This is a genomic window from Nocardia jinanensis, from assembly GCF_014645735.1.
Lineage (GTDB): Bacteria > Actinomycetota > Actinomycetes > Mycobacteriales > Mycobacteriaceae > Nocardia > Nocardia jinanensis.
This window is the reverse complement of the sequence record NZ_BMMH01000010.1, coordinates 230687-278845: the sequence shown is the minus strand read 5'-3', so window position 1 is coordinate 278845 and position 48159 is coordinate 230687. Positions and strand designations below refer to the sequence as shown.

The 48159-nt window shown below is 66.2% G+C and carries 40 protein-coding genes (1 of these 40 running past the window's edge); 20 read left to right on the top strand and 20 right to left on the bottom strand.

The genetic code is table 11. The annotated features are described in order from the left end of the window. Positions 1-334: 334 nt before the first annotated feature. On the bottom strand, positions 335-1117 hold the full coding sequence (locus IEY68_RS23240) for a DUF1707 domain-containing protein (protein ID WP_229718933.1): 783 nt from the start codon (positions 1115-1117) through the stop codon (positions 335-337). Positions 1118-1124: 7 nt separating this feature from the next. Next, entirely contained in the window at positions 1125-2219 is a 1095-nt protein-coding gene (locus tag IEY68_RS23235; protein WP_058852909.1) for a DUF1707 SHOCT-like domain-containing protein, read from the bottom strand. Between the two features lie 310 nt (positions 2220-2529). Between IEY68_RS23235 and IEY68_RS23230 the strand changes: the two genes are divergently transcribed. From IEY68_RS23230 to IEY68_RS23220, 3 genes are all read left to right on the top strand, one after another. After that, complete coding sequence (locus IEY68_RS23230; protein ID WP_189094454.1) at positions 2530-2943, top strand: DUF5318 domain-containing protein; 414 nt, start codon at positions 2530-2532, stop codon at positions 2941-2943. Positions 2944-3493: 550 nt separating this feature from the next. Beyond that, entirely contained in the window at positions 3494-6007 is a 2514-nt protein-coding gene (locus IEY68_RS23225) for a transglycosylase domain-containing protein (RefSeq protein WP_229718932.1), read from the top strand. Positions 6008-6116: 109 nt separating this feature from the next. Continuing rightward, complete coding sequence (locus IEY68_RS23220; RefSeq protein WP_156426325.1) at positions 6117-7919, top strand: glycosyltransferase family 87 protein; 1803 nt, start codon at positions 6117-6119, stop codon at positions 7917-7919. A 61-nt stretch (positions 7920-7980) separates the two neighbouring features. On the opposite strand, the gene IEY68_RS23215 is transcribed toward IEY68_RS23220, so the two are convergent. Next, positions 7981-9555: a TerD family protein gene (locus IEY68_RS23215; protein ID WP_058856149.1), complete on the bottom strand. Its 1575-nt coding sequence runs from the start codon at positions 9553-9555 to the stop codon at positions 7981-7983. A 19-nt stretch (positions 9556-9574) separates the two neighbouring features. Next, the gene (locus IEY68_RS23210) at positions 9575-10936 is read right to left on the bottom strand and encodes a TerD family protein (RefSeq protein WP_058856148.1); all 1362 of its coding nucleotides are present in this window, start codon (positions 10934-10936) and stop codon (positions 9575-9577) included. A 202-nt stretch (positions 10937-11138) separates the two neighbouring features. On the opposite strand from IEY68_RS23210, the gene IEY68_RS23205 reads away from it, so the two are divergent. The 7 genes from IEY68_RS23205 (at position 11139) to IEY68_RS23180 (ending at position 17317) form a co-directional block, all read left to right on the top strand. Next, the gene (locus IEY68_RS23205; protein ID WP_058856147.1) at positions 11139-11762 is read left to right on the top strand and encodes an AIM24 family protein; all 624 of its coding nucleotides are present in this window, start codon (positions 11139-11141) and stop codon (positions 11760-11762) included. 3 nt (positions 11763-11765) lie between these two features. Then, positions 11766-12464, top strand: coding sequence for an AIM24 family protein (locus IEY68_RS23200; RefSeq protein ID WP_058856146.1), 699 nt, complete (start codon positions 11766-11768; stop codon positions 12462-12464). Continuing rightward, positions 12461-13225 (top strand): AIM24 family protein, encoded by a 765-nt coding sequence (locus tag IEY68_RS23195; RefSeq protein ID WP_058856145.1) that lies wholly within the window; start codon positions 12461-12463, stop codon positions 13223-13225. Before IEY68_RS23200 ends, IEY68_RS23195 begins: the two co-directional genes overlap by 4 nt. A gap of 109 nt (positions 13226-13334) precedes the next feature. Then, positions 13335-14288, top strand: coding sequence for an ABC-three component system protein (locus IEY68_RS23190; protein WP_058856144.1), 954 nt, complete (start codon positions 13335-13337; stop codon positions 14286-14288). Continuing rightward, positions 14285-14554 carry an ABC-three component system middle component 6 gene (locus IEY68_RS36950; RefSeq protein ID WP_082681541.1) on the top strand — a complete coding sequence of 90 codons (270 nt, stop codon included), beginning with the start codon at positions 14285-14287 and terminating at the stop codon, positions 14552-14554. The genes IEY68_RS23190 and IEY68_RS36950 overlap by 4 nt, the downstream gene beginning before the upstream one ends. Continuing rightward, entirely contained in the window at positions 14529-16274 is a 1746-nt protein-coding gene (locus IEY68_RS23185; protein ID WP_058856143.1) for an ABC-three component system protein, read from the top strand. Before IEY68_RS36950 ends, IEY68_RS23185 begins: the two co-directional genes overlap by 26 nt. A gap of 95 nt (positions 16275-16369) precedes the next feature. Continuing rightward, positions 16370-17317 carry a DUF389 domain-containing protein gene (locus IEY68_RS23180; protein WP_229718931.1) on the top strand — a complete coding sequence of 316 codons (948 nt, stop codon included), beginning with the start codon at positions 16370-16372 and terminating at the stop codon, positions 17315-17317. Here the strand turns inward: IEY68_RS23180 and IEY68_RS23175 are convergent. Genes IEY68_RS23175 through IEY68_RS23160 form a run of 4 tightly spaced genes read right to left on the bottom strand, consistent with a single transcriptional unit; the run spans position 17314 to position 23045 of the window. Further along, positions 17314-18162, bottom strand: coding sequence for a hypothetical protein (locus IEY68_RS23175; RefSeq protein ID WP_058856141.1), 849 nt, complete (start codon positions 18160-18162; stop codon positions 17314-17316). The genes IEY68_RS23180 and IEY68_RS23175 overlap by 4 nt on opposite strands. Then, the gene (locus IEY68_RS23170) at positions 18163-20607 is read right to left on the bottom strand and encodes a phosphoribosyltransferase (protein WP_082681540.1); all 2445 of its coding nucleotides are present in this window, start codon (positions 20605-20607) and stop codon (positions 18163-18165) included. After that, the gene (locus IEY68_RS23165; protein WP_156426321.1) at positions 20604-21815 is read right to left on the bottom strand and encodes an HpcH/HpaI aldolase/citrate lyase family protein; all 1212 of its coding nucleotides are present in this window, start codon (positions 21813-21815) and stop codon (positions 20604-20606) included. The genes IEY68_RS23170 and IEY68_RS23165 overlap by 4 nt, the downstream gene beginning before the upstream one ends. Positions 21816-21827: 12 nt before the next feature. Then, positions 21828-23045, bottom strand: coding sequence for a hypothetical protein (locus tag IEY68_RS23160; protein WP_082681544.1), 1218 nt, complete (start codon positions 23043-23045; stop codon positions 21828-21830). Between the two features lie 280 nt (positions 23046-23325). On the opposite strand from IEY68_RS23160, the gene IEY68_RS23155 reads away from it, so the two are divergent. After that, positions 23326-23901 (top strand): TerD family protein, encoded by a 576-nt coding sequence (locus IEY68_RS23155; RefSeq protein WP_058856139.1) that lies wholly within the window; start codon positions 23326-23328, stop codon positions 23899-23901. 200 nt (positions 23902-24101) lie between these two features. Then, complete coding sequence (locus IEY68_RS23150) at positions 24102-25214, top strand: DUF475 domain-containing protein (protein WP_058856138.1); 1113 nt, start codon at positions 24102-24104, stop codon at positions 25212-25214. A 153-nt stretch (positions 25215-25367) separates the two neighbouring features. Here IEY68_RS23150 and IEY68_RS23145 read toward each other — a convergent pair whose 3' ends face one another. Next, on the bottom strand, positions 25368-26090 hold the full coding sequence (locus IEY68_RS23145; protein WP_058856137.1) for a hypothetical protein: 723 nt from the start codon (positions 26088-26090) through the stop codon (positions 25368-25370). Positions 26091-26333: 243 nt separating this feature from the next. Here IEY68_RS23145 and IEY68_RS23140 point away from each other — a divergent pair, with 243 nt between their 5' ends. Further along, a complete protein-coding gene (locus IEY68_RS23140; RefSeq protein WP_058856136.1) occupies positions 26334-26891 on the top strand; it encodes a sugar O-acetyltransferase in 558 nt (185 codons plus the stop codon). A 162-nt stretch (positions 26892-27053) separates the two neighbouring features. Continuing rightward, the gene (locus IEY68_RS23135; protein WP_199804978.1) at positions 27054-28199 is read left to right on the top strand and encodes a N(5)-(carboxyethyl)ornithine synthase; all 1146 of its coding nucleotides are present in this window, start codon (positions 27054-27056) and stop codon (positions 28197-28199) included. Between the two features lie 882 nt (positions 28200-29081). On the opposite strand, the gene IEY68_RS23130 is transcribed toward IEY68_RS23135, so the two are convergent. The 3 genes from IEY68_RS23130 to dnaB form a co-directional block, all read right to left on the bottom strand. Further along, a complete protein-coding gene (locus IEY68_RS23130) occupies positions 29082-29864 on the bottom strand; it encodes an SDR family NAD(P)-dependent oxidoreductase (RefSeq protein ID WP_062999069.1) in 783 nt (260 codons plus the stop codon). Between the two features lie 222 nt (positions 29865-30086). Then, a complete protein-coding gene (locus IEY68_RS23125) occupies positions 30087-30506 on the bottom strand; it encodes a DUF1877 family protein (protein WP_058856135.1) in 420 nt (139 codons plus the stop codon). Between the two features lie 496 nt (positions 30507-31002). Beyond that, positions 31003-32817 carry a replicative DNA helicase gene (gene dnaB / locus IEY68_RS23120; RefSeq protein WP_058856134.1) on the bottom strand — a complete coding sequence of 605 codons (1815 nt, stop codon included), beginning with the start codon at positions 32815-32817 and terminating at the stop codon, positions 31003-31005. Positions 32818-33245: 428 nt separating this feature from the next. Here dnaB and IEY68_RS23115 point away from each other — a divergent pair, with 428 nt between their 5' ends. Beyond that, entirely contained in the window at positions 33246-33410 is a 165-nt protein-coding gene (locus IEY68_RS23115; protein WP_156426319.1) for a hypothetical protein, read from the top strand. An 84-nt stretch (positions 33411-33494) separates the two neighbouring features. Here the strand turns inward: IEY68_RS23115 and rplI are convergent, their stop codons facing one another. The 4 genes from rplI to rpsF all read right to left on the bottom strand — a co-directional run bounded on the left by rplI (position 33495) and on the right by rpsF (position 35205). Further along, complete coding sequence (gene rplI / locus IEY68_RS23110) at positions 33495-33950, bottom strand: 50S ribosomal protein L9 (protein WP_058856133.1); 456 nt, start codon at positions 33948-33950, stop codon at positions 33495-33497. Between the two features lie 19 nt (positions 33951-33969). Beyond that, positions 33970-34221, bottom strand: a complete 252-nt coding sequence (rpsR, locus tag IEY68_RS23105) for a 30S ribosomal protein S18 (RefSeq protein WP_058856132.1) — start codon at positions 34219-34221, stop codon at positions 33970-33972. A 55-nt stretch (positions 34222-34276) separates the two neighbouring features. Continuing rightward, positions 34277-34822 carry a single-stranded DNA-binding protein gene (locus IEY68_RS23100; RefSeq protein WP_058856131.1) on the bottom strand — a complete coding sequence of 182 codons (546 nt, stop codon included), beginning with the start codon at positions 34820-34822 and terminating at the stop codon, positions 34277-34279. A gap of 95 nt (positions 34823-34917) precedes the next feature. After that, complete coding sequence (rpsF, locus tag IEY68_RS23095; RefSeq protein WP_058856130.1) at positions 34918-35205, bottom strand: 30S ribosomal protein S6; 288 nt, start codon at positions 35203-35205, stop codon at positions 34918-34920. 289 nt (positions 35206-35494) lie between these two features. Between rpsF and IEY68_RS23090 the strand changes: the two genes are divergently transcribed. Beyond that, on the top strand, positions 35495-36895 hold the full coding sequence (locus IEY68_RS23090; protein ID WP_058856129.1) for a glycosyltransferase family protein: 1401 nt from the start codon (positions 35495-35497) through the stop codon (positions 36893-36895). 182 nt (positions 36896-37077) lie between these two features. Next, positions 37078-38205, top strand: a complete 1128-nt coding sequence (locus IEY68_RS23085; protein ID WP_058856128.1) for a nitronate monooxygenase — start codon at positions 37078-37080, stop codon at positions 38203-38205. A gap of 680 nt (positions 38206-38885) precedes the next feature. On the opposite strand, the gene IEY68_RS23080 is transcribed toward IEY68_RS23085, so the two are convergent. Then, on the bottom strand, positions 38886-39677 hold the full coding sequence (locus IEY68_RS23080; protein ID WP_058856127.1) for a winged helix-turn-helix domain-containing protein: 792 nt from the start codon (positions 39675-39677) through the stop codon (positions 38886-38888). A gap of 99 nt (positions 39678-39776) precedes the next feature. Here IEY68_RS23080 and IEY68_RS23075 point away from each other — a divergent pair, with 99 nt between their 5' ends. Then, a complete protein-coding gene (locus IEY68_RS23075) occupies positions 39777-41150 on the top strand; it encodes an ABC1 kinase family protein (protein ID WP_063916340.1) in 1374 nt (457 codons plus the stop codon). A gap of 96 nt (positions 41151-41246) precedes the next feature. Here the strand turns inward: IEY68_RS23075 and IEY68_RS23070 are convergent, their stop codons facing one another. Continuing rightward, positions 41247-41846: a GDSL-type esterase/lipase family protein gene (locus IEY68_RS23070; RefSeq protein ID WP_062999072.1), complete on the bottom strand. Its 600-nt coding sequence runs from the start codon at positions 41844-41846 to the stop codon at positions 41247-41249. Positions 41847-41964: 118 nt separating this feature from the next. Between IEY68_RS23070 and IEY68_RS23065 the strand changes: the two genes are divergently transcribed. Then, the gene (locus tag IEY68_RS23065; protein WP_062999073.1) at positions 41965-44349 is read left to right on the top strand and encodes a lysylphosphatidylglycerol synthase transmembrane domain-containing protein; all 2385 of its coding nucleotides are present in this window, start codon (positions 41965-41967) and stop codon (positions 44347-44349) included. A gap of 313 nt (positions 44350-44662) precedes the next feature. Here IEY68_RS23065 and IEY68_RS23060 read toward each other — a convergent pair whose 3' ends face one another. Beyond that, positions 44663-45256: a cysteine hydrolase family protein gene (locus tag IEY68_RS23060; protein WP_058856156.1), complete on the bottom strand. Its 594-nt coding sequence runs from the start codon at positions 45254-45256 to the stop codon at positions 44663-44665. 153 nt (positions 45257-45409) lie between these two features. Continuing rightward, entirely contained in the window at positions 45410-46978 is a 1569-nt protein-coding gene (fadD5, locus tag IEY68_RS23055; protein ID WP_058856155.1) for a fatty-acid--CoA ligase FadD5, read from the bottom strand. 331 nt (positions 46979-47309) lie between these two features. Here fadD5 and IEY68_RS23050 point away from each other — a divergent pair, with 331 nt between their 5' ends. Then, on the top strand, positions 47310-48159 hold the 5' portion of the coding sequence (locus IEY68_RS23050) for an NAD(P)H-dependent flavin oxidoreductase (RefSeq protein WP_058856124.1). Its footprint extends 128 nt past the window's final position; only the first 850 of its 978 coding nucleotides appear in the window; it begins with the start codon at positions 47310-47312; its stop codon lies off the right edge, out of view.

Here is a 48159-nt window from a genome sequence, read left to right as displayed (position 1 = left end):
GGTTGAGGCCGTCTCGCCGTTCAGGCCTCGAAGCGCATGCGCCGCAGGCGCGAGTCTCGAGGCCTGAACGGCGAGACTCAGGGCCTCAACCCCCGCGCGCGCCAGCGCGCCAAAAACACAGCACCTTCGCGAGTGAGCCCGCCCCTCGCCTTCGCGAGTGAGCCCGCCCCTCACCTCCGCGACCGAACCCGCCCCCACCTTCACGAGAAGCACACAGACGACCGCGGAGTCGACCTGCCGTAATCAGCGCAGCCGACCGATCCGGATTCGACCCGGGAAACCACCGCAGCGCACAGTCCGTGTTCCCGAACGACTCCGGCGAATCACCCGGTCGTCAATCGATCGGATGAACCACCAGCGGCTCCCCGTCGAAGCCGACCTGGAACCAGCCGCTGTCCGATTTCGCTTCGTTGTCCACGAAGATTTCCACCAACGGCGCCGGGTCGCCGTGTGAAGAGGACTCGTACTCGACCGAGATATGGCCTATCGCCCCACCCGGCGCGTTCGCCGTCTCCGGCGCCCCGGCGAGCAGCCCGGCCAGCGCGGTCAGGTCGATCTTCCCCAGGTCCAGCGTGGGTTCCTCGGGGCCGCGGCTGGTGCTGGTGGTCCAGTCGTCGAACTCCCCGTCCCGATAGGTGTAGGAGGTCCGCACCCTGGTTCCCGGGTCGTACCGGTCGACGGATACGTGATCGGGGTGGAAAGAGGCCTCGTCGGCGACCGTATCGCCGAACTCGGCGCGATAGGCCTCCACGAAACCGGCGATTCCGGCCGCCGTCGTCGTATCCAGCGACACGTTCCGCGGACCGGGACCGTCCCCACCGCGTGCTGTCAGACCGCCCAGCGCGCCGAAGGCCAGTGCGGCAGCGACCACACCCACCGCTATCCACCAGCGCCGGGACGGCCGCTGCCCACGCAGCACCGGCGCGTTCGCGAGTTCGCCGGGGATCTGCAGATCGTCGATCAGCGGGTCGAGTTCGCCGAACGATTTCGCCCGCATCGCCGCCGCGGTGCGCTGCTCGTGTTCGCCGGGGGTCAGCTGGCCCTCGGCCAGCGCGGTATCGAGTAGACCGCAGATATCGGCGCGGTCGCGGTCGCGCGCCCGGAGTTGGTTCGTCACCACGGGCCTACCCTTCGAAGATCGAGATATCGAGAATCGCGCCTACGGGGTCGATGTACACCGACCCCGTCTCGTCGAATTCGTTCCGCACGACGATCCGGACGACCGGACGACCGGCGAGATCGCCGGAGGACTCGATATCGACGATCATCATCGAGACAGCGCCTCCGGGCACCCGGGTGGCCCCGACCGCGTTCGCGGCGGCCGCACCGATGGCAGCGGGGTCGAGAAGCCCCAGATCCACCGGCTGTGTACCGGTTCGCCGAGTGGTGATATCACCGGATTGTGTGAACCCGCCCCGATAGTCGTAGCCGACCTCCCGGTTCGGCGCGCCCGGTACGGCCCGATCGATCGTCGCGAAGTCGGGGTGGAGGTAGATGCTGTCCGCCGCCATATCTCCGAATTTCGCGCGGTATCCGTCGAGGAAGTGCGCCAGACCCGCACCGGTCAGGAGATCGGGCGTCTCGATCACCACAGGAGCGATATCGTCCCATTCCGTCCCCGCGGCCGACTCGGAGCCGGCCTCCGGCATCGGTGGGTCGGAATCGGGGCTCGTCACCGCGAAACCCACGAAGGCGGCCACCAATCCCGCTGCGAGCAACAGCGCCGGATTCCGGCCGGAAACAGGCGATACCGGGCGAGTCGGTACGCGGCGACGGCCCTGTAGATCGGCCACCAGATCGGCCAATTCGCCGAGTGTGCGGGCCGAACCGAGCAGTTCGGTCAGGATCCGGTGCTCGTCCTCGGTCAGCTGGCCGTCACGCCGCCCGGCATCGATGAGCTCACCCGCGTTCGCCCGATCCGCGTCACGCGCCCGCGTTCGCGGTGGGTAGCCCGTTTCCGATCCGGTCCGGCTCACCGGGGGCCGGGTTTCGCGTGCCGCCCCCGAGGGCAGCGTGCCCGTAGCGACCGGGGTTTGCAGATCGACGGTCAGACGTCGCAGGTCACCGAGGGTTTTCGCGGCCCGGGCCTGCGCCACCCGATCGTGGTATTCGCCGGCCTCGAGTTGCCCCTCCGCGTATGCGGCGTCCAGCAGGGTGGACGTTTCGGCACGATCGATATCCCGGGCGCGAATGGAATCGGCGGGAACTGCGGTGGACACCTTCGGATCGTACGGGTCCGACAGTGCTCGTATACCGCTTCCTTCAGCTGTTCACGCGGCCGCGACCGCCTGGAAACCGGTGACCTGATGGCCCAAGTGCGCCAAATGGTTGTATCCGATCTGCAGGCCGACATGTCCCGCCGCGCCGCGACCGAGGAAACCGCGTGCCGCGGAGGCCGGAAAATCCCGCGTGGTGCGAATATGCCTCGGACCCCGGGGAGTCCGGCCGCGTCCGCCCCGGGCAGCCGCCGGATGAACGGATCCGGCGCAGCCGCGGGCGGCGCAAATACAACACCGCTACTCTGGGAGCGTGCGAATTCAGCGGCAAGTGGTCGACTACGCGCTCCGGCGCAAGTCGCTGCTGGCTGACGTCTATGCGGGCCGTGTCGATGTCGCCGAGGTATGTGACGCCAATCCCTACCTGCTGCGTGCGGCCAAATTTCACGGCCGGGGGAGCGAGGTCACATGCCCTATCTGCCGGAAGGAACAACTCACCCTCGTATCCTGGGTCTACGGCGACGGCCTGGGGCCGGTCGCGGGTTCCGCGCGCAGCCCGGAAGAGCTGGTACGCCTGGCCGAGACCCGAGAGGAATTCTCGGTTCACGTGGTCGAGGTGTGCCGGACTTGCAGCTGGAATCATCTGGTGCAGTCCTATGTGCTCGGGAAGACGCCGCAGGGCCGGCGTTCCGGTTCCCGGGCGAACCGACGCACCGCCGCGGAATGACACCGCCCGGCCCGACGATGGTGTGCGCGCCGAGCCCCCCGGGGCGCCGCGGAGCGAGCCCATCAGACCGATACGAGCTTTGGAGACCTTGTCAGTGACTTCGCCCTACGAGCCCCCACCCGGCGATGACCCGCGCGGTGGTCGCACCCAGCGCGGACCGCTTCCGGGTCGAGAGCCGCAGCAGCGACCGGGGGTGCCCAATCGGGGTCCCGCACCGAGCGCGAACGCACCGCGACCCGGGCCGGGTGGGCGACCACCGGCCCCCGGTGGACCGCGTCCCGGACCGGGGGGTCCACGACCGGGCCCGGTGACGGGTCCGCGGCCCACCGCGAACGGACCGCGACCGGGGCCGAACGGACCGCGTCCCGGACCGAACGGTGCGGGACGCCCACCTGCCCCCGGCCCGCACCCCGGGCCCGACGGCCGCCGTCCGGGCCCGGCGACCGGTGGGATGCCCGGAGCGTCACGAGGGCCGCAGCCGCCGCAGCGTCCGGGCCCGCCGCCCGGCCGGCCCGCGCCGGGTCAGCCGCCCAACCAACCCACTCAGCGCATGGGCCACCCCGGAGAGCCGGGAGCGCCGCGCGGTGATCAGGGCACCGCGAAAATGGCGCAACCCGGTGCGCCCACCGAAACCCCGCGCCGCGAACGCCCCGCGACCGGACCGCGACCGGTGACGGGCCGGCCCGGACCGAACACCGGTGAGCGCCGGGCTACCGGCCCCGACGGCCGGCCATCCCGTTCCGGAGCCGCCGGCGGTCCGCCCCCGCGGCGGCCGGGTGGCCGTTCGGGCGGCCCCGGCGGTTCCGACGGCCGCGGACCGGCGCAGAAACGCAGGAACTGGTGGAAGATCGCGCGACGGACCGCCTACGTGCTGGTCGCGCTCGCCATCGTGGTGCCCAGCACGGTGTTCCTGGTCGCCTATTCCACCGTGTCGGTGCCCGAACCGGGCGATCTCAAAACCAACCAGGTCGCAACGATTCTCGCGGCCGACGGGGAAACCGAGATCACGCGGGTGGTCCCGCCGCAGGGCAACCGCACCGATGTGACGATCGACCAGATCCCGCCACATGTGCGCAACGCGGTGATCGCCGCCGAGGACCGGGACTTCTACAGCAACCCCGGCTTCTCGATCTCCGGTTTCGCCCGTGCCGCCCGCGACAACGTGCTCGGGCGCGAAAGTGCCGGTGGTGGTTCGACGATCACCCAGCAGTACGTGAAGAACGCGCTGGTCGGTGACGAACGCAGCCTCACCCGTAAGCTCAACGAGCTGGTGATCTCGGCGAAGATGGCCCGGCAGTGGAGCAAGGACGAGATCCTCACCGCCTACCTGAACACCATCTACTTCGGGCGCGGCGCCTACGGTATCGATGCCGCCTCGAAGGCTTACTTCAACAAGCCGGTGCAGGAGTTGAGTCCGGCCGAAGGCGCGGTGCTCGCCGCGACCATCCAGCTGCCGTCGCTGCTGGACCCGGAATCCAATCCCACCGGCGCCGAGACCCGCTGGAACTATGTGCTCGACGGTATGGTCGCCGGCGGCAATCTCGATCGGACCGAACGTGCGGGTTTGGCCTACCCCGCGGTGGTGCCGTCGGCGACGGCCGGTCAGAAGACCGATTCCACCGGACCGGAGGGTCATATCAAAGCGCAAGTGCTGCGCGAACTCTCCGAGGCCGGTATCAGCGAACAGCAGATGAACACCTCCGGCCTGCAGATCACCACGACCATCGACGCGCAGGCGCAGAAGGCCGCGCTCGACTCCGTCCACAAGAACATGGAGGGCGAACCGGACAAGCTGCGGACCGCGGTGGCCTCGGTCGACCCGAAATCCGGTGCGGTGCGCGCCTACTACGGCGGTGAGGACGGCTACGGCTACGACTTCGCGAACGCCGCGCTGCAGACCGGTTCCTCGTTCAAGGTGATCGGCTTGGCACAGAACCTCGAGAACGGCGTCCCGCTGTCACAGATGTACGACAGCTCGCCGATCACGGTGAACGGTATCGAGATCACCAACGTCGAGGGTGAGCAGTGCGGGGTCTGCACGATCGCTGAAGCCCTGAAGCGCTCGTTGAACACCAGCTTCTACCGTATGCAGCTGGAAATGCAGAACGGCCCGCAGAAGATCGCCGATATGGGACACAAACTGGGGATTCCGGAGGAACTCCCGGGAGTCGGCGCCACGCTGACCGAACCCGGCGGCGTCGGCCCGAACAACGGGATCGTGCTCGGCCAGTACCAGGCCCGGCCGCTGGATATGGCGTCGGCCTACGCGACGCTGGCGGCGTCGGGTACTTACCACAAGCCGCATTTCGTGACCAAGGTCGTGTCCGCCGACGGTACGGTGCTGCTCGATCGCGGCGACGTGGCCGGCGAGCGGCGGGTCTCCGAGGCCGTCGCCGACAATGTCACGGCGGCCATGGAACCCATCGCCGGGTACTCCCGCAATCACGGGCTCGCCGGAGGCCGTCCCTCGGCTGCCAAGACCGGTACCGCACAGCTGGGTGACACCGGGGAGAACAAGGACGTGTGGATGGTGGGCTACACACCGTCGCTGGCCACCGCCGTCTGGGTGGGTACCACCGACAACTCGCCGCTGCGCAACTACGGCGGCGCGATGATCTACGGTTCCGGCCTGGCGTCGGATATCTGGAAGGGCACGATGGACGGCGCTCTCGAGGGCACCCCCGTCGAGAAGTTCCCCAAACCGGCGCCGATCAAGGGCCAGGCCGGTGTGCCGAAGTGGACGGCCCCCTATACGGCGCCGTCGACGACGATGCCGACCTTCGAGCCGCCGGTGGTGATCCAGCCCAGCCAGGTGGAGATCCTGCCCGGTATCACTATCCCCGTACCGGGGGTGCAGCCCAACCCGCGCAGCCAGCAGCAACCGCAGAATCAGCCGCAGGGCAACGGGCAGGGCCCGATGCCCGGACAACCTACCGCCGGACAGACCAGTACCGCTCCGACGGTCACTCAGGCACCCGGCGCCGGCGGCGGAACCGACACCTCCGGTGACGGTGGTGACGGCGGCGACAGCGGGGAAGACAGCCATCCGAGCCCCGGCGGATAAACCCACAACACTGTCCGGGGTCCCGGCTCGATCCGGGCCGGGACCCCGGTAACAGGTAACGTCGGGTGCCGTGAGCGAGCAGCGACTGGTGGGTGGGCCGGACGACGGTGTGGGTCCCGGAAACGGGCGAACCGGCCGGCCCGCCACAGCCGGGTACGATTCGCCCGCTCCACTCGCCCGTGATCTGCGCTCGGCCGACGCGCGCGACAAACCGAGCCGCAACGATTCGATGGCCGCCCAGCTGTGCACGGCCGTCGGCGGTCCGGTCGGCGACCACGCCCTGATCGGGCGCGCGCGGTTCTGGACGCCGATGCGGGTGCTGCTGGCGTTCACGGTGATCTTCCTGGCGTTCGGCTGGTTCGCGAAGGCCGGATGTATCCAGCAGACCACCACCTCGGGCGGACTGCTCACACTCGACTGGAACAACGGCCGCCAGTACACGGCGATGTGCTACTCCGACACCGTGCCGCTCTACGGTGCCGAACGGCTCAACGAGGGCGCGTTCCCGTACAAGAAATCCTGGGTGGAGGAGACCCCCGGCGGCGATACCGAGGTCCGGCATATGGAATATCCGGTGCTGTCGGGCATGTACCAGTACGTCTCCATGCTGGTGGCCAAGAGCTGGGACGCCAGTCCGCTGCCGGGTGCGCTGCAGGTGGTCCTGTACTTCAATGTGGTGGCAGTGGGGTTGGCGGTGGCCTGGCTCGTCACCATCTGGGCGACCGCGCTGCTGTCCGGCCGCCGGGTCTGGGATGCGGCGCTGGTGGCGTGCTCGCCTCTGGTGATAGTGCACGCCTTCACCAATTTCGATTTCCTGGCGACCGCGTTCGCCGCCCTGGGCCTGCTCGCGTGGGCGCGGCGCCGACCGCTGCTCGCCGGAGTCCTACTGGGCCTGGGCGGCGCGGCCAAACTGTATCCGCTGCTGCTACTCGGCCCGATCCTGGTGCTGTGTCTACGCGCCGATCCGATGCACCGCACCCCGCGGGCGCACCAGGCGACACGGTTGCGCGATATCGACAGTGCCGCGGCGTTGCGAATCTGGCTCGAGGAGCTCCCCGCACGGACCCGGCTGCTGGCGACCCGCCCGCTGGGCGCGGCGGGCCTGACCGCCGGTGGCGCCCTGATCACCTGGGCATTGGTCAATCTGCCGATCGCAACGCTGTACCCGGAGGGCTGGCGGGAGTTCTTCCGGCTCAATACCACGCGGCACGCCGATCCCGATTCGCTCTACAACGTGGTGATGTCGTTCACCGACTGGTCCGGTTTCGACGGTGTACTGCAACACGGGGAGCCGCCCACCGTCCTCAACCTGATCTCGCTGCTGCTGTTCGTGGCGGCCTGTCTGGGTATCGCCTATATCGGCCTCACCGCTCCGCGCCGACCCCGGCTGGCCCAGCTGTGCTTCCTGGTGATCGCCGCGTTCCTGCTGACGAACAAGGTATGGAGCCCGCAGTACTCGCTGTGGCTGGTACCTATCGCGGTGCTGGCGCTGCCGCATCGGCGGGTGCTGCTGGCCTGGATGACGATAGACGCGCTGGTATGGGTGCCGCGCATGTTCTACTACCTCGGAGTGGACCGAAAAGGGCTGCCGGAGCAGTGGTTCACCGCGACGGTATTGCTGCGCGACCTCGCGGTGATCGGACTGTGTGCGCTGATCGTCCGGCAGATCTACCGGCCCGAACAGGATCTGGTGCGCCGGGATTATCTGGACGACCCGGTCGGCGGGGTCGTCGACAACGCTCCGGACCCATTGCTGCCGTGGCTACCGGAAGCGCTGCGTCCCAGAATCTCCCGCGACACACATTGGACGGGCGCGGCGGCCGGTGAACGCACCCGCCCGCGGGTACCCGCCACTGTGGCGTCCTCGATGCGGGCGCCGCGGGCGCATACCCGCGGCGCCCGGCCGAGCTGAGGCCCCGATTCCGTTATCCGGGCATCGGTTCGACGCCGGGCACGGCGCGTACGGTCCGGTCTCAGCCGGCCCGGAGGATACGCGCGCGCTGTTCGGGTTCCTGCGGTAGCAGATCCAGGTCCAGCTGCCAGGCGTTACCGGTCCACGGATCGAACAGCGGTGTTCCGGTGACCGTCGGCAGATGACGGCAAGCGCGCGAGAGGGCGGCCACAGCACTGTCGCCCGACTCGGATTCGTTGCTGCCGACTATCACGGTCGACAGTCCGATCAGGTCTCCGCGCGCCAGCAAGGCGACCAGCCGCTGCGCGTCGGCGGCCTGGTAGCCGTGCGGGAAATCCGCGGCGAGCAGGACGCGGTGCTCGGCCGGCGCGGTCGCCTGCCCGGAGTTGTAGGCCATCTCCGCCAGTTCGGCGGCGTCCACCAGTTGCTGCAGTCGCGGGGAGATATCGGAGTGGTCGGTGATCGGCGGACCTGCCAGCACGGGCGCGAGCATGCCGGTGAAGCCGGCGAACCCGCCGGTGAGATCGATGATGTCGACCAGGGTCCGCCGCCCCGGGGCGGCCCGCAGCAGCCGGGCCAGCAGAGCACCTATTACCGGCGCGACCGCGGCGGAGGATTCGGTATCGACCCACAGCGGGCGGTTCAACGGAACCGGGACACAGTACGGAACCCGCAGCACGCCCCGGTCGAGCGCGTAGAGCTCGCCGAGCCGGATACCGTCGGCCGGGGCGGCCGGGCGGTCCCAGGCGGGTGAATTCCACGAGGCCAGCGCTGCGGGAAGCGCCGCGTCCGCCTCCTGTAATTCGCGCTGCAACTGATCGCTGTCGCGTCGGTGATCGTTCTCGGCGGTACTCGTGAGCTCGTCGTGGCGCCGCTGGGCGGCTGCCCGGGCGATATCGGCGGCGGGCGTGTTCCGGGTGGCGGGGTCGGAGACCGCGGCCGAGAGTTCCTGGTCGAGCCGCTCGGCCGCGTAGCCGCGCGCCGATTCCAGGGCCGCGGCCGAACGCGCGGCGTCCTCGAAGATCATCCACAACCGTTCCAGCCCGTGCCCCACTTCCAAGGCCGGGATCTCGGCCTGCCCACCCCCGGGTACGGGGACCGCGGCGGGAGATACGACCGTCGCGTCGAGCACGGTGGGCGCGGCAGCGGTGGCCGCTGTCGGCACGGCGGTGACGTAACCGTCGGCGCCGTGTACCCGCAACAGTTCCGCGATACCACCCGCGTAGCCCTGACCCACCGCGCGCAGTTTCCAGCCCGTACCACGCCGATACAGTTCGTAGCAGATCAGTGCCGTTTCCCCGGCCTGTGGGGCGATCACGAACTCGGCTGCCGGAGTGTCGTTCTCCGACAGCGTCGCGGTGACCACGCCGATCCCGCTGTGCGCGGCGGCCACCAGAAGCACCGCCTGGGCATCCGCACGCACTTCGCCCGGCGTGACGACGACGGCCGTGGCCGCCTCGACCCGGACCCCGGGTCCCGCCGGACGTTCGGACACCAGCACATCGGCGGCCGAGCCGACGCGCAGGTCCGCGCCTACCACCAGCGCCGAAACCGTCAGCGGCACTGCCGCGTTCACCTGGAATCGGGTGCTCCCACCGCCCAGCGGTATGTTCTGCCCCGCTTGCAATTGCTTCATATCCTGCCCCCGACGCCGTTCATACCGCCAGGAACCGGCCCAATTGCGGGATCGCCTCACCGGGATGTTTGGCGTTGAGACCTTCGCCGATCGCCTGCATCTTCCAGTCGCCACCGACCCGGAACAGTTTCGCCATGGCCATCGCGGTGGTGGGGGTACCGCCGGTGAGCGAGTACCGGGCGAGTTCGGCGTTGCTGGCGCCATCGATCAACCGGCAGAACGCGTTCTGCACCTGGCCGAAGGTATGGCCTTTATAGGAGGTCACGACGAAGATCAGGTTGTTGACGTGCGCCGGCAGCCGCGTCAGGTCGACCAGGATCACCTCGTCGTCGCCGGCGCCCTCACCGGTCAGATTGTCGCCCTGGTGCCGTACCGATCCGTCCTTGGAGGTCAGCTGCCCGTAGTAGGCGACATCGACCGGGTTCATATCGGCGAACATGACCACCGAGGCGTCGAGATCGATATCCACGGTGCGACTGCCGAACATGCCACGCTGCTGCACCGGGTCCCAGCCCAGCCCCATCTTGACGAAGGTGAGCGCCGCACCGTCCTCTTTGCGGAGGCTGACCCGCTGACCCTTCTGCAGGCTCACCGGGCCGGTCTTGCTCAGACTGATCTCGGCGGGGTGCTGCTGGGTGGGTGCCTGCTGCGGGTAACCGGGGCCCGGGGGCGGCGGATAACCCCCGCCCTGCGGCGGATAACCCCCACCTTGGGGCGGATAGCCCCCACCTTGCGGCGGGTAGGGCGGCGGCGGCTGCTGGGCGGGGTAGGCCTGCTGGGTGGGCGGCGGCACCGGCGCGGTCTGCTGCACGGGCTGCGGCGGAGGGGGAGGTGCCGGCGCGGCAGCCGGGGCCGCGGCCTGTGTCTCGGCCGGGGAATCGTCCACCGTGACACCGTGGTCGGTGACCAACGCGGCGAAACCACCCGCGTAACCCTGCCCGACCGCCCGCACCTTCCACGTGTCCTGGCGCCGGTACAGTTCGAGCGCGATCACGATGGACTCGGTGGCGAGTCCATCGACCCGGTACTCGAACAGCTGCGTGCCGGACTGATCCGATACATAGGCGACCGGGGGCGCGAACTGCCCGAAATTCGTGTTCGGGTCATCGAGCGTGATGACCGCGCGCACCTGCGCGATATCGGCGGGGACGGCGCCGAGGTTCACCGCCAGGGAGGCGGGCTGCCCGGCCGGGCCGGGACGCAGGTTCACGCCCGGGCCGCTGGGCTGGTTGTAGAAGACGAAATCCGCGTCGGACCGAACTTTGCCCTGCTCGGTGACCAATAAGGCGGACAGATCGGCCGGAGCCGCCAACTGGATGGAGACCACCACGTCGTTCGTGGTCAGTGGACCGTTCTGGCCCTTGGCGAGTGTTGCGGACAAGTCAGACCCTTCGCTTGTCGGTGCGTATGGATGCCACTGTACGAGATAGGTGGCAGGCACGAATCCTGTTAACACCGGGAGGTGAACGGGCCAGGATAACTCGAACCGATGGACTGGATCGACCTGCGCCGATTAAGGTGACCGCGACGGATGAGCACCGGCAGTGCGCGGTGCTCGGGGCGGCGAGGACAGGCGACTATCCATGGCACAACTCTTCGAACAATCGAAGAAGGTGATCGAGGTACACCTGGCGAACACCAGTATTCGCGCCATCTCCGGCTCGATGGTCGCTTATGAGGGGGCCGTACAGTTCAAATCGGCCGGCTTCGGCGGCGGTGACGGTGTGCTGGCCGGGATGAAACGCCGCGCCACCGGCGAAAAGCTCTCGCTGATGGAATGCGGCGGGCAGGGCCGGGTCTTCCTGGCGGTCAACGGCCAGTACGTCTCGGTGGTGAATCTGAACAACGAGACCCTCCAGGTCGAATCACAGCAGTTGCTGGCCTTCGCCGGGAACCTGCGCACCGATGTGCGATTCGCCGGTGTGCGCGGCGCATCCAGCGGCCAGGGACTCTTCACCACCACGGTCAGCGGCCAGGGGCAGGTCGCACTGCTCTCGGCGGGCGGGCCGCTCATCCACCTCGAGGTTTCCCCGCAGTTCCCGCTCGTGGTGGACCCTGATGCGTTCGTCGCCGCCCGCGGCAACCTCAACCAGTCCTTCGTCACCGATGTCTCGTGGCGTTCGGTGATGGGACACGACGGCGGCGAGGCGTTCTCGCTGCGCTGGGACGGGCAGGGCGTGGTCTCGATCCAACCGGCGGAACGGTAGGACATGTTCGAGAAGATCAATTCCAAGGTCGTGGCGGTCGATATCGGTATGACGGGCGGCGTGGTCGCCCGTACCGGCGGCATGCTCTTCTACACCGGTGATGTGTCCTTCGCTCCGCACGAGATACCGGGCGCCGCGGGGATGGGCGGCGGCGGTGGACTGTTGCAGATGGCCGGGCGGATGATGGCCGGCGAACACCAGCGCACCATGATCGCGCAGGGCGGCGGCCGCGTGCACTACGGGTTCGCGGGCCTGGAAGTGGAGGTGGTCCAGGTGCAACCGGGTGCGGTACTGCAGGTCGAGGCTTCTCGTCTACTCGCCTACACCGCCGGGTTGCAGACCTCGGTCGTATCGGTCGCGAGTTCCGGGGGCGGAGGCGGCGGCGGGGGTCTGATGGGTGCGCTACGCGGCGCGGCATCCGGTGCGCTGACCGGTCAGGGCATGTTCACCACGCAGCTGTCCGGTCAGGGCAGCGCGGTTCTGCTGGCGCACGGCGGCTTTCTCGAACTCCAGGTGGGCGGACCGAATCCGGTAGTGGTCGACCCGCAGGCCTTCATCGCCTCCTACGGAAATGTGCGCACCGAACTGAAAGCCGCGATGAGCTGGCGCGATGCCGTCGGCCGCGGGTCCGGAGAGGCCATGCAACTGCAGTGCGCGGGCCAGGGCCTGGTGTACGTGCAGGCATCGGAGGAGAAACTGTGAGCGAGATCCTCAGTCCGCTGACGCTCGGGGAGAGCGATAACGTCCCCGGCAACAGCTACGCGTACTGCATCGACCTCGTGAAACCGTGGTTCATGCGCAAGGGCGCGATGATCGCCTACTACGGGCAGATGCGATTCCAGGCCCTCACCCACGGATTACAGGGCCAGCTGCTGCATATGGTGGCGCACCAGTTCTCCGCGCCGCTGTTCACCGGCGACTATGTGGTCGCCGAGGGGCAGGGCAAACTGCTGATCGGTGACCGCGGCTACGACATCAACTCCTACGACCTCGACGACGGCAACCTCACCATCCGCGCGGCCAATCTGCTGGCGTTCGAACCGGGTCTGTCGCTGAACCAGTCGATCGTGCCCGGATTCCTGACGCTGATCGGTACCGGGAAGTTCCTGGCGTCCTCCAACGGTCCGGTGATCTTCGCCGAACCGCCGTTGCGGGTGGATCCGGAATCACTGGTGGGCTGGGCCGACTGCCCGTCACCCAGCCACCATTACGACCAGCGGTGGGTAACGGGTTTCCTGGCCGCCGGCGCTGCCGCGTTCGGCGTGAACTCGGGTGAGGAACGTCAGTTCGATTTCACCGGCGCCGGGACGGTACTCATCCAGTCGAGTGAGAAGGTGCTCAGCGACTCCGCCCTCATCCGCACCATCGAGGGGCAGCTGCAGAGCGGGATCACCGTCCCCGGTCTGCAACGTCTCCAAGGGGTCATCGGCCAGCAGCTCGCGGGTCAGCAGCAGGGTTACTGAGCACAGATTCCACGACATCGTCACTCCGGGAACAGATTTCATACCGCCTGCCAAGAGGCTCCGGTAGTCTCCGAACCAGCGGAGGTTTCTGTTGTCATCAGGGGGACGAATGAGCCTGGACTACATGCAGCGACTCGCTGTGCGCCTACTCCTCAAGGACCGTCTGTCCGAGTTGCATTCGGCAGCGTTCGAGGAGTTCTTTCATGAGCTCATGTGCCTTCGCCACCCCGGCTTTCTCGACGTCCGAACCGCCGGGAGCCTCGGTGACGAAGGCAGCGACGGACTGCTCCTGCACGCCCGCAAGCTGTACGCCTGCTACGGCCCTCAGGTGTTCGACGTAACTAAAGTTGTCGAAAAATTCGAAAGCGATCTCACAAAAGCGTTGACGAAACGAAGTGCCGAGTTTTCAACCTTCGTATTTGTGCACAATGATCACCGCGGCATGCATCCAACCGTTTCCAGATGCTTGGCCTCCGCACAGGCCGATAATCCGGGAATCCTCTTCGAGCAGTTTGGTCACAAACACTTCAGAAATGAGGTATGCCGTCTGCAACTTCACGAGGTGGAAGATCTCCTCAAGACACAAGTTCCGGTAAAGGACGCGGTCTACGGCATCGGGCTCGACGAATTGCAGCCATTGCTGGAGCATTTGCGAACCCAGCGAAGAAGAACAAATGATTCGAATGTAGTGGCAGCAGTCTCGGGGAAAAAGCTGGACTTCAATGGTTTCAGCGAGGATACCAAGGAGGACCTGAGGAGAATGATGGTCCGCAGCCTCGATATCGACCTATACTATTCTCAACGTGTAGATGTCACCGAGAGAGACGAAGTGGCCGCCGGGTTCAACGAAGAGTATCTGAGACTGCGCCGCGAATTCGATGACCCCGATGACATTCTATGGCAGTTGGAGCAATACGTTCTCGGAAACGCATCCGCACCACACGCCAATCGACGCGCGGCGATGGCCGTGTTGGCCTACTTCTTCCAAAGCTGCGATATATTTGACAACCCGCCACCAGAATATCTGGAAGGCTGCCCCGACGTGGAGGAGGAATTTGCATGATAACTCCAACGAAAGGGATCTCTCCCCAACGTGCCCTGCTTTCGATCGGCGCCCAGGTTGTTCAGGCCGTCGAGGCTCCTGTCACTGTGAGTCAAGCATGGAGCAGGCTCCTCGAGTGGCGCACCGCTCATGAGCATCGAGACTCGATTCCATTCTGGTGGTTCGCACTCTCTCTCGATGTTCTGTATGCACTCGGGCTAGCGACACTTGATGATGACCTTCTCGTAATAAGGAGGGGGAATGCTGCGGCAATTACAGGCCGATGACGAAAGATTCAAGCCTGTCGAGTTCCGTGAAGGCCTCAACTTGATCGTTGCGGATGCTCGCGGAAACTCGTCGTCAACCGATACGAGGAATGGATCCGGAAAATCGAGCCTGCTCGAAATCATCCATTTCCTCTTGGGTGCACGATTCGAGCGGAGAAGGTCATTTCTCGCAAAGGAGGTACTCCGAGAAATAACCTTCGAATTGCAGCTCGACTGGCCGGGTCTCGATAGGCAGCCGTTAACAGTCCGCCGGTCCCCTTCTCGTCCCTCGGAGATAATCGTCCACCCAGATGTCAGCGGTCGGCCGACACTTGCGCCGGTAGAGCGGAAAATGCCCCTTGGCGAATGGCAGAGACTGATCGAGAAAGATCTCTTCTCTATGCCATCAGACGCCACATCGATCAGCGGTCGAGCAATGCTCTCCCAATACATTAGAAGAATTCGATCGAATTCTTTCAACGAGCCTATCCGGACCGCGCCTCAACAGTCCCTTTCCGAGGCCAGTACGAATATCTCCTATCTTTTGGGGTTGGACTGGCGATTGAGTGGAAAGTATCGAGATCTAGCCGCTAGAGAGTCGACTCGCAGGCAATTGTCCTCTGCCGTAAAAGATCCTGTTTGGGGAAAAATTGTCGGACGGTCGAGCGAATTGCGCGGCAAGATAACCGATGTCCAGCAACGCGTGAACGAGATCGAAAGCCAAATAGCAGAGTTCCGTGTTGTGCCAGAGTATGAGCGACTTCAGACTCGCGCAGATGAGATCGACAACCAGATACGAAAAATGCGAAACGAAGATGTTGTAGACCGGCGCAATTTATTGGATTTAGAATCCGCAGCAGCCGAAGTAAGCGACCCTGATATCAACTACCTTTCCACCGTGTACGAGTCTCTGGGGGTCAGCCTGCCTGCCGCGGTAGTTCGCAGATACGATGAAGTCCGGGACTTCCATACGTCTGTCGTGCGAAACAGACGCGCATATTTGGAGCAGGAAACAACGGCTATCCGTGCACGCCTGAACGCTCGGGAGGCCGAACGCGTCCAACTGGGTGAAGAGCAAGCGAGACTGATGCGTACCCTGAATGAGGGCGGCGCGCTGGATGCCTTGACGGCCATGCAGCAGTCACTCGCCGGTGAACGCGCCGAACTGGAGTCCCTACGAAATCGATTCAAGGCCGCCAGCACTTTGGAAGCAAGTGCGTCCGAAATCAAAGCTGAGCGTGCGCGAGTCGAAAACCAGATGCGCGCCGACTTGCTGGAGCGAGATCGCATAATTGACGAGATAAGTGTTCGATTTCGAAACTATGCCCTGCGCCTATATGGACCAGGAAGGTCGGCCTACCTCGTAATAGAGCCCACATCATCCTATTTGCGCCTGGCGCCCCATATCGACAGCAAGGACAGTCGGGGAATAGGAAATATGGTGATGTTCTGTTTCGATCTGACCGTTGCAGTCACCGCCTACAGAGGCCACCGCGGCCCCGATTTCTTGGTGCACGACAGTCACTTGTTCGACGGTGTGGACGAACGCCAAGTCGGCCGCGCACTCGAGCTAGCGCGCGAGGTGACCGAAGAGGAGGGTATGCAATACGTAGCGACCTTGAACTCGGATGATCTCGCCAAGACTGATGCAGCCGGCTTCAGACTGGAGGACTCCGTCATCCCGCCGCACCTCACCGACGAATACGAGAACGGAGGACTGTTCGGCTTCAGGTTTACCTAAATCTCGCGATTATCGAAGCACCGCCGGCGCGGTGAGGTTTCTTCGGTCCCGTTGCTCTACCGAGGGAGACGCGGCCCATGCTGCATCTGCGAATAATGTCGCCCACATCTCTGACGGGCAAGGTGGTCGAAATCCTGGAATCCGACCCGGCCGTCAGCGGTCTCGCGGTGCTGCGCGGCAGTGCTGTTCGCCCCGAAGGTGATGTGGTGCTGGCCGATCTGGCCAGGGAGGCCGCCAACGAGGTCCTCGAGCAGCTGCGTGCGACCGGGCTGCACCACCGGGGAAGTATCGAAGTGCAGCCCGTGCACACCTGGATGTCGCTGTCGGGCTACCTCACCGAGCTGCGCACCCCGGGATACAGTGCGGATGCGGTGATCTGGGCGGATGTGACCCAGCGGTCCTACGAGGAGACCGAACTCAACTGGACCTACCTGAGTTTTATGACCCTGGCGACCGTGCTGGCAAGTATCGCGATCGTGGTCGATTCGCAGATCCTGATCATCGGAGCGATGGTGCTGGGTCCAGAGTTCGGCGCGATCGCGGCGCTCGGGGTCGCACTGGTGCGCCGTCGGCTCGCCTTGTTCGGGCGTGCGCTGGCCACCCTCGTCATGGGGTTCACCGCGGGTATCGCGATCACCCTCGTGCTGGTGGTGATCGGACGACTACTCGGCTGGATCACCGTCGATGCCGTCACGGGGGACCGGCCCGAGACCGCTTTCGTCTATACGCCGGACAAGTGGTCTTTCATCGTGGCGTTGATCGCCGCTGCCGCCGGGGTCCTCTCGCTGACCTCGTCCAAATCGGGTGCGCTGGTCGGGGTGTTCATTTCCGTGACCACGGTTCCGGCGGCCGGCAATATCGCGCTCGGGCTCGCCTTCGGTGTGGGTTCCGCCATCTGGGGCAGCACTCTGCAGTTGGTGATGAACCTGGCCGGGATGGCGATAGCGGGATGGGCGACGCTGGCCTTGCAGGATCTGGTCTGGTCCCGGGTTTCGCCCCGGCGGCCGCGCGCCGAAGCGCGGGCACGCCGGCGCATGCTCTAACCCGGCGTCCCGGCGGCCACCGGTCCGGTGAGCGCGGCGGTGAACCAGTCGAGAATCTCCTCTCCCGCACCGATTCCCGAGGCGGCGGTGACAGTGAGACCGGGACGGGTCCAGCCGAGTTCTTCGAGTTCCCCGTGGCGGGGCCGGATCGCGCGATCGGCGGCGGCGAGCATTTCGGCATCCAGTGCGCCGTCGCCGGCGGCGAGTGTCGGTGCCGCCGCTTCCAATCGGCCCGAAGCGATGAGCCGGGCACGGACCTCGGCCACCGCCCGGCTCTTGCACACCGCGTCCGGCATCGTGTAGATCTTGCGACCCTGCCGGGACGCCGACCAGCCTCTTTCCCGGCACCAGCTGTTCCAGTCGGCGAGAAAATCCGGCGGTGTGGCGGCGAGGTCCACCACCAGATAGCAGAACAGCTCGTCGGCACCGCGGAATTTGAGCACCCACGAATCGTCGATACGACCGCGCAGCGCGGCCTCCACCTCGGCGAGGCCGGCGCCCCCGGCCCGGACCGCGGCATCGATCCCACGGCGCCACCGCGAGTCGGGCACACCGTCGACCAGGATATTTCCCCCGTTGCTGGTGACCGCGAACGGCCACGGCGCACCCGGGAGCCTGATCCTGCCGAACTGTTCGATGGTCCGGGTGGTGGTGGGCAGTACCGCTGCCGCGACCGCCAGCTCCCGCATCCGGTCCGCGGCAGCGGCGGTCATATACGACAGTGGAGCGCCGTCGAGGTGTTCCACGCAGATCGTCGCCGCGACCGTGGCTCCGGCGGCGGCGTTCGAGTAGATCATGGTGCGATCCAGATCGGTGGCCACCAGCAGTGGTTTCGGGGACGACATCTACCGCTGCACATCCTTGATCAGACCCATGCACGAATACGCCAGCTCCGGGACGACTTCTACCGGTACGTCCCGGGCCTGCGCCAGCAACCGGATATGCGCGTGCTCGGGCGCGTCCGGTTCACGGACCAGCACGCGCCAGGGCATCCGTCGTAGCAGCACCCGGGTGGTCTCTCCGACGCCCGGTTTCACGAAGTTCACGGTGTCGATCCCGTACTCGGCCCGCACCTTTTCCACCGAGGCCCAACCAGCCCAGGTGGGTGTCCGGTCACCGGAGCGCACCACCGCGACCTGCGCGGACACTTGCGGCCGGACCGTTTCGAATGCCCCGGTAACCGTATCGATCAGCCCTGCCGACACATCGTCGGCGCCCAGTTCGGCATAGAACTTGGCGCCGTGGAAATCCCGCGGCCCGATCAGGTCCCGATTGAGCACTGTTCGCGAGACCAGACCCGAGACAGTGGAATTCAGGCAGGCGGAGGCGATCAGGAAATCGTCGCGGGTGCCGTAGGTGCGGACGCAATATCCCGGGTCGGCCAGTACGGCCAGGTCGTCGTCGAACCGGGCTCCGCCGGCCGCGTGGTACTCGTCCAGCGCCGCGGTCAGTTCCCGGGTGATCGCGCCCTTGCCGGTCCAGCCGTCCACGAACACCACCGAACCGGGGGCGTGATGGTGAGCCAGATAGTCCAGCGCCACCGTGTCGATCCCCCGGTCGCGCACGATCGATACCGCGTAGTGCGGGATATCGAGCGCGGGCCGGTCCTCGTGCCGGTCGGCCAGCCAGCGGCGGATGAGGATCCCCACCGGGGTGCCTGCGCGGGCCAGCGACGCCAGCACGATATCGGTACCGCGTTCGGCGACCACGAGCTCGGCCACCGTTCCCACCGCCAGGGCCAGCCGCTCGGCGCTGGCGGCCAGCACCCGGTCGAACAGTTCCCGATACGCGGCATCGGGCTGGTATTCGATGGGCAGCGATTCGGCGTAGTGCGCGATCCCGGCCTGGATCCGCTGTTCCCGGGAGGCGGTATCGGCCTCCAGGTCGGCACCGGACAGATCCTTCAGCAGCCACGCCACATCGGCGCGGTCGTAAGAACCGAATTCGGGACCGGACAGCGGGCCGGGCCCGGAATACGTCCCGGAGCGTGCGGCGGCCAGCGTGCGTGGATCCGCCCCCCGGACCACCGCCACCAGTACATCGGAACCGGCTGCGGTGAGCACATCCACCAGACCGCCCGGGGCATGGAGCCGTTCGCTGTCGGCCGGTGAATCGGCCACGAAAACCAGCACCGGATCCGCTTCCGGATCGTCTGGCCAGGACGCGTTGTAGAGGTAACGCGGCTGTTCCTCACCGGATTCGGGCGCCGGGAACCGGAAACCGCGCCGTAGCGGATATCCGGGCTCGTCCAGTACATGAGCCGGCGATCGGGTGGTGGTCTGGTACCGCACCGGGATCCCGGATTCGGCGATCGTCGCGGCCAGGCACAGCGGCAGGTACATCAACTCTTCGTGGGCGAGCACGATCACCGGACGGCCGGGATGGTCGGTGACCAGCTGGTCCCGCAGCAATTTCGCCGCGACGGTGGTGGCCTGCTCGAAATTCGCGCGGTCGGCGCGCAGGAACCCGTGGCGGCCGCCCTCGGGCACATCGTGCGGCCAGGGTAGTTCCAGCCGCGCCGCCGCGCCGCGCCGCGCCGCCGCCTGATTCAGTTCGGCCGCAGGCAATTCCGCGACCGTCGCCACGAGGCCTTCGGGCAGCACGGTGCTGCCCGCGGCCAGGCACACCGTATCGATACGCGCGCCCAGCGCCGCGGCCACCTTCGCGAACCGGTCCCTGTCGGCGTCGGTGCGCATATCGACCAGTACGGCCAATACATAGTGGGTCCGCGGCGCGAATTCGTGCAGCGCGCCGATGGCGTCCAATGCGGTATTTCCCGTGGAGATCTCGTCGTCCACCAGCACCAGCGGCAGGCCCGCGGTGAAAACGTCCCCGGGCATCGGCTGCAGCAGATGTGAGGTCGCGTGCGAATGCCCCTCCTCGAACCCGGTCAGTGTCACCGCCCCGGGCACCACGCGGCGGGTCGAATGCAGGTAGCACGCGGCGTCGATCCGCGACGCGACGCAGTGGCCCAGACCCGTAGCGGTCTCGGCGAATCCGAGCACCACCGCGTCCTGCCCACCGAGCACCGCGCGCACCAGATCGCCGAGCCGGTCGCCGGAATCCCGGACCCGCAGCGGATCGGTCGGTAGATGTTTGCCCAGCACCGTGGACACCAGCAGATGCGCGCGCCGCGGATTCTTGCGCAGTGCGGGCTGCAGCAGCTCGGTGATCTCCGGAGCGGGCGGCAGGCTGTCCGGGGCGTCGCCGTGCCGGAACGCCTTGCGATGCAGCAGTTCGATGCCCAGAGCGCGGGTCGCCCAATACGACTCGCCGGTCGGCGAACTCATACCGTGACCAGCGCCGATAGCAGATCCACGAAGGACACCCCTTTCTTGGCCACCCCGAAGACCCGAGCCCGGGTCAGGGTGGTGCGCGCCCAGCTGCGATGTGGCCGCATCTCGTTCATCTTGTTGCGGTAACCGGATGCGGCGACCCCACCGACCTCCACCTGCAGGATGTCCAGTGCGTCCGAGTACTCCTCGTGGGTGACCACCGACAGCGCGTGCACGGCCGCCACGTGCGAGGGGTGGATAACGGTTTTGCCCTGGATGCCGTTGGCGCGATCGAGGGTTATCTCGCGCAGCAGACCGTCGAGGTCCCGGCTGACCAGATAGCTGCGGAACGGCACCGCGTCGGATTCCTCGAACGGCGCGGTGCGCAGTAGCGGACGGAACATCCGCTCGTGATCGGCGAAGTACTCCCATACCGGCCCGGTGATCACGAAACCCGTATCGTCGGCACGCCCGAAGTAATTGACGATATCGGCGATCACGTCCGCGATGACGCGCACGTCGTAGATGGTCAGATCGCGGTCCCGGCGGATACCGAAGGTCGCGCACATATCGGTGGCGCCGATACGCACCGCCAGGATCCGTTCCCGGTATTCGGCCAGGCATGCCGCGATCTGCGTGAGTTCGCTGTCCCGGGTCTGCCGATGGACGAGCGCGGCCGATTCGAGTACCGGCATCCCGTAGAGCGGCCGACCCGTCCGAGCGCCCGCCGCATCGAGGGCGGCGAGATACTTCGGTGCCGAGGCGCTGTCGAACTTCGGGAAGACGAAACCGGTCAGCACCTGCGCGCCCGCACTCAGCCGGTCCAGCAGTTCGGGCACGGTATCGGCGTCGCGGACCCGGACGAACAGCATAGGGCTCGGATCGGGGCGGGCCGCGAGCTCGTCGAGCGTGCGCACGGTCTGTAGTTTCGCGAACTCGACCTCGTGGTCGGCGACGGCATCCTCGAGGTCGATCACCATCGAGCACACCCCGCGATCGGCCCGGCGCAAGATCGTGGCTGTCAGATCGGCGCGGGTGGCCGGTACGTACAGGGTGGCGCCCAGCGCCATCGCCAGTATCTCCCGGTCGGCGAGATCATCGAACGGCTCGGGTTGCCGGTAGAACAGCGCTCTGGCGTCCGGACCCTGCAATTGCCTGAAATGTCGGCGCGGTATCCGCTTGTGCAGGGAAATTTCCTGCCGGACGGCCATGCCTGTGGTCATCGAGCCCCCGTCTCATCCTCGTCGTTGTCCCGGTGGTGATTGTTTGCGCATCCGCTCGACAATCCCGGCAATGAATTCGGTGATGGTGTCGAGTTCGTTTACATAAGCCCAATAGTCGGGGTGCCGTCCGGTGAGGGATGCGGCGACCCGGTCGAGGCGTTCGACCTGAGCGTCCAGCACCGAACCCCACTCCGACACCAGTCCCCGTGACACCGCAAGCATCTGGGCGTCTCGGAGCCGGAATCTTACGGCCTCGGCGCGTTGTCGCGGATCGTCGCGGACCGCCCGCAACTCGGCCAGCCGTTTGGTCACGGCGTCGACCAGTTGTTCGGCGTCGGCGAGGTGGCCGCGCGCGGTGGTGGTCAGTTCAAGGGCCTGCTCCGGGGTGTTCTCGGCCGCGGCGGCGCGTGCCCCGGCCAGGGCGTGCGCCGCGGCGGCGATATGACGCTCGCTGGTGCTCTCATTGTCTGCCAGATCGGCCGAACTCGCAGCATTGAACTCACGCAGCAGCGCCGAATGGGCGGGCCCGATACCCTCGGCCCGGGTTCGGACCGCGGCGAGCCTGGTGGTGACCGATGCGATCGCGTTGCGCGCGGCGCCGGCACGAGATGGGGCCTGGGCCAACGATTCCGACAAATCGGCCGTAACGGAAGCCAGCCGATTCGCCGCAGTACGCGCCCGGCCACGCTGGTCCGCGGGGACCGCCGCCAATGTGACCATTGCCTCATCCACGGCCGCGGCCCCATCACGTACCGACGGGTACCCGGCGTATTCTGATTCGACCGCCTGCCTGCGCACCCGCACCGCCTCGGCGGTGACCCGCTCGACCAGTTCCGGCACCGCCCGCTGCACCGCGAGCGCTTCCTCGAGTGCGACCCGGTCGCCGTGGTAGAACCGATCGACCTGCTGCGCGGCGCTCCCCAGCTGCCGCACCACCGCGTCCACCCGCTGTTGCCGATCCGCCCGGCGGGCGCCGGTCTGCTCTTCCTGCTCCAGCTCGCCGGTGAGCTGCAGGTAAGCCCCCGCGGCCGCATAGCAGTCCTCACGCACCGACGCCCAGCGGCGGCCCGGCTCCCGCTCCGGGAACATCTCCTCGGCGGCCACGACCGCCGCTTCCGCGGCCGATTGCCGCCGGTCCATATCCAGGAACGCCGCCGTCAGTGCCGACCGTGCCTGTTCGAACCACGGATCCTCCCCCGACCGGAACCATCCACGCCTGCGGCCTGCCACAGACCCGATGGTATGAGATCCCACCGCCGGCGCGCCGCCCTCAGCGCGTACCACCCGGTCCACGCTCACCGAGTCGACCGCGGCGACGGTGACCGCGGCCGGACCTCGGCGCGCCGAAAGCCCTCGGTACCAGAACATTCGCACACGCCGCCCCCGAGTGCAGGTGACCGGCTTGCCCGAGTTTGTACGCAAGTTCACCGAAAACCACTACTGTCGTATTTCGTACCCGGCGGTTACCGACATGCTGGGAATTACAGACGACTACGAAAGGGAATCCCGCATGGGTGTCAGTTTGTCCAAGGGCGGCAACGTCTCGCTGAGCAAGGCAGCTCCGGGCCTCACTGCGGTCGCCGTCGGTCTGGGCTGGGATGTGCGCACCACCACGGGCACCGATTTCGACCTGGACGCCAGCGCGATCGCCACCGGAGCCGATAAGAAGGTCGTCTCCGACCAGCACTTCGTGTTCTTCAACAACCTCAAGTCCCCCGAAGGTGCCATCGAGCACGTCGGTGACAACACCACCGGCGAGGGCGAAGGCGACGACGAGGTCATCAACGTCGACCTCGCCAACACCCCGCCCACCATCGAGAACATCGTCTTCCCGGTCTCGATCTACGAGGCGGACGGCCGCTCGCAGTCGTTCGGTCAGGTGCGCAACGCCTACATCCGCGTGGTGAACCGGGCCAACGGCGAGGAGCTCGCCCGCTACGACCTCTCCGAGGACGCCTCCACCGAAACCGCCATGGTCTTCGGTGAGCTGTACCGCAACGGGGCCGAGTGGAAGTTCCGCGCCATCGGCCAGGGTTATGCGTCCGGCCTGTCCGGGATCGCGCGCGACTACGGTGTGAACGTCTGACGATCCACACCTCCGGGTAGCGTGAGGGGGTCCGGTGACGGGCCCCCTCGTTTTCTGCCTCCCGAGGCTGAGGGGACAAATTGGACAAATAGGCGGTCGACGGCAACGCTGGTGACTGGTCGCCGATACCGCCGACCAGGTTTCTCGTACAGGCCGGGATACCGACCGCAGTCCGGCCACCGCACACGAAAGGTCCCAGCGTGGTCCTGCGCATATTCGGCTTATCCATAGTAGTCACGGTGCTGTCACTGGGGGTGGCGTTCCTCTATGGCGGTCCGACCGCCCTGGCGCTCTGCCTGATCCTCGGCATCCTCGAGGTCTCGCTGTCGTTCGACAACGCCGTCATCAACGCCACCATCTTGGAAAAGATGAGTGAGTTCTGGCAGAAGATCTTCCTCACCATCGGCATCCTGATCGCCGTCTTCGGCATGCGGCTGATCTTCCCGCTGGCCATCGTGTGGGTCACCGCGGGCCTCAACCCGGTCCAGGCCTTCGACCTCGCGCTGAACCCACCCCCCGGCGACGCCGCCTTCTTCCCCGACGGCAGCCCCAGCTACGAGACCCTGCTCACCGACGCACACCCGCAGATCGCGGCGTTCGGCGGCATGTTCCTGGCGATGCTGTTCCTGAACTTCATCCTCGCCGAACGTGAGATCACCTGGCTGTCCTGGCTGGAACGCCCCCTGGCCAAGGCCGGCAAGCTGGACATGGTGTCGGTCGTCATAGCCGGGATCGGCCTGGTCCTGGCCGCGGAGTTCCTCGCCCACGACGACGACCGCTCCACCGTGCTGCTGGCCGGCCTGCTCGGCATGATCATCTACATCGCCGTCGACGGTCTCGGCTCGATGTTCAACGCCGAGGAACACGCCGAAGAAGCCGCGGGCGGCCCGTCGGGCCTGGCCAAGGCCACCGGTAAGGCCGGATTCTTCCTCTTCCTCTACCTCGAGGTCCTGGACGCCTCGTTCTCCTTCGACGGGGTGATCGGCGCGTTCGCCATCACCGCCGACCCGATCATCATCGCCCTGGGCCTCGGCCTGATCGGCGCCATGTTCGTCCGGTCGATCACCGTCTACCTGGTGCGTAGGGGCACGCTGAACGAATACGTGTTCCTCGAGCACGGCGCCCACTGGGCCATCGGCGCATTGGCCCTGATCCTGCTGATCACGGTCGGTGATATCCACATCCACGAGCTCGTCACCGGTCTCATCGGTATCGCCTTCATCGGCGCCGCGGTGCTCTCCAGTATCCGGCGCAACAACAAGGAAGAAGATCCGAAACCCACCACGGCTTCGGAGCCGACACCGGTGGGCTGACACAGCCTGGTTCGATATGCGCGGGAGCGGACCTCCGGGTCCGCTCCCGCTGTCGTTTCATCCACCGGGTGGTCGTTCACCACACCGAGTGAGAGCGATGGCCGCCTGGTTCTCAACGGGCCGGTCGATATCCCCGGCGGCCGGGTCCGGCCCTCACGAGCCTGCCGCGCCGGCCTTGTGACGTGCGGCGTCGTACTGCTCGAAGTACGCCTGACCCACCGCGAACATGCCGCGTTGCGGCAGCCAGAACTCGCCCAGTCTCGTCTGCTCGGCCAACGGTCCGGCCGGGCCGATATCGACGCCGTCGATCCGGGCCACCGTGCGAGCGACCGTCCACAGCATCCGCGGGTTGGTCCGGAACCACTGCCCGTTCGGGGTGGTGCCGCGCAACCGCACCCGCCCGACCCCCAGCGCCGGGCCCGCGACCCGCGACATGACCGACAGAACAGCCGGGCTACGCCACAGTGCCGAGGGCAGCACGCCGCCGAGTCCCGTCATCGCCGCCGTCGCCGCCGATCGTCCCAGTTCGATATCCCACACCAGCTTGTCCGGTATCTCCACCGTCAAGGCGAACGGGCCTGTCCAGGTCACCGAGATATCCGCGACCCGTGTATCCGCGAGCGCGGAACCGTAATAACGCGGACAGCTCGCCTCCGGCGCCACACTGCTGTAGATGACCCATTCCCGGGCCGGGTTCCGGTGCCACACCGATTCGTATCCCGGCCCCACCGAGCTGGCGGCGAAATGCCGGAAGGCCAGATAGTGGCCGCTCGTGAACGGCTGCCCCATCACTCCGTACCCGGCGAATCGCTCCTCATCCGCACCGGGGGGCAACGCCGGTGCGGTTCCGGCGATCGATCGCGGACTCTCGGTCATTGCCGTCCTCCTCGACGAGCGGACGTTACATGCACCACCATACGTCCGTGAGCTGGGAAAATACCTACTTCGGACCCGGATGGACACGGATCCTCCCGCTCCGGGGAGGACATGATCTCAGCGACGCCCGTCTCGAGCGGAAGTCCGTTCGTCATACCCTGCCCACCTCAGCGGGGCCGCCGAACGCCGGCGCACGAAATCCAGGTCGTCACTCCAGCGTGGCGATCCGGCAGGATCGAGTCCATGGCGACCGAGAAGGAACGTATGCTGCGCGGCGATCTCTATCGCGACAACGACCCGGAGCTCCTCGCGGAACGCCGTGCTTGCCGCACGCTGATCGCCCGGTACAACGACACCGCTCCCGACGCCGACGGCGAACGCCGGGAAATCCTCGACCGACTGCTGGGCTCATGCGGTGCGGACACCGTCATCGTGCCACCGCTGCGCTGCGACTACGGCCATCCCATCCGGATCGGCACCAACACTTTTCTGAACTACGACGCCGTGATCCTGGACTGCGCCCCCGTGACCATCGGCAACGACGTATCGATCGGCCCCCGCGTCCAGATCCTCACCCCCCTGCATCCCATGGAGGATCACGAACTCCGCCGGGCCCGTTGGGAATCCGCCGCGCCCATCACGATCGGCGACAACGCATGGCTGGGCGGCGGGGTCATCGTATGCGCCGGGGTCACGATCGGGGAGAACACGGTGATCGGCGCGGGCAGCGTGGTGACCCGCGATATCCCGCCCCGGGTCTTCGCCGCCGGCAACCCGTGCCGGGTCATCCGGGACCTCTAGTTCACGTTCGGCCCACCGATACCCCCGTTCACTCGCTGTACCCGACCGAGATCGAACCCACGGCACGTCGGGAACGGTATTCAGGGGCGGGTGCCGGCCTCACGCACCACAGTCGTTTCGCTGACCTGCGGATTTCGCGCAACTTGCGCGTAGACTCGGTCGGTGAAGCATCAACTGACCATCGGCGTAGCCGCGACCTCCCGCAAAGAGGACGAGCACCGGCTGGCGATCCACCCCGCGCATTTCGACCGGATCGACCCGGGGCTTCGCAAGCGTCTCTTCCTCGAGCGCGGCTACGGTGATCGGTTCGGCTACTCCGAAGAGGGATTGGCGCCGCTGGTCGGCGGCTACCGCACCCGCGAAGAGCTGTTCGCCGAGTGCGATGTGTTGCTGCTGCCGAAACCGCTGGCCGAAGACCTCGAGACTTTGCGCCCGGGGCAGGTCGTATGGGGGTGGCCGCACTGCGTGCAGAACGAGCGGATCACCCAGCTGGCAGTCGACCGCGGCCTGACGCTGATCGCCTGGGAGGCAATGCACCACTGGACGAGGGCGGGCAACTTCAGCGTTCACGTATTCCATAAGAACAACGAGCTGGCCGGTTATTGTTCGGTCCTGCACGCGCTACAGCTGCGCGGGTCAAGCGGCGATTACGGGCGGCGAATGCGGGCGGCCGTAATCAGCTTCGGTGCGACCGCCCGCGGCGCCGTGCGTGCGCTCTCGGCGCTCGGGATCAGTGATGTCACGGTGTTTACACAGCGCAGTGTGTCAGCGGTTGCCTCGCCGTTCGCGTCGGTGCGGATGCAGCATTTCAAACGGGACCCGGCGAACCCCAGCCGGACCCTCGCCCTCGAGGCGCCGGGATCGGGACCGCTGGCGGAAACGCTCGCCCAGTACGACGTGGTCGTCAACTGCATGCTCCAGGACACCGAGGAGCCGCTGCTGTTCGTACGGAACGCAGAGCTGGGCCTGTTCGCGCGCGGAACGCTGTTCGTCGACGTCTCCTGCGACGAGGGCATGGGATTCGAGTGGGCCCGTCCGACATCGTTCTCGGACCCGATGTTCACCATCGGTGACGACTTGCACAACTATGGCGTCGACCACAGCCCCTCGTTCTTGTGGAACTCCGCCACCTGGGAGAACTCCGAGGCTCTGCTGGAGTATCTGCCGATCGTGATGGCCGGCCCCGACGCCTGGGACAGCAGCGAGACCGTCCGCCGCGCGATCGAGATCCGCGAGGGCCGGGTCCAGAACCTCCGGATCCTCTCATTCCAGGGTCGTGCCGCGGCCTACCCGTACGCGGTCGTCTGACCGGATCCGCAGCGACGCCCTTGTCTCATATCGGCTGCCTATGTGACGCCCGCCTGTAGGGTCTCGAAACTCGTGGTGTCCGCCGGCTGAGTGACCTGGGAGTTTCCGAGCTGTCTCACTGCGTGGCGGTCGGTGGCCGTCTCAGTTCGATGCATTTCTCCGGTTCGAGGGTCGGCTGAGCAGACTTCGACCGGCAGACACCCATCGCCGTGTACGAGCCGAAACCACCCAGTTGACGTTTCCGGTGGGCGCGCTGCCTCTTCGTCCGGTTGCGTCACCGAACAATCAGAATCCGGGCCAGAGTCTATGACCGGCCGGGGAGGCCGTCCGAGACCGGAGGGGTTTACAGGCATGACTGGTTCTCCGCACGGATCCGATGATCAGGGGCGGGTGGGAAATGCCGATTCCTCTGTGTGGCAACAGGGCCGGCCGGCAGATGGCCGGTCGGTCCCGGACGGCCGCGTCCCGCCCACGTCGGGTTCCGACTCCGGCCCAACCGTTTCGGCTATCAGCAAGGCGGTCGAGGGCACCGGCCGCAGCAGCAGCTTCTGCCGACGGCGTATCCGCCGCAGCCGACCGGGCGCGGCAGATCGGGGCTGATCGTCGCGGGCGCTGTCGGGGCGGCGCTGGCGGCCCGCTGACCTGGTCGCTTCGGGTTGTCTCACGTTGCGGCCCGCGGTGGTGTCTCAGATCGATGGCATTTCTTCAGCTCGGTCCGGGGTGCGCGCCAGGCACCGAGCACCCCGGACTGGCCTGTGGATGTTGGGCGTCAGTCGTTCTCGTCGGCAGTCCACCGTGTGACGGTCCCGCCCCCTTCTGCCGAGTACTCGTTTTCCGTGGATGTCATGAACGTGGCCTGGCCGGGGCCTGTGGCCGACACAGTCAGAGAGCGTGTCCGCCGGCGACCTGCAGAATCTGTCCAGTGACCCAGCGGGCCTGGTGGGACGCCAGATACACCACCGCGTCAGCGATATCGTCCGGCTCCCCCACCCGGCCCATCGGCACGATCTCCCTCGCTCGAGCGAGGACGTTTTCGTCCATCCAGCCGGTCTGGACAGGGCCCGGGGCGACGGCGTTCACGCGGATGCCGCGCGGTGCGAGGTCCAGGGCGGTGGAGCGGGTGAGTGCTTCCAGCGCCGCCTTGGATGTGCCGTAGCCGGTCTGGCCGGGGAAGGCTCGGGCGGCGTCGGTGGTGATGTTGATGATGCTCAACGGGTTGTCTCCGTGGTGTAGTCGTGCCACCTCGGCGGTGAGGACCGCGGGGGCGACGGCGTTCACCCGATAGTGGCGCTCCATCGACGCATGGGTCAACGTGTCGATGGTGTCCGGTGTTTCGCAGTGTGCGGCGTTGTTGACCAGGACATTGATCGTGCCGGTGCGGGCGGCGACCGCACGCACAAGTCGGGTCGCGCCGTCCGGTGCGGATAGGTCGGCGCCGACGGCGAAGGAGTCGTTGCCCAATTCGTTCGCGAGTTCGTCCGCCTCCTCTGCAGTGGGAGTGATGTGGGCCCATTCGGTGCCGGCCGGGGCTGGAGGATCTTGGTTGAGGTAGTGGATCGCTACGCGTGCCCCCTGGGCGGCGAACGCGCGACTGATCGCTGCGCCGATATTGCCGGAACCGCCGGTTACCAGGACGATCCGGCCGGCTAGGCGAGTATTGATCATCAGGTTTCCTCGGTAGAGGTTCGGTCTGCCGGATCAGTGGACGACGAGCATGCCGGGTTGGGAGAGGAGGTCCACGGGCAGGAACCGGCAGCGCATACCGGGCTCCGGTCTCGAAAAGCCGGCATTTCCTCGGGATTGACAACCCAGTGCGAGATGTCCTGAGAAGTGACTCAGAATCTTGGGGAACGCCTGAACCGCCCGGAGATCAGTGCTGGCCGTCTGTCAACCCATGGACATGACTGCTGCGGAACCTACGGTGGCTGCCGAACCGAAGAATTTCATCAGCACGTCGTAGTACTCGTGCAGGTAGTCGAGCTCGTCGTCGGCGGATGCGTTTTCGTGATGTGCGGCGAGTGTGGCGAAAGATGTGTCGCGCAGCTTCTCCGCGGTCCGCTGGACCAGTGCGGACGACCAGTAGAACAGATCTTCGGAGCCATCGATCAACTCGCCGTCGGCGATGAGGTTTATCCCGGTGCCGGAACTCATGAGGAGGTCGGACAGGCCGGACCAAGCTTTGTCGAGATAACCGCTGGGCTCGGCGCTGTCCGGGTCGTCGATCACTTCCCAGTACTGGTCCGGATCGGCGACGATCTGTGCCAGTTGCGCGTCGGATACGCGTTTGAACGATACTACGGTTCCCATGCTTCACCCTGATAGTCGGATTCGGTCAGCAGCAGGATGGACAGTAGCGGTGAACGCCGACAGTCTCCACCGGTCCGGCTGCGGCGGTTCTACTCCGCGCGACTCACCAGCATGTCTGATCGTTGATGCAGATGGCGTCGAGTACAGCTCGGCCCAATGGTGTCAGCCTCATCGGGGTTCTCCGGCCGTGGTGGCAAGGGTGTCGACCACGGCCCGCAGCCGGGACTCGTCGTTGGGCAGTGTTTTATCGAACAACCGTCTCCCGGCCAGGTCGAGCCCTCCGGGGTCGCGCCGAAAGGCAATCTCGACAGCGTCGACGCCGACCAACCGCCGAGATCTCGGTACCTGTACGCTCGCCGACTCGAGCCTCCCGCTACGAACGCCAACTGGCGAAGATCAGCAGGGGCAGAATCTCAAAACTATGGCCTATTGGCCGAGTTGTGGCCGAACTTTCTGAGGTTTGGCCACGACTTCTGAGACCCTACAACAACCACGGTCAGCCGCGCGCCATGTCGACGAAGCGCGACAGATGCAGCTGATGCGCCACGGTGATGGTCGCCGTGGGTCCGTTACGGTGCTTGCCGACGATCAGATCCGCTTCGCCGCCGCGCGGATCGTCACGTTCGAACGCGTCCGGCCGGTGCAGCAGGATCACCATATCCGCGTCCTGTTCCAGCGATCCCGATTCGCGCAGGTCGGAGACCTGGGGGCGTTTATCGGTGCGCTGTTCCGGACCACGGTTGAGCTGACTGATGGCGATCACGGGAACTTCCAGCTCTTTGGCCAGCAGCTTCAGATTTCGCGAGAAATCCGATACCTCCTGCTGACGGGATTCGACCTTCTTACCCGATGTCATCAGCTGGAGGTAGTCCACCACAACCAATTTCAGGTCATGGCGCTGTTTCAGCCGGCGCGCCTTGGCCCGGATCTCCATCATGGTGAGGTTCGGCGAATCGTCCACGAACAGCGGCGCTTCGCTGATCTCGCTCATCCGCCGCGCCAGCTTGGTCCAGTCGTCGTCGCTCATCCGCCCGGCCCGCATATCTCCGAGTTTGATCTTCGCCTCTGCCGACAGCAGGCGCATGACGATTTCGGTCCGGCTCATCTCCAGCGAGAAGATCACGCTCGCCAGCCCGTGCCGAATCGACGCGCTGCGCATGAAATCCATACCCAGGGTGGAGTTGTGGGTCGGCACCATGGTCGGGCCGGCGAGGTAGAGATGATCGCTGTTGTCCACCTCGACACACCGCACCGGGACGGGGTCGATCTTGCGGGCATCCACGATCCGGCGCGCACTCGATCTGAGAGGTTCGCGCACCGTATGGTTCGGCGTGCCATCGACCGTCTTCAGCGTATGAGCGATATCCCCGGTGGTGCGGACGCGGCGCACCGACCCGCTGTCGACGGTGACCCACTGATGCTGCTCATCGGCCACGATGATCGCGCCATCGCTGAACTCGACCTCGTAGCACGGCCGATCTCGAAGAATCTCGGTCGCGGCGACAACGGTGGTGGGCTGGTGATTCGCGTCGAGAAGCCGGTCCCCCGCCCGCACCTCACCCATGGTGGTCCAACCGTCCGGTGTGGGCAGTGGCGTATCCAAGGCCAGCGCCTTACCCACACCCGGCCGGGCCGCGACAATGATCATCTGACCCGGATGCAGACCGTTGGTGAGCTCGTCGAGTTCGGAGAATCCGGTCGGTACGCCGAGCGAGATACCACCGCGGGAGGCGATGGAATCGATCTCGTCCATGGTGGGCTGGAGCAACTCTTCCAGGGGGAGGTAGTCCTCGGAGGTCCGGCGTTCGGTGACCTCGTAGACCTCGGCCTGGGCACGGTCGACCACCTCGGCGACATCTTGGCCGTCGGCACCGGCATACCCGTACTGCACGATGCGGGTACCGGCTTCCACCAACCGCCGCAGGATCGCCTTCTCCGCGACGATCTCGGCGTAGAAACCGGCATTCGCCGCGGTGGGGACGGTCTGGGTGAGAGTGACCAGATAAGGGGCGCCACCGATCCGCTTCAGTTCACCCTTCCGGTCCAGCCCGGCGGCGACGGTGACCGGGTCGGCGGGTTCGCCGCGACCGTACAGATCGAGGATGGCGTCGTAGACGGCCTGGTGGGCGGGCCGGTAGAAATCGCCGGAACGTAGGACCTCGACCACGTCGGCGATGGCGTCCTTGCTGAGCAGCATGCCGCCGAGCACCGACTGTTCGGCCGCCATATCGTGTGGCGGCTGGCGCCCGAAATCCTCGCCGGGGGGCTCCGGCGGGAAGTCCGTGTGCCCGCGGTCATCGACGACTGCCATCCGACTCGACCGTCCTCTCCTTCAGACCGGACGCCACCCTTCGACGACCGGTTCTACCCCACGGGTCCGACAAGTTCGCCGGGGTTCGAGATACCGGTGACCAGTGGTCAGACGTACCAGCTATCACCCGGATAGAACCGATACGCCCCATCGCGGCGGGGTGTCGCCAATGGTGCTGCGATGAACCTAGGCGAGGTTCTATCCACATGCCAACCAGGGCTGTGCACAGACCTGTGGATAACCTGGGGATAGTTCACCTGCAGTTGTGCACAACTTGTGGACAACTTGGGGAAAACGCAGGTCAGCTGCAGAAAATACCCAGCTAGATCCAGATTTTCGCGGCTCACGCAATGTGGATAAACAAAGTATCGGCGTGTCGGAGATGTTGAACAGCCGGGCGTGTTGAGTTAACGGACAGGCGAACAGATATGACCTGGGTCACATTACGTCCGGTTGGTTTTGTGATTGATCCACAGGACTCACATCTTGTGGATAAGACACATACGGAACGAACAGGCGCCACCGGCGAAAATGCAGGCACCCGCCTTCACAAAGATTACCGCAAACAAGCGGCTAATCTTCCGTTGCTGTGACAGAGCACAACCGACCGGGGACCGCGCCCACTCGTCGGCGAGCGGACGTGATCCCCGGTTTCGGGTATCTGTGGCGAAACCGGATCAGCCGGCGGCCACGACCTCCAGTGCGAACTTCGCGGCGACGTCCGGGTGCAAATGGACGGTCACCTGATGCTTGCCGGTGGCCTTGATATGCGACTTCGGCAGTTCGATGCTGCGCTTGTCCAGGACCGGCCCCCCGGCCGACTTGATCGCGGCGGCGACATCGGACTGGGTGACCGAACCGAAGAGCTTGCCGGTGCCCGCTGTCTTGACCGACAGCGAAACCCCTTCGAGACCCTCGATGGCCTGCTTCAGTTCGTTGGCGTGGCCGAGATCGCGCACCCGGCGGGACTCCTGGGCCCGGCGGATTCCCTCGACCTGCTTCTGCGCACCGCGGCTGGCCGTGATGGCCAGACCCCGGGGCAGCAGGAAGTTGCGGCCGTAGCCGTCCTTGACCTCGACGGTATCGCCGGGAGCGCCGAGGTTGTCCACATCGGCAGTCAGAATGAGCTTCATTTTGCTTGACCGACCTTTCTCAGCGAGCCGTCGAAACGTAGGGCAGCAGCGCCATCTCACGCGAGTTCTTCACCGCGATGGCGATATCACGCTGGTGCTGTACGCAGTTGCCGGTGACCCGGCGAGCACGGATCTTGCCGCGCTCACTGACGTACTTGCGCAGCAGCGGCACATCCTTGTAGTCGATGTTGACGATTCCGGTCTTGCTCTCTTTGCAGAAAGTGCAAGCCTTCTTCTTGAGCACCTTTTCGCGCGCCGGTGCCTTGGCCATTTTCGTTCACTCCGTCTTCTTGGTGGCCCGCCGTCGCGGGCCGGTGCGGGCCGTCTCAGAACGGCGGTTCATCGTCCGTCCGGCCGCCCCCGAAGGAGCCGGCCGCGGGCGCGCTACCCCACGGGTCTTCCGCAGCGCCCTGTTCGGACCGTCCACCGCCACCGTTGCCGGCGTTGTAGTTACCACCACCGCCGCTGTTGGAACCGAATCCACCGCCACCGCCGCCGCCACCACGACTGGTCTTGTTGACCTTGGCCGTGGCGTACCGCAGCGAGGGGCCGACCTCGTCGACCTCGAGCTCGACGACTGTGCGCTTCTCACCCTCACGGGTTTCGAAGGAGCGCTGCTTGAGTCGTCCGCTGACGATCACGCGGGATCCCCTGGTCAGGCTTTCGGCGACGTTCTCCGCGGCCTCGCGCCAGATATTGCAGCGCAGGAACAGCGCCTCGCCGTCTTTCCACTCGTTGGTATTACGGTCGAAAATGCGGGGGGTGGAGGCCACGGTGAAATTTGCCACCGCCGCGCCCGCGGGCGTGAATCGAAGCTCGGGATCGGCCGTCAGATTTCCGATGACCGTGATTACCGTATCGCCAGCTGCCATGGGGGTTCCTCCTGCTCGGTGTGCAGTCCGGGTGCACTCGCCTGTTGCGCTAGAGCCTAGAGACAGACTCCGACGAAACTGCGGTAGCGCCGGAACTACTTGTCGTTGCGCAGAACCTTGGTGCGCAGGACCTGCTCGTTGAGGCCCAGCTGGCGGTCGAGTTCGTTCACGGTGGCGGGCTCCGCGGTCAGATCGACCACCGCGTAGATGCCTTCGGCCTGTTTACGAATCTCGTAGGCGAGGCGCTTACGGCCCCAGATATCGACCTTGTCGATTTTTCCGCCCTCGGTACGGACAACGCCGAGCATACTTTCCAGGGACGGTCCGACGGTGCGCTCGTCCAGGCTCGGATCGAGGATAACCATCACTTCATAATGACGCACGAACCAATCACCTCCTGTGGTCTGGGGTCGGCCACGGACGGTCCGTGGCAGGAGGTCGTCGCGTCAGCAACCGGGCAAGAGTACCTGAGTGGACTGCCCGCAGCGAAATCGATCTTCGACGCGGTGATCGCCCCGCCGCCGCGACCACGAAATGATTCCCACAATCGGTGGGCGGCGTATTTCCGTATTTCTCCCACCTGCCGCGGCCAGGTCGCACACCGGAGATATAGCGGGCCGGAGCCCATTCGATCGAACAGCGGGCCGTGGTGGAGCCCACTAGGGTGTCGGTATGTCGATCGGACCGGCCGCGAGCGTGCTCGGGGCCGATCGCGTGGCCCGGCGCACAGCCGTTCTCACCGTCGTACTGCTGTGCGGCCTCACTCTGCTGGTCGCATTCCTCAACAAGGCACGCTGCGCCGGAGCCCCTTTCCGGGCCGACGGCCGTAGTGCCGCTTTCGATTACGTCAAGGACGCCCGGGTCTGTTATTCCGATATCCAGTTCCTCTGGCTGGGCCGCGATATCGATCAGCATATTTTTCCCTATGTGCACGGCGGGATCACCGCCGACGGCACCCTGACCGGCGGCGCCGTGGAATATCCGGTCCTGAGCGGTCTGCTGATGTGGCTCGGCGCGCTGGGTGCCCACAACGACGCCGCCTTCCTCCTACGTTCTGCCCTGCTACTGGCACCGTTCGCCCTGATCACCGCCTGGCTGCTGGCCCGCCTGGCGGGCCGGGCCGCGCTGTTGTGGGCGGTGGGACCGCCGCTGGTGCTGTACGCGTTCCACAACTGGGAACTGCCGGTGGTGTGCACAACCGTGGCGGCCGCCGCGGTGACAGCCGCCGATCGGTATCCGCTGCGGGTGCGCGGGGCACTGGCCGCGGTACTGCTGGGGCTCGGGTTCTGTTTCAAGATCTATCCGGCGATCTTCGTGATCCCGCTGATGCTGTACGTACTGACCGGCGGGGAGCGGGAGCGGGCCGGGCCGCGGGGTCGTCCGCGCCTGGACGCAGCCGGTGCGCTGGGCACGCTGGGCGCCGCCTGCGCGACGGTGGTGGTGGTCAACCTGCCGTTCGCACTCGCCGGATACGACGGCTGGCGGGCCTCGATCGAGTTCCAGCAGCAGCGCGAGGCCGATATCACCACGAACTCGATCTGGTATTGGGGCCTGCGGCCGCTGTTCGGGCCGGATCCGCTGAGCAGCGCCGCGTTCACCGAAACGGTCTCGATCGCCTCACCGACACTGATCATCGTGTCGTTCGCCGTGGCGCTGTGGGCGGGGTGGCGGCGGTACGCCGAAACGGGCGTATATCCGTGGCTCGGCGTCAGCGGCGCGATGCTGTGCGGGTTCCTGGTGTTCCACAAGGTGCATTCGCCGCAGTACACCCTGTGGCTGATTCCGTTCCTGGTGTTGCTGGCGGTGCCGTGGCCGGTGGTGTGGAGCTACCTGGTCGCCGATATAGCGATCGGCGTGGGTGTCTTCCGGTACTTCTACACGATGGGCACCGGACATTCGGTCGAACTGATGGAGGCGGTGGTCCGGTTCGGGGTGTGGGGGCGGGCCACGCTGCTGGTGCTGCTGTTCTGCCTGTTCCTGAAGGTCCCTGTGCGGGCGCCGCGAACCTCCGCACGCGCGGATTCGGAGCGTGGCGACCTGGCGAGCGAGGACGGGCCGAGGACGCACGGCTGAAGCGGTTCCATTAAAACTAGAACGTGTTACATTCAAAGTATGGCACCTAACGGATCCCGCCGCGCCGGCCACCGTTGTAGGAGGTATCCGGCGCATTCGAGGCCGACGGGTGACAGCGGCCGGATCAGCCGCCGCGCGGCAATTATGTAACTTGTTCCAGGCATAGGGAGACCAGCACCGCCATGCGTACCGATATCTGCGACCGGCTGGGGATCGAGTTCCCCATCTTCGCCTTCACTCACTGCCGCGACGTGGCGGCCGCAGTCAGCAACGCCGGCGGCCTCGGCGTGCTCGGCGCGGTCGGGTTCACCGCCGAACAGCTCGAGGTCGAGCTGGCGTGGCTGGACGAGCACGTCGGCGACAACCCCTACGGCGTCGACCTGGTGATCCCCTCCAAATACGAGGGCAAGGGAATCGACGGACTCTCCCCCGAGCAGCTCGAAGCCGAACTCGTCAAGCACGTCCCCCAGGGACATCGCGACTTCGCCGAGAAGATCCTCGCCGACCACGGCGTACCGAAGCTTCCCGAAGAGGAGGTACACCCGCAGCTGCTCGGCTGGACCGCTACCACCGCCGCACCGCAGGTCGAGGTGATCCTGCGGCATCCGAAGGCGAAGCTGGTCGCCAACGCACTCGGCACCCCGCCGCCGGAATTCGTCTCCCAGATCCAGGAATCCGGCCGGCTGATCGGCGCGCTGTGCGGTTCGGTGAAGCACGCCCTGAATCACAAGGACGCCGGCCTGGACTTCGTGGTCTGCCAGGGCACCGAGGGCGGCGGCCACTGCGGCGAGGTCTCCTCGCTGGTTCTGTGGCCGCAGGTCATCGATGCCGTCGGCGATCTGCCGGTGCTCGCGGCCGGCGGTATCGGCGACGGCCGCCAGGTCGCGGCCGCCATGGCGATGGGCGCCGCGGGTGCGTGGACCGGATCTATCTGGCTGACGGTGGAAGAGGCCAATGTGCCGCCCGCCCAGATGAAGACCTACATCGACGCCACCAGCCACGACACGATCCGCTCTCGTGCCTGGACCGGAAAGCCGGCTCGGATGCTGCGCAACGACTGGACCGATGCCTGGGAGTCGACCGACACTCCCGACCCGCTGCCCATGCCGCTGCAGATGATGGTGGCCCTGGACGGTGTGAAGCGCGGCCACCGCTACCCCGAAGCGGCCAAGGACGTGAACTTCAATCCGGTCGGCCAGGTGGTCGGCATGATGAACAAGATGGAGCGCTCGGCCGATGTGATGAGCCGCCTCATCGAGGGCTATGTGACGGCCTGCGAGCGGTTGAACAAACTCAACGACTCCATCTGATCGCATCGGCGGGGCGAGCCTCGCGGAGCTGGAATGACGGAACGCCGCCGGGAGAATTTCCCGGCGGCGTTCGTTCTGCCCGGGGCCGATGTCACGAGCTGTGCACACGGGCATCTCCAGAGTGGGATCTCGAGTGCGGACCGGCACGCGAAACCGGCCCGGGAACTGGCCTGCGGAGCTGAGTGGATACGAGCTCGCTCGCGACAGCGAGCAGCTGGGCCTACTCGCGAAGGTGCGATGCGGACTCCCTCGCGACGCAAGAAAGTGGACACACTCGCGAAGGTGCTGTGTTTCGGCGCCGCCTGCGGCGTCGCGGGATCGAGGCCCCCTCGGTCTCGCCGTTCAGGTCTCGAGATTCGAGCCTTCGGCTCATGCGACGTGCGGTCGGCCGAACACGGAATGCGGCCATTGAGCACCTCCGGTCAAGGGCGAGACGGGCCTAGACCCTTTGAGGTGTCTCGTAGAACAGTGACTCATGGAGTTGCGTCGGCACGCGAGGCTCGGGTCTGCATGCGGACAAACCGCATTTGCTGATCCGGATGGTCTGCCTTCGTAGGCGGGGCCCGCCCCGGTTCTGGAGCGACGTAGCGAAGGAGCGCAGCGACTGAGCGAAGGAGTGAAGAACCGGGGTTAATAGGGCCCCGCCCCGCCCCGCCGAAGGCGGGGCAAATAGATACAGCTCAAGCGGTGGCGGCGTGAACCTCTTCGGCTTCGCCGGCGGCATCGAGCAGTTCCTCGAACCGAGCGACGACCTTGTTGTGGTACATCCCGAAAAGATCCTCGAACAGCGCCAGTTGGGCGGGTGTGGGCCCGGATTCGGACTCCCAGACCGCGATCAGGGCTCGCCATACCAGTACGTGCAGGTCGGCGGCACCCGCGAAGTACGCATCGACGGCCTCGGGCACCTCGAGCACCATTTCGCCGATGGAGTTCAGAATGGCGCGCTGCATACTGGATTCGAGCGCTACGAGCAGTTTGCGGACGACGCCGATCTCGATGGCGAGGATGCGCCGGTAGTCGGGGACATCCAGCCGCGCCAGCGTTTCCAGGGCGTCTACCTCGGTTTTGAGTTCAGCGAGGTCGACCCCGGCCGCCGCGGCGACACCATGGGCGAGGCCGGTATAGGAGAGCAGCGCGTCCATGACGATGCCGCGTTCGACCTCGACGATATCGCGGAACATCTCGATGGCGACCTCGGGCATCGGGATGGAGAACCGGAACAGGTGCCGGTAGACGTCCAAACCGCCCGCCGCGCGGACTTCACGGATGGTGAATCCTTTACCGCGCCTGGCTTCGACGAACCCGTAGGACTCCAGCCGGCCGAGCGTGAGCTGGGCGGTTGCCCGGTTCATTTCGAACTCTTCGGCGACCTGCCGGACCGAAGGCATCAGCTCACCGGGCTGATATTCCCCTGCGGCGACCCGCCGTGCCAGTTCGTCGGCAACATCGGCGACCACCGTGCGGGACCCCATGGATGCACCTTTCTGGGCAGCTGTTACGTCCCAGACAGTCTATGCGCAAATATGCCAGACTGCACAGGAGAACAGGCGAATCGCTTCTGGGGATGAGGTATGAGCAGTCGACGTGATCCTGGCGCGCCACCGGTGCGCCGGGCGCTGCGCAGCGCCAAGCTCGTAGCACTACCGGTCGCGTTCGCGGGTCGGCAGGCGGCGGGGGCGGGCCGCCGGGCGCTCGGTCGTCCAGCGGCGGAGGTGAACCGGGATATCCAGGCCCGGACCGCCGAGCATATGTTCGAGGTGCTGGGCGAGTTGAAGGGCTGCGCCGCCAAGCTCGGCCAGCTGCTGGCGATCTATCAGCTGGCCCTGCCGCGTGATATCGCCGCTCCCTACCAGGCCGCATTGGCCCGGTTACAGGATTCGGCGCCGGTGATGCTGCCTGCCACCGTGCACTCGGTACTGGCCGGGCATCTGGGTCCGGACTGGCGAGAGTTGTTCCGGGAGTTCGACGATCGGCGGGCGGCCGCCGCTTCGATCGGCCAGGTGCATCGTGGGGTCTGGCACGACGGCCGGCCGGTCGCGGTAAAGGTCATGTATCCGGGTGCCCGGGCGGCGGTGGAGTCGGACCTCGCGCAGTTGCGGCGGATCTCCACGCTGGCGTCGGTGTTCCTGCCGGGCGCGGATGTGAAAGCGGTGACCGAGGCACTCTGCGAGAGTGTGTGCGCGGAACTGGATTACGCGGCCGAGGCCGATAATCAGCGGGCCTTCGCCCGGATGTATGCCGGTAGTACCGAATTCCGGGTGCCGGACGTGCTGGCACAGCACGGGGATGTGCTGGTGTCGGAATGGCTCGACGGTGTTCCCGCCGCCCGGATCATCGAGTCCGGGAGTCGCGCGCAGCGGGACCGGGTCGGCGAGGCGATGATGCGTTTTGTGTTGACGGGCTGGGAGCAGCACGGTCTGCTGTACTGCGACCCGCATCCCGGTAATCTGCGTCTGCTCGCGGACGGCCGGCTCGGGGTAATGGATTTCGGTGCCTGCGCGCCGTGGCCACATCCGGGTTTCACCCGGTTGGTGGTCGAGATGTGCGATGCGATCTTCAACGGCGACCCGGCGACCCTGGAGACAGCGGTGCGTACCCACGGGTTCGCTTTCCCCGGGCGGACTCTCGACGCGGAAGCTCTCGGCGCGGCGCTGTCGGCGTGCGCGGAGCCGGTTCGGCACCCGCGATTCCGCATCACCACGCCGTGGTTGCGCAAACAGGTGTTGCGCACCACGGCACTGCGACTGACGAATGTGATGCGGGAGCTGACACTGCCGCCGGAGTGCACTCCGTTCGCGCGGGCCGCGCTCACTATGGTCGGCACGTTGAGCCAGCTGGAGTGCGAATGCGATTTCGGTGCCGAACTGGAGCGGTCGGTGCCCGAACTCGGGGAGGTTTTCGCGGTGATGCGGCGCGATCCGGTGCCGGGCGTACCGGCGAACTGAACGCCCGGCTGCCCATATCGAACACACCGTCTGGGACATTTTCCGGTGAGGATGCCTAATTTGCGGAAATTCTATCCTATTTATCCGGGGATACGGTCAGTAGCCCAGCCATTGCCGCCACGCGGGCAGCAGCCGGGCGGCGAAAGCGGCATAACCATCCGATCCCGGATGCGCCCCGTCCCCGGCCCGCACCTGCTCCGCCCAGACCGGGGCGTCGGCCAGCAGACGGAAGGACGCGGCGTAGGGGACCTCGAATTCGGCGCATATCCGCTCGAAGCTCCGGTCCAGTTCCTCGATCCGCCGATTGTGCCCGGCGTCGTCGACCGGCGGCGGCCCCACCATCAGCACCTCCCAGCCCCGAGCCCGGGCGGTGCTGAGCAGCACGGACAGATTCGCGGTCGAACTCTCCGCCTCGACCAGGCACCGGCCGTCGACCAGCACGGTGTCGTTGACCCCGAACGAGAACACCACCCGCCCGTCCGACCCGGCCGGCAGCCGCACCAGACATTCCGCGGACCACCGCGCGGCGATATCGGCGGAGGTGTGCCCGCGCACCCCGAGGTTGTAGACGGTCCGTGCCGCCCCCGCGGTCCGTGCGTGCGCGGTCAACCGCCCGGCCCAGCCCAGAGCCTGCGGGTCGCCCACTCCGGCGACGAAGGAATCCCCTACCAAACAGATGCGTTGATCACCACTCACCCCTGGATTCTTACAGCGTGTTGGTGTGTATCGTCCGGCTCGGGCTCCTGCATACTCACCTGCTGGTGGTCGTGACCGGCCCGTCAGCTTCCACTCGATCCGAAAGTACCGATACGACATGCGAGTCGATGGGCGGGAGATCCCGGTCACGGGCAGCCTCCTACAACCGCTCACGCGGCGGACCAGCGATATTCTGCGGGTCGTCTTCGCTGCGGTCGGTGTCGCGGTCGTCATCGCCGGTTCGCTGATCACCCGGCCCGAATGGCTGGCACTGGAACGTTCGGTCTCCAATATCGTCGGATTCCTCAATCCCGACCAGTCGAACCTGGTCTACCTGTTCTACGGGATCGCCATCCTCATCCTGCCGTTCGCGATCCTGGTGGAGCTGGCCTTCGGGCGGCAGTGGAAGCTACTCGCCGGCTATGCCACCGCCGGGCTGACCGCGGTACTGCTGCTGTCCATCACGCCGAGCGGGTTATCTGCCCCGCAGTGGCATTTGCAGGTCCCGGAGAATCTGGACGACAAGACCTTCCTACAGCAGTTCCTGGACGACCCCCGCTGGATCGCGCTGCTGGCCGCGGTACTCACCGTTTCCAGCCCATGGCTGCCGGTGCGGCCCCGGCGCTGGCTGTGGGTGCTGCTGCTGGCCTTCGCGCCGATCCACCTGGTGGTCAGCACGGTAGTTCCGGCCCGGGCCATGTTCGGTCTGGTGGTCGGCTGGCTGGTGGGCGCGGTGATCGTCCTGCTGGTGGGGACGCCGGCCCTGGAAGTGCCGCTGGACCCGGCAGTGCGGCAGCTGGCCCGGCGCGGGTACACCGTCACCCGATTCACCGTCGTCCGGCCGGCCGGACCCGGCGCACTCATGCTCTCGGCGACCGTGGAGGAACGCGAACGGGCGCTGGTGGTCGAGTTGTACGGCAAGAATCAACGCTCACTCAGCGCGCTACGCCAGTTGTGGCGCTGGCTGACCTTTCGTTCCAGTGAAACCGCCCCGCTGCACGGTTCCATGCATCGCGCGGTGGAGCATCGCGCGCTGATGGCGATCGCGCTCGACGAACTGAGTGTGGCCGCGCACCGGCCGGTTACGGTATCGGGCCTGCCACGCGGCTGGATGTTGTACGCCCATACGCTGCCGGCCGGACGCTCGATCGAACAGGACCCCAGCGATACCGAGGCACTGGATTCGGTATGGCGATCCCTGACGGTGTTGCGGGAGCGCGGGATCGCGCACGGTGAGCTACGACCCGCCGAGATCCGGGTAGGGCCGGACGGAGCGCTGTTCGGCGGTTTCACCGCGGCGGAACTGTGTGCCTCCGACGCCCAGCTCCAATCCGATATCGCTCAGTTGCTGGTCTCGATGACGGCGGTCTTCGGCGCGGAACCGGCGGTGCGCTCGGCGATCGGCGTACTCGGCGAGCAGACCGTGCTCACCGCGTCGCGCCGGCTCACCAAGTTCGCGATGCCGGGCGGTATCCGTAAATCCATCCCGAACTGGAAATCGGTGGTGGGCGCCGCGCGCGAGGAGGTCCGCACCCAGACCGGCGAGGACCGGATCGAGGCCGAGCAGATCACCCGGTTCAGCCGGAAGAGCATCATCCAACTGGCTCTGCTGATCGGCCTGGTCTATGTGGCCTACCCCTTCATCAGCGCGGTTCCGACCTTCTTCACCCAGCTCAGGGAGGCCAACTGGTGGTGGGCGCTGGCCGGGCTGGCCCTGTCGTCGCTGACCTATCTCGGGACGGCCGCCGCGCTGTGGGCATGCGCGTCCAGCGTGGTGAAGTACTGGCCGCTGGTCCTGATGCAGATCGCGAACACCTTCGCCGCGACCACCACTCCCGCCCGTGTGGGAGGGCTGGCACTGAGCGTTCGCTTCCTGCAGAAGGGCGGCGTCGGGGCGGTGCGTGCCACCGCCGCCGTGGCGCTGCAACAGGCGGTGCAGGTCTGCACACATATCGCGCTACTGGTGTTGTTCAGTGTCGCGGCCGGGACCTCCGCCGACCTCTCGCATTTCGTCCCCTCACCGACGGTGCTCTATCTGATCGCCGGAGTCGGAGTGGGCATCGTCGGCACGTTCATGTTCGTACCGAAGCTACGTCGCTGGTTGAACAATTCGGTGCTCCCGCAGGTGCAGGAGGTGGTGAGCGAACTGGCGCTGCTGGCACGTGATCCGAAACGCTGCGTGATCATCGTGCTCGGCTGCGCGGCGCTGACCCTCGGTCAGGCGCTCGCCCTGTTCGCCAGTGTGCAGGCGTTCGGTGGCGGAACGACCTTCGTGACGGTGACCATCGTGACGATGATCGGCGGCACCCTGGCCTCGGCCGCGCCGACGCCGGGCGGCGTCGGCGCGGTGGAGGCCGCGCTGATCGGCGGTCTGGCCGCCTTCGGCCTGCCCGCCGCGGTGGCGGTACCGTCGGTCCTGCTCTACCGGGTGCTCACCTGCTGGATTCCGGTGTTCTGCGGCTGGCAGGTGATGCGCTGGATGGCCGAGAAGAACATGATCTGAGCTGTGTCTATTTGCCCCGCCTGCGGCGGGGCGGGGCGGGGCCCTGTTAACCCCGGTTCTTCACTCCTTCGCTCAGTCGCTGCGCTCCTTCGCTACGTCGCTCCAGAACCGGGGCGGGCCCCGCCCACGGAGGTGGACCATCCGGAGTAGACGGAAGGTTCGTGCGGATGTGCGTCTTGATCAGCCTCGGTAGGCTCACACACTGTCGGTGCTCTAGGGTCGCCGTTCTATGGACGACCGGCCACACGCGCTCAGTCGCTGCGCTCCTTCGCTCTGTCGCTCCAGAACCGGGGCGGGGCCCGGCCACTGCAGGTCAATCGAGATCGTCGAAGGCGTCTTCGGTGGTGCGGAGGCCGGCGCTGACCAGCGCGATATTGGCCAGCGACGCGGTGTGTACCTGGGGGTCGGCGGCGGCCACACAATCGGCGACCGTGTAGACGGTGAATCCGAGATCGGTGCCGTGACGCGCGGTCTGCTCGACTGTGAGATTGGTGGCGACACCGGTCAGGAACAGGGTGTCGATATCGTTCTCGGCCAGCCAGCGCGGTAGATCGTTACCGGCCAGCCCCGACAGTTTCTGGTTGTCGACGATCCGGTCGGCCCGACCGGCGATCTCGTCGATCAGCTGGGTGCCCGCGGCCTCCGGCCGGAACTCGTGCTGGGCCGCCCCGACCGCCTGCATGAATCCGGTGTTCCGAACCAGCCGTCCCTCGCCTTCGGGGACGGTGAACCGGGTGCAGATGATCGGCAGGCCCAGCTCCGCCGCGTGTTTGTGGAAATCCGCTGCCCGTTGCACCACTCCGCTGGCGGCCACCGGGTCGGCCAGCATCGGGCCGAAGAACCCTTCCGGCCGAATAACGTTCACCTGCCAGTGCAGGGCGAGGACTGCAGCATGTTGATCCGACATGGCGTAGATACTCGACCATCCGCGCCCGAGGCGCACAACTGCCCGGGAAAAGTCCTGGCCACCGGCGCGCCGGAGCTACCCGCGCAGAAGCACGCCGGATCGGCGGACCCGTGGGACCGCGCGATCCGGCGAATGATTCACGTGAAACGTGATCTACGAATCAACCTTGCGCAGTTCCACTTTCACGACCTTGCCGCTGGCGTTGCGGGGCAGTTCCGCCACGATCACCAGCTCCTTCGGGTGCTTGTAGCGAGCCAGGTTCTCGTTGAGGAACGGTTCGAGGTCCGCGAGGGTGAGCTCCCCCTCCGGATCGTTGAGCGCGACGACCGCGACCGGAACCTCGCCCCACTTCTCGTGCGCCTTACCGATTACGGCGGCCTCACGGATCAGTGGATGCGCGAACAGGACGTTCTCCACTTCGGCACAGTAGATGTTCTCGCCGCCGGAGATGATCATGTCCTTCTTGCGGTCCACGACGTAGATGAAACCCTCTTCGTCCTGCCGGACCAGGTCACCGGAGTGGAACCACCCGCCGGCGAAGGCGTCCGCGGTGGCCTCCGGCTTGTTCCAGTACCCCGCCATCATGGTGGGGCCGCGGTAGACGATCTCGCCGACCTCACCGGGCGCCACATCGTTCATCTCGTCGTCGACGATGCGGGCCTGGATGGTCGGGATGACCTTGCCGACCGAACCGAGCTTGCGGATCGCGTCCTTGCCCTCCAGCACGCAGGTGATCGGCGACATCTCGGTCTGCCCGAACACCGCGACATTGAAGGCATCGGGGAACGCGTGCGCCATCGCCTTCAGCACGGTGTCCGAGGCGGGCGCGGCACCCCAGCTCAGCGCACGCAACGCGAGTTTGCGTTGTTTGACGGTCGGCTCGTCACAGATCAGCTGCCACTGGGCGGGTACGCAGAACGCGGAGGTGGCCTGTTCGGCCTCGACCGCGTCGAGGAATTCGGTCGCACTGAAGGCACCCAGCGGATGCAGCACCGTTGTCGCACCGAGCAGGAAGGCCGGCGCCAGGCTGCCGAGTCCGGCGATATGGAACAGCGGCGAGGTGCAGAAGCCGATCGACTCCTGTTCCAGTTGCAACGCCCGGATACAGGTGAGCGCCTGAGAGTTCATATTGCCGTAGGACAGGATGGCGCCCTTGGGGCTGCCGGTGGTGCCCGAGGTGTACATGATCAGGCAGGGGGTGTCCTCGGCGATATCGAGCGGGGTGTGCGCTTCCCCGGTCTCGGTGATCGCGTCCTCGAAGCCGACGGCCCCTTCACCACTGCTGCCACCGATGACGAAGCAGTGCTCGAGGCCCGGTGCCTGCGCCTGCACCGCGGCGGCCAGCGGCTGTAGCACGCTATCGGTGACCACGGCCTTGGCGCCGCTGTCGCCGACGATATAGGCCAGCTCGGGCGGGGTGAGCCGGAAGTTCACCGGGACCGCGATCGCGCCCAGGGCATTGATCCCGAACACGGCCTCCAGGTATTCGGGGTAGTTGAGAGCCAGGATGATCACGCGGTCGCCGAAGGCGACGCCGCGGCGCGCGAGCGCATCGGCGAATTTCTGCGACCGTTCGTGCAGTCGGCGCCAGGTGGTGTCGGTGCCGCGGAAGCGCAGCGCCACTTCGTCCGGCCGCATCACCGCGTGCGCGGCGATCTGGTTGTTCCAGTGGTTGCGACGCGATCTGATCGGCTCGTCGAGGGCCTGCGCACCGGTGGACATCCCACGTACTCCTCTCGGTACCGCGCGTCCCACCGGGGTGTCCGGCGCCACACGCAGTGTGAACATGTCGGCAGAATAACAATTCACATCGACACCGGCAAGGAAATCGGTGCCGAATAGCGGTTAATCCCGAGGAACCCGACCGTGGAACGAGTTCGCGCTTGTTGAACCGCGTATTTGCGGTGATACCCGCCTCCCCGCATGCCACCCAGCTACACGAGATCCCATCACATATGCGAATCACGACTCACTTCCAGGGTTGATCGGGTGCTGACAACCGTGGCACCATGCAGCAGACGCGGAGTATCCGCGAAAGTAGAGGAGAGCACCGATGCTGCGGACCAGGTTCACCGAGACCTTCGGTATCGAACATCCGATCGTGCAGGGCGGGATGATGTGGGTCGGCCGGGCCGAACTCGTCGCGGCCGTTGCCAACGCGGGTGGGCTCGGATTCATCACCGCACTGACCCAGCCCACCCCCGACGATCTCCGGCGCGAGATCGAGCGCACGCGTGAACTCACCGATAAGCCGTTCGGGGTGAACCTGACCATCCTGCCGTCGATCAACCCGCCGCCGTACGAGGAGTACGTGAAGGCGATCGTGGACAGCGGGATCAAGATCGTGGAGACCGCCGGGAGCAACCCCGAGCCGTTCCTGCCCACCTACCGTGCGGCCGGGATCAAGGTGGTGCACAAGTGCACCAGCGTCCGGCACGCCCTCAAGGCCCAGAAGATCGGTGTGGACGCGGTCAGCATCGACGGTTTCGAATGCGCCGGCCACCCCGGTGAGGACGATGTGCCGGGCCTGGTCCTGATCCCCGCCGCGGCGCGCGCGCTGACCCTCCCGATCATCGCCTCCGGCGGTATCGCCGACGCCCGCGGCCTGGTCGCGGCGCTGGCGCTGGGCGCCGACGGCGTGAACATGGGGACCCGATTCCTGTGTACCGAGGAGTCCTCCATCGACCGGAAGGTCAAGGAGCAGATCGTCGCCAATTCCGAGCGCGATACCACACTGATCTTCCGCACCATGCACAACACCGCCCGGGTCGCCGACAACGAAGTGAGCCGCAAGGTGGTCGAGATCGAGAAGGCCGGCGGCAAGTTCGAGGACGTCCGCGAACTGGTTTCCGGCGCCCGCGGCCGGCGCGTTTTCGAAGAGGGCGACCTCGATGCCGGTATCT

Bases quoted from the DNA above. Each gene is read 5' to 3' on its own strand.
- IEY68_RS23225 (WP_229718932.1), top strand. From the start codon at position 3,494: ATGGGCCACCCCGGAGAGCCGGGAGCGCCGCGCGGTGATCAGGGCACC.
- IEY68_RS23215 (WP_058856149.1), bottom strand. From the start codon at position 9,555: ATGAAGCAATTGCAAGCGGGGCAGAACATACCGCTGGGCGGTGGGAGC.
- IEY68_RS23205 (WP_058856147.1), top strand. From the start codon at position 11,139: ATGGCACAACTCTTCGAACAATCGAAGAAGGTGATCGAGGTACACCTG.
- IEY68_RS23200 (WP_058856146.1), top strand. From the start codon at position 11,766: ATGTTCGAGAAGATCAATTCCAAGGTCGTGGCGGTCGATATCGGTATG.
- IEY68_RS23190 (WP_058856144.1), top strand. From the start codon at position 13,335: ATGAGCCTGGACTACATGCAGCGACTCGCTGTGCGCCTACTCCTCAAG.
- IEY68_RS36950 (WP_082681541.1), top strand. From the start codon at position 14,285: ATGATAACTCCAACGAAAGGGATCTCTCCCCAACGTGCCCTGCTTTCG.
- IEY68_RS23185 (WP_058856143.1), top strand. From the start codon at position 14,529: ATGCTGCGGCAATTACAGGCCGATGACGAAAGATTCAAGCCTGTCGAG.
- IEY68_RS23180 (WP_229718931.1), top strand. From the start codon at position 16,370: ATGTCGCCCACATCTCTGACGGGCAAGGTGGTCGAAATCCTGGAATCC.
- IEY68_RS23175 (WP_058856141.1), bottom strand. From the start codon at position 18,162: ATGTCGTCCCCGAAACCACTGCTGGTGGCCACCGATCTGGATCGCACC.
- IEY68_RS23170 (WP_082681540.1), bottom strand. From the start codon at position 20,607: ATGAGTTCGCCGACCGGCGAGTCGTATTGGGCGACCCGCGCTCTGGGC.
- IEY68_RS23165 (WP_156426321.1), bottom strand. From the start codon at position 21,815: ATGACCACAGGCATGGCCGTCCGGCAGGAAATTTCCCTGCACAAGCGG.
- IEY68_RS23155 (WP_058856139.1), top strand. From the start codon at position 23,326: ATGGGTGTCAGTTTGTCCAAGGGCGGCAACGTCTCGCTGAGCAAGGCA.
- IEY68_RS23145 (WP_058856137.1), bottom strand. From the start codon at position 26,090: ATGACCGAGAGTCCGCGATCGATCGCCGGAACCGCACCGGCGTTGCCC.
- IEY68_RS23140 (WP_058856136.1), top strand. From the start codon at position 26,334: ATGGCGACCGAGAAGGAACGTATGCTGCGCGGCGATCTCTATCGCGAC.
- IEY68_RS23130 (WP_062999069.1), bottom strand. From the start codon at position 29,864: ATGATCAATACTCGCCTAGCCGGCCGGATCGTCCTGGTAACCGGCGGT.
- IEY68_RS23125 (WP_058856135.1), bottom strand. From the start codon at position 30,506: ATGGGAACCGTAGTATCGTTCAAACGCGTATCCGACGCGCAACTGGCA.
- dnaB (WP_058856134.1), bottom strand. From the start codon at position 32,817: ATGGCAGTCGTCGATGACCGCGGGCACACGGACTTCCCGCCGGAGCCC.
- IEY68_RS23115 (WP_156426319.1), top strand. From the start codon at position 33,246: ATGACCTGGGTCACATTACGTCCGGTTGGTTTTGTGATTGATCCACAG.
- rplI (WP_058856133.1), bottom strand. From the start codon at position 33,950: ATGAAGCTCATTCTGACTGCCGATGTGGACAACCTCGGCGCTCCCGGC.
- rpsR (WP_058856132.1), bottom strand. From the start codon at position 34,221: ATGGCCAAGGCACCGGCGCGCGAAAAGGTGCTCAAGAAGAAGGCTTGC.
- IEY68_RS23100 (WP_058856131.1), bottom strand. From the start codon at position 34,822: ATGGCAGCTGGCGATACGGTAATCACGGTCATCGGAAATCTGACGGCC.
- IEY68_RS23090 (WP_058856129.1), top strand. From the start codon at position 35,495: ATGTCGATCGGACCGGCCGCGAGCGTGCTCGGGGCCGATCGCGTGGCC.
- IEY68_RS23085 (WP_058856128.1), top strand. From the start codon at position 37,078: ATGCGTACCGATATCTGCGACCGGCTGGGGATCGAGTTCCCCATCTTC.
- IEY68_RS23080 (WP_058856127.1), bottom strand. From the start codon at position 39,677: ATGGGGTCCCGCACGGTGGTCGCCGATGTTGCCGACGAACTGGCACGG.
- IEY68_RS23075 (WP_063916340.1), top strand. From the start codon at position 39,777: ATGAGCAGTCGACGTGATCCTGGCGCGCCACCGGTGCGCCGGGCGCTG.
- IEY68_RS23065 (WP_062999073.1), top strand. From the start codon at position 41,965: ATGCGAGTCGATGGGCGGGAGATCCCGGTCACGGGCAGCCTCCTACAA.
- IEY68_RS23060 (WP_058856156.1), bottom strand. From the start codon at position 45,256: ATGTCGGATCAACATGCTGCAGTCCTCGCCCTGCACTGGCAGGTGAAC.
- fadD5 (WP_058856155.1), bottom strand. From the start codon at position 46,978: ATGTCCACCGGTGCGCAGGCCCTCGACGAGCCGATCAGATCGCGTCGC.